Origin of the sequence: Pseudoxanthomonas sp. SORGH_AS_0997 (assembly GCF_031453535.1) — a bacterium.
Classification (GTDB): Bacteria; Pseudomonadota; Gammaproteobacteria; order Xanthomonadales; family Xanthomonadaceae; genus Pseudoxanthomonas_A; species Pseudoxanthomonas_A winnipegensis.
In genome coordinates this window covers 4,205,199-4,261,988 of record NZ_JAVIZI010000001.1, presented here as the reverse complement: position 1 = coordinate 4,261,988, position 56,790 = coordinate 4,205,199, and the positions used below count along the sequence as shown (strand labels likewise).

At 69.9% G+C, this 56,790-nt stretch carries 47 protein-coding genes and 3 pseudogenes (1 of these 50 cut by a window edge); 17 read left to right on the top strand and 33 right to left on the bottom strand.

Translation table 11 applies throughout. The features are described 5' to 3' along the window. From fliR to QE438_RS18545, 12 genes and pseudogenes are all read left to right on the top strand, one after another. A protein-coding gene (gene fliR / locus QE438_RS18600) for a flagellar biosynthetic protein FliR (protein ID WP_306993479.1) crosses the window boundary here: on the top strand, positions 1 to 262 show its final stretch. It extends 527 nt beyond the left edge of the window; the window shows 262 of its 789 coding nt (coding positions 528–789); its start codon lies off the left edge, out of view; its stop codon occupies positions 260 to 262. Between the two features lie 16 nt (positions 263 to 278). Further along, a pseudogene (flhB, locus tag QE438_RS18595) lies at positions 279 to 1,452 on the top strand (flagellar biosynthesis protein FlhB). A 35-nt stretch (positions 1,453 to 1,487) separates the two neighbouring features. Then, a complete protein-coding gene (gene flhA, locus QE438_RS18590) occupies positions 1,488 to 3,533 on the top strand; it encodes a flagellar biosynthesis protein FlhA (RefSeq protein ID WP_306996218.1) in 2,046 nt (681 codons plus the stop codon). A gap of 459 nt (positions 3,534 to 3,992) precedes the next feature. Then, positions 3,993 to 5,597, top strand: a complete 1,605-nt coding sequence (gene flhF / locus QE438_RS18585) for a flagellar biosynthesis protein FlhF (protein WP_306993484.1) — start codon at positions 3,993 to 3,995, stop codon at positions 5,595 to 5,597. Then, positions 5,584 to 6,432 carry a MinD/ParA family protein gene (locus QE438_RS18580; protein WP_130530787.1) on the top strand — a complete coding sequence of 283 codons (849 nt, stop codon included), beginning with the start codon at positions 5,584 to 5,586 and terminating at the stop codon, positions 6,430 to 6,432. Before flhF ends, QE438_RS18580 begins: the two co-directional genes overlap by 14 nt. After that, positions 6,429 to 7,178, top strand: a complete 750-nt coding sequence (locus QE438_RS18575; protein ID WP_306993486.1) for an RNA polymerase sigma factor FliA — start codon at positions 6,429 to 6,431, stop codon at positions 7,176 to 7,178. The genes QE438_RS18580 and QE438_RS18575 overlap by 4 nt, the downstream gene beginning before the upstream one ends. A gap of 738 nt (positions 7,179 to 7,916) precedes the next feature. Next, positions 7,917 to 8,660, top strand: a complete 744-nt coding sequence (locus QE438_RS18570) for a flagellar motor protein (protein WP_130515533.1) — start codon at positions 7,917 to 7,919, stop codon at positions 8,658 to 8,660. A 22-nt stretch (positions 8,661 to 8,682) separates the two neighbouring features. Continuing rightward, positions 8,683 to 9,651, top strand: a complete 969-nt coding sequence (gene motD / locus QE438_RS18565) for a flagellar motor protein MotD (protein WP_306993488.1) — start codon at positions 8,683 to 8,685, stop codon at positions 9,649 to 9,651. Next, positions 9,651 to 10,430, top strand: coding sequence for a ParA family protein (locus QE438_RS18560; protein ID WP_130515529.1), 780 nt, complete (start codon positions 9,651 to 9,653; stop codon positions 10,428 to 10,430). Before motD ends, QE438_RS18560 begins: the two co-directional genes overlap by 1 nt. Then, positions 10,427 to 11,866, top strand: a complete 1,440-nt coding sequence (locus QE438_RS18555; RefSeq protein WP_306993490.1) for a bifunctional diguanylate cyclase/phosphodiesterase — start codon at positions 10,427 to 10,429, stop codon at positions 11,864 to 11,866. The genes QE438_RS18560 and QE438_RS18555 overlap by 4 nt, the downstream gene beginning before the upstream one ends. Before the next feature lie 156 nt (positions 11,867 to 12,022). Next, positions 12,023 to 12,685, top strand: coding sequence for a sensor histidine kinase (locus tag QE438_RS18550; protein WP_306993492.1), 663 nt, complete (start codon positions 12,023 to 12,025; stop codon positions 12,683 to 12,685). Positions 12,686 to 12,790: 105 nt separating this feature from the next. After that, the gene (locus tag QE438_RS18545; RefSeq protein WP_130523203.1) at positions 12,791 to 13,870 is read left to right on the top strand and encodes an HDOD domain-containing protein; all 1,080 of its coding nucleotides are present in this window, start codon (positions 12,791 to 12,793) and stop codon (positions 13,868 to 13,870) included. A 497-nt stretch (positions 13,871 to 14,367) separates the two neighbouring features. On the opposite strand, the gene QE438_RS18540 is transcribed toward QE438_RS18545, so the two are convergent. From QE438_RS18540 to fucP, 3 genes are all read right to left on the bottom strand, one after another. After that, positions 14,368 to 16,404 (bottom strand): M1 family metallopeptidase, encoded by a 2,037-nt coding sequence (locus QE438_RS18540; RefSeq protein WP_306993495.1) that lies wholly within the window; start codon positions 16,402 to 16,404, stop codon positions 14,368 to 14,370. A gap of 149 nt (positions 16,405 to 16,553) precedes the next feature. Then, positions 16,554 to 17,315: a bifunctional demethylmenaquinone methyltransferase/2-methoxy-6-polyprenyl-1,4-benzoquinol methylase UbiE gene (gene ubiE / locus QE438_RS18535; RefSeq protein ID WP_130515519.1), complete on the bottom strand. Its 762-nt coding sequence runs from the start codon at positions 17,313 to 17,315 to the stop codon at positions 16,554 to 16,556. Between the two features lie 220 nt (positions 17,316 to 17,535). Further along, on the bottom strand, positions 17,536 to 18,846 hold the full coding sequence (fucP, locus tag QE438_RS18530; RefSeq protein WP_130523202.1) for an L-fucose:H+ symporter permease: 1,311 nt from the start codon (positions 18,844 to 18,846) through the stop codon (positions 17,536 to 17,538). Positions 18,847 to 18,971: 125 nt separating this feature from the next. On the opposite strand from fucP, the gene QE438_RS18525 reads away from it, so the two are divergent. Continuing rightward, a complete protein-coding gene (locus tag QE438_RS18525) occupies positions 18,972 to 19,427 on the top strand; it encodes a nucleoside deaminase (protein WP_306993497.1) in 456 nt (151 codons plus the stop codon). Positions 19,428 to 19,572: 145 nt separating this feature from the next. Here QE438_RS18525 and QE438_RS18520 read toward each other — a convergent pair whose 3' ends face one another. The 4 genes from QE438_RS18520 to QE438_RS18505 form a co-directional block, all read right to left on the bottom strand. Further along, positions 19,573 to 19,998 carry a hypothetical protein gene (locus QE438_RS18520; RefSeq protein ID WP_131660910.1) on the bottom strand — a complete coding sequence of 142 codons (426 nt, stop codon included), beginning with the start codon at positions 19,996 to 19,998 and terminating at the stop codon, positions 19,573 to 19,575. A 361-nt stretch (positions 19,999 to 20,359) separates the two neighbouring features. Beyond that, positions 20,360 to 21,727, bottom strand: coding sequence for an ATP-dependent protease ATPase subunit HslU (gene hslU, locus QE438_RS18515; protein ID WP_306993500.1), 1,368 nt, complete (start codon positions 21,725 to 21,727; stop codon positions 20,360 to 20,362). 102 nt (positions 21,728 to 21,829) lie between these two features. Continuing rightward, the gene (gene hslV, locus QE438_RS18510) at positions 21,830 to 22,381 is read right to left on the bottom strand and encodes an ATP-dependent protease subunit HslV (protein ID WP_306993502.1); all 552 of its coding nucleotides are present in this window, start codon (positions 22,379 to 22,381) and stop codon (positions 21,830 to 21,832) included. 100 nt (positions 22,382 to 22,481) lie between these two features. After that, positions 22,482 to 22,820, bottom strand: coding sequence for a hypothetical protein (locus QE438_RS18505; RefSeq protein WP_130515509.1), 339 nt, complete (start codon positions 22,818 to 22,820; stop codon positions 22,482 to 22,484). A 342-nt stretch (positions 22,821 to 23,162) separates the two neighbouring features. Here QE438_RS18505 and QE438_RS18500 point away from each other — a divergent pair, with 342 nt between their 5' ends. Continuing rightward, complete coding sequence (locus tag QE438_RS18500) at positions 23,163 to 24,389, top strand: M23 family metallopeptidase (protein WP_309736006.1); 1,227 nt, start codon at positions 23,163 to 23,165, stop codon at positions 24,387 to 24,389. Positions 24,390 to 24,428: 39 nt separating this feature from the next. Here QE438_RS18500 and xerC read toward each other — a convergent pair whose 3' ends face one another. From xerC to QE438_RS18455, 9 genes are all read right to left on the bottom strand, one after another. After that, positions 24,429 to 25,310, bottom strand: coding sequence for a tyrosine recombinase XerC (gene xerC / locus QE438_RS18495; RefSeq protein WP_306993505.1), 882 nt, complete (start codon positions 25,308 to 25,310; stop codon positions 24,429 to 24,431). Between the two features lie 9 nt (positions 25,311 to 25,319). Continuing rightward, positions 25,320 to 25,697, bottom strand: a complete 378-nt coding sequence (locus QE438_RS18490) for a hypothetical protein (protein WP_307184051.1) — start codon at positions 25,695 to 25,697, stop codon at positions 25,320 to 25,322. A 10-nt stretch (positions 25,698 to 25,707) separates the two neighbouring features. Further along, a complete protein-coding gene (locus tag QE438_RS18485; RefSeq protein ID WP_307184052.1) occupies positions 25,708 to 26,385 on the bottom strand; it encodes a DUF484 family protein in 678 nt (225 codons plus the stop codon). Beyond that, positions 26,382 to 27,233: a diaminopimelate epimerase gene (dapF, locus tag QE438_RS18480; RefSeq protein ID WP_306993510.1), complete on the bottom strand. Its 852-nt coding sequence runs from the start codon at positions 27,231 to 27,233 to the stop codon at positions 26,382 to 26,384. Before dapF ends, QE438_RS18485 begins: the two co-directional genes overlap by 4 nt. Next, positions 27,220 to 27,468, bottom strand: a complete 249-nt coding sequence (locus QE438_RS18475; RefSeq protein WP_130515497.1) for a lipoprotein — start codon at positions 27,466 to 27,468, stop codon at positions 27,220 to 27,222. The genes dapF and QE438_RS18475 overlap by 14 nt, the downstream gene beginning before the upstream one ends. A 64-nt stretch (positions 27,469 to 27,532) precedes the next feature. Continuing rightward, complete coding sequence (locus QE438_RS18470; RefSeq protein WP_228257785.1) at positions 27,533 to 27,958, bottom strand: YbaN family protein; 426 nt, start codon at positions 27,956 to 27,958, stop codon at positions 27,533 to 27,535. Between the two features lie 142 nt (positions 27,959 to 28,100). Next, positions 28,101 to 30,230, bottom strand: coding sequence for a S9 family peptidase (locus QE438_RS18465; RefSeq protein ID WP_306993512.1), 2,130 nt, complete (start codon positions 30,228 to 30,230; stop codon positions 28,101 to 28,103). A gap of 87 nt (positions 30,231 to 30,317) precedes the next feature. Further along, complete coding sequence (locus tag QE438_RS18460; protein ID WP_306993514.1) at positions 30,318 to 32,462, bottom strand: prolyl oligopeptidase family serine peptidase; 2,145 nt, start codon at positions 32,460 to 32,462, stop codon at positions 30,318 to 30,320. Between the two features lie 74 nt (positions 32,463 to 32,536). Beyond that, the gene (locus tag QE438_RS18455; RefSeq protein ID WP_165394552.1) at positions 32,537 to 32,875 is read right to left on the bottom strand and encodes a hypothetical protein; all 339 of its coding nucleotides are present in this window, start codon (positions 32,873 to 32,875) and stop codon (positions 32,537 to 32,539) included. A 115-nt stretch (positions 32,876 to 32,990) separates the two neighbouring features. Here QE438_RS18455 and QE438_RS18450 point away from each other — a divergent pair, with 115 nt between their 5' ends. Further along, on the top strand, positions 32,991 to 33,695 hold the full coding sequence (locus QE438_RS18450) for a lipocalin family protein (RefSeq protein ID WP_309735991.1): 705 nt from the start codon (positions 32,991 to 32,993) through the stop codon (positions 33,693 to 33,695). Positions 33,696 to 33,974: 279 nt separating this feature from the next. Here the strand turns inward: QE438_RS18450 and secA are convergent, their stop codons facing one another. Together secA and QE438_RS18440 are read right to left on the bottom strand one after the other, a co-directional pair. Next, complete coding sequence (gene secA, locus QE438_RS18445; protein ID WP_306993516.1) at positions 33,975 to 36,722, bottom strand: preprotein translocase subunit SecA; 2,748 nt, start codon at positions 36,720 to 36,722, stop codon at positions 33,975 to 33,977. Between the two features lie 168 nt (positions 36,723 to 36,890). Then, on the bottom strand, positions 36,891 to 37,844 hold the full coding sequence (locus tag QE438_RS18440; protein ID WP_130530762.1) for a M23 family metallopeptidase: 954 nt from the start codon (positions 37,842 to 37,844) through the stop codon (positions 36,891 to 36,893). A 9-nt stretch (positions 37,845 to 37,853) separates the two neighbouring features. On the opposite strand from QE438_RS18440, the gene QE438_RS18435 reads away from it, so the two are divergent. Continuing rightward, positions 37,854 to 38,324, top strand: a complete 471-nt coding sequence (locus QE438_RS18435) for a DUF721 domain-containing protein (RefSeq protein WP_306993518.1) — start codon at positions 37,854 to 37,856, stop codon at positions 38,322 to 38,324. Between the two features lie 152 nt (positions 38,325 to 38,476). Here the strand turns inward: QE438_RS18435 and lpxC are convergent, their stop codons facing one another. The 15 genes and pseudogenes from lpxC to mraZ form a co-directional block, all read right to left on the bottom strand. Next, the gene (lpxC, locus tag QE438_RS18430; protein ID WP_130515483.1) at positions 38,477 to 39,400 is read right to left on the bottom strand and encodes a UDP-3-O-acyl-N-acetylglucosamine deacetylase; all 924 of its coding nucleotides are present in this window, start codon (positions 39,398 to 39,400) and stop codon (positions 38,477 to 38,479) included. 255 nt (positions 39,401 to 39,655) lie between these two features. After that, positions 39,656 to 40,916 (bottom strand): annotated as a pseudogene (gene ftsZ / locus QE438_RS18425) (cell division protein FtsZ). Between the two features lie 131 nt (positions 40,917 to 41,047). After that, the gene (gene ftsA, locus QE438_RS18420) at positions 41,048 to 42,283 is read right to left on the bottom strand and encodes a cell division protein FtsA (protein WP_130515479.1); all 1,236 of its coding nucleotides are present in this window, start codon (positions 42,281 to 42,283) and stop codon (positions 41,048 to 41,050) included. Beyond that, positions 42,280 to 43,081 (bottom strand): annotated as a pseudogene (locus QE438_RS18415) (cell division protein FtsQ/DivIB). Before QE438_RS18415 ends, ftsA begins: the two are co-directional and overlap by 4 nt. A 115-nt stretch (positions 43,082 to 43,196) precedes the next feature. Continuing rightward, positions 43,197 to 44,207 carry a D-alanine--D-alanine ligase gene (locus QE438_RS18410; RefSeq protein ID WP_306993521.1) on the bottom strand — a complete coding sequence of 337 codons (1,011 nt, stop codon included), beginning with the start codon at positions 44,205 to 44,207 and terminating at the stop codon, positions 43,197 to 43,199. Further along, positions 44,204 to 45,655 (bottom strand): UDP-N-acetylmuramate--L-alanine ligase, encoded by a 1,452-nt coding sequence (gene murC, locus QE438_RS18405; RefSeq protein ID WP_130530754.1) that lies wholly within the window; start codon positions 45,653 to 45,655, stop codon positions 44,204 to 44,206. The genes QE438_RS18410 and murC overlap by 4 nt, the downstream gene beginning before the upstream one ends. After that, a complete protein-coding gene (gene murG, locus QE438_RS18400; protein WP_306993523.1) occupies positions 45,652 to 46,722 on the bottom strand; it encodes an undecaprenyldiphospho-muramoylpentapeptide beta-N-acetylglucosaminyltransferase in 1,071 nt (356 codons plus the stop codon). The genes murC and murG overlap by 4 nt, the downstream gene beginning before the upstream one ends. Next, positions 46,722 to 48,044: a putative lipid II flippase FtsW gene (gene ftsW, locus QE438_RS18395; RefSeq protein ID WP_130515469.1), complete on the bottom strand. Its 1,323-nt coding sequence runs from the start codon at positions 48,042 to 48,044 to the stop codon at positions 46,722 to 46,724. The genes murG and ftsW overlap by 1 nt, the downstream gene beginning before the upstream one ends. Next, a complete protein-coding gene (gene mraY / locus QE438_RS18390) occupies positions 48,044 to 49,129 on the bottom strand; it encodes a phospho-N-acetylmuramoyl-pentapeptide-transferase (RefSeq protein ID WP_130515468.1) in 1,086 nt (361 codons plus the stop codon). Before mraY ends, ftsW begins: the two co-directional genes overlap by 1 nt. Then, on the bottom strand, positions 49,119 to 50,531 hold the full coding sequence (gene murF, locus QE438_RS18385) for a UDP-N-acetylmuramoyl-tripeptide--D-alanyl-D-alanine ligase (RefSeq protein ID WP_306993525.1): 1,413 nt from the start codon (positions 50,529 to 50,531) through the stop codon (positions 49,119 to 49,121). Before murF ends, mraY begins: the two co-directional genes overlap by 11 nt. Beyond that, positions 50,528 to 52,048 carry a UDP-N-acetylmuramoyl-L-alanyl-D-glutamate--2,6-diaminopimelate ligase gene (locus QE438_RS18380; RefSeq protein WP_306993527.1) on the bottom strand — a complete coding sequence of 507 codons (1,521 nt, stop codon included), beginning with the start codon at positions 52,046 to 52,048 and terminating at the stop codon, positions 50,528 to 50,530. The genes murF and QE438_RS18380 overlap by 4 nt, the downstream gene beginning before the upstream one ends. Then, complete coding sequence (locus QE438_RS18375; RefSeq protein WP_130530744.1) at positions 52,045 to 53,943, bottom strand: penicillin-binding transpeptidase domain-containing protein; 1,899 nt, start codon at positions 53,941 to 53,943, stop codon at positions 52,045 to 52,047. The genes QE438_RS18380 and QE438_RS18375 overlap by 4 nt, the downstream gene beginning before the upstream one ends. Then, positions 53,940 to 54,203 (bottom strand): cell division protein FtsL, encoded by a 264-nt coding sequence (gene ftsL / locus QE438_RS18370; RefSeq protein ID WP_130515460.1) that lies wholly within the window; start codon positions 54,201 to 54,203, stop codon positions 53,940 to 53,942. Before ftsL ends, QE438_RS18375 begins: the two co-directional genes overlap by 4 nt. Beyond that, entirely contained in the window at positions 54,200 to 55,138 is a 939-nt protein-coding gene (rsmH, locus tag QE438_RS18365; protein ID WP_130523184.1) for a 16S rRNA (cytosine(1402)-N(4))-methyltransferase RsmH, read from the bottom strand. Before rsmH ends, ftsL begins: the two co-directional genes overlap by 4 nt. A 14-nt stretch (positions 55,139 to 55,152) precedes the next feature. Beyond that, complete coding sequence (gene mraZ, locus QE438_RS18360; RefSeq protein ID WP_130515456.1) at positions 55,153 to 55,599, bottom strand: division/cell wall cluster transcriptional repressor MraZ; 447 nt, start codon at positions 55,597 to 55,599, stop codon at positions 55,153 to 55,155. Positions 55,600 to 55,927: 328 nt separating this feature from the next. On the opposite strand from mraZ, the gene QE438_RS18355 reads away from it, so the two are divergent. Further along, positions 55,928 to 56,689: an NRDE family protein gene (locus QE438_RS18355; protein WP_306993532.1), complete on the top strand. Its 762-nt coding sequence runs from the start codon at positions 55,928 to 55,930 to the stop codon at positions 56,687 to 56,689. The last annotated feature ends 101 nt before the right edge of the window (positions 56,690 to 56,790 follow it).

Below are 56,790 nucleotides of genomic sequence, written 5' to 3'. Positions count from 1 at the left end.
GGCGGTGCCGGACTTCTTCGGCGCCGCGCTGCGCGCGGGGGTGCTGCTGGCGCTGCCGGTGATCATGGCGCTGCTGGCGGTGAACATCGCCTTCGGCGTGCTCTCGCGCGCCGCCCAGCAGCTCAACCCTATGCAGATCGGCCTGCCGGTCTCGCTGCTGGTCGGCCTTGTGCTGCTGATGCTGCTGGCACGCCAGCTGCAGGCCCCGGTGCAGGCGCTGTTCGACCAGGCCTTCGCCGCCGCCCGCGCGATCACGGGCTGACCAGGAGCGCAGGACGATGAGCGAAGACCAGGAAGACCGCACCGAGTTACCCACCGAAAAACGCCTGCGCGAGGCCCGCGAGAAGGGCAACGTGCCGCGCTCGCGCGAGCTGGCCAACGTGGCGGTGCTGGGCTGTGCGGTCATCGCGCTCAAAGCCAGCGCCGGCCACATCGGCGCGGTCAGCCGCGACTGGATGCGCGGCGCGCTGCAGCTGGACCGGGCCATGCTCGACGCGCCCGAGCGCCTGCTGCCGCACGCCCGCCTCGCTGGCCGTGGCGCTGTTCAAGCCGATGCTGCCGCTGCTGGCCGCCGCGCTGGCCGCCTGCCTGATCGCGCCGGCGATCATGGGCAGCCTGCGTTTCACCAGCCAGGCGCTCAAGCCGGATTTCAGCCGGCTCAACCCGATGACCGGCCTCGGCCGCATGTGGGGCAAGGAGAGCCTGGCCGAACTGCTGCGCTCGCTGCTGCGCGTGGGCCTGATCGGCGGCATCGGCACCTGGATGGTCTATCGCGCCTTCAAGGCGCTGCTGGGCATGCCGCAGGCCTCGCTGGAGCAGTCGGTGGCCGGCGGCGTGCAGATGGCCATGTCCACTTTGCTGGCGATGATCGGCGCGCTGGGCGCACTGGCCCTGCTGGACGTGCCCTGGCAGCACTACCAGCACCGCGCGCGGCTGAAGATGACCAAGCAGGAGATCAAGGACGAGTTCAAGGAGGCCGAGGGCAACCAGGAGGTCAAGGCGCGCGTGCGCCAGGTCGCCATGCAGATGTCCAAGCGCCGGATGATGGAGGCGGTGCCCACCGCCGATGTGATCCTGATGAACCCCACCCACTATGCGGTGGCGCTCAAGTACAAGGCCGACGCCGGCATGCGCGCGCCGGTGGTGGTGGCCAAGGGCGTGGACGAGACCGCCCTGGCCATCCGCGAACTGGCCCAGGCCCACCGCATCGCCGTGGTCGAGGCGCCGCCGCTGGCACGCGCCTTGTACAGACAGGCCCAGGTCGATCAGGAAATCCCGGTGAAGCTCTACGCCGCCGTTGCCCAAGTGCTGTCTTACGTCTACCAGCTGCGCGCCTGGGCGCCGGGCCGTGGCCCGATGCCGGCGCTGGCGCCGCTCGACGCCGGCCCCGAGGGCGCGGTGGATTACGACCCCCACGCCGTCGGCGCCATCGCCAAGGAACCGTCACCGTGAGTGCGCAGCAAGGTCGGTTCTCCGTCGATGGGCTGATGGGCGCGGTGCGCTCGGGCGCGGCCGCGCCGCTGGTGGTGGTGGCCATGCTGGCCATGATCATCGTGCCGCTGGCGCCGTTCGTGCTGGACGGGCTGTTCACCATCAACATCGCCCTGTCGCTGGTGGTGCTGCTGGCGGTGGTCTACGTGCGCCGCCCGCTGGAGTTCTCGATCTTCCCCAGCGTGCTGCTGCTGGTCACCCTGCTGCGCCTGGCGCTGAACGTCGCCTCCACCCGCGTGGTCCTGCTGCACGGCCACAAGGGCCCCGGCGCGGCCGGCCATGTGATCGAGTCCTTCGGCCAGTTCGTGATCGGCGGCAGCTTCGCGGTGGGCATCGTGGTGTTCGCGATCCTGACCATCGTCAACTTCGTGGTGGTGACCAAGGGCGCCGGGCGCATCTCCGAGGTGTCGGCGCGCTTCATCCTCGACGCCCTGCCCGGCAAGCAGATGGCCATCGACGCCGACCTCAACGCCGGCCTGCTGACCCGCGAGGAGGCCAAGGCCCGCCGCCAGGAAGTGCGCGAGGAGGCCGACTTCTACGGCTCGATGGACGGCGCCAGCAAGTTCGTGCGCGGCGACGCCATCGCCGGCATCCTGATCCTGGCGATCAACATCGTCGGCGGCCTGCTGATCGGCGTGCTCCAGCACGACATGTCCTTCGCCGACGCGCTGCGCACCTACACGCTGCTGGCCATCGGCGACGGCTTGGTCGCCCAGCTGCCGGCGCTGCTGATCGCCACCGCCGTGGCGATGCTGGTGACCCGCTCCACCGGCGAGCAGGACATGGGCGCCACGGTGTCCAAGCAGGTCTTCGGCCATCAGCGCGCGCTGACCATCGCCGCGCTGCTGTTGGGCCTGATCGGCATCATCCCGGGCATGCCCAACGTGCCTTTCCTGATCCTGGCGGCGGTGCTGGGCTATGCGGCCTGGCAGCTGCACAAGCGGCGCCTGGCCGCGCCGCAGGAAGACGCCGCGGCCGCGGCGGCGGCCGCCAGCACGCCGGCCGGCAATGCCGAGCTGAGCTGGGACGAGATCCGCCCGGTCGAGCCGCTGGCCCTGGAAGTGGGCTACAAGCTGATCGCGCTGGTGGACAAGAACCAGGGCGGCGAACTGCTGGCGCGCCTGAAGGGCGTGCGCCGCAAGCTGACCCAGGACCTTGGTTTTCTGATTCCCGCCGTGCACGTGCGCGACAACCTGGAGCTGGCCCCGGGCCAGTACCGCGTGCTGGTCCACGGCGTGCCGCTGGCCACCGGCGACATCCATCCCGACCGCGAGCTGGCGCTGGACCCGGGCCGCGTGTTCGGCGCGCTGGACGGCATCCCCGGCAAGGACCCGGCCTTCGGCCTGGATTCGACCTGGATCCTGCCCGCCCAGCGCGCGCACGCCGAATCGCTGGGCTATACCGTGGTCGACGCGGCCACCGTGGTGGCCACGCACCTGTCGCACCTGATCCGCGAGCGTGCCGCCGAACTGCTGGGCCTGGAAGAGGTGCAGCAGCTGCTGGCCACGCTGGGCCGCGGCGGCAACGCCAAGCTGGTCGAGGACCTCACGCCCAAGCTGCTGCCGCTGTCGGTGGTGGCCAAGGTGCTGCAGTCGCTGCTGGCCGACAAGGTGCCGCTGCGCCAGATTCGCCAGATCGTCGAGACCCTGCTCGAGCACGCCGTCCACACCCAGGATCCGGCCCAGCTGACCGCCGCGGTGCGCGTGGCGCTGGGCCGCTTCATCGTGCAGGAACTCAACGGCATGGCCGACGAACTGCCGGTGTTCACCCTGGCCCCGCAGCTGGAGCGGGTGATGCAGGACTCGGTCAGCGGCCAGGGCGGCGCCCTGGAACCCGGCCTGGCCGAGCGCATCCACCAGAACCTGAGCCAGTGCGTGACCCAGCAGGAAAGCAAGGGCGAACCGGCCGTGCTGCTGGTGCCCGGCAACGTCCGCGCCGCCATCGCCCGCCTGGTCCGCCACAGCGTGCCTTCGCTGTCGGTGCTGGCTTATTCGGAAGTGCCGGAGGACAAGCGGTTGAGGCTGGTGGGGGCGGTGGGGTGAGGAGGCCGGGATTCGGGATTCGGGATTCGGGATTCGGGATTCGGGATTCGGGATTCGGGATTCGGGATTCGGGCGAAGCTAAGAGCTTTGCCAGAAGTGGGCAAGAAGAACTGGTGATCGAGGCGAGATCCAGGAATTAAGCGACGCTCACGCTAGCCGCATGACCCGCCCGCTCCCTTGCGCGCAGCGCAAGGGAGCTCGAAGTCGCGCTAGCGACCAAGGGGTGAGAGGTCAGCTGTTGCTGTTGCTTTTGCTGCTTCGCTCTCCTCCGGCCACGCGCGAAAAGCCCCCCTCCCCAACCCTCCCCTGCGCTACGCGCAAGGGAGGGGGCAGATCAGTTGGGCTCACGCTTCCTGCGATCCCGAATCCCCAATCCCCGCCCCACCCGCGGCACAACTCCTGCATGAGTCCAACCAAGCGTGATGCCGGAGGGCCGGCAGCGCAGGAGACCACCGCCCGATGAACATCAAGAGTTTCGTTGCCAGCGACATGCGCACCGCGCTGCGGATGATCCGCGACGCGCAGGGGCCGGACGCGGTGATCCTGTCCAGCCGGCCGGTGGCCGGCGGCATCGAAGTGGTCTCGGCCACCGAGTACGACCAGGCCGCGCTGACCCGCGCCATGCGCGCGGCGGGCGCCGACCCGGCCGATGTCAGCCCGGCCGCGCTGTCGGCGCTGGCTCAGCAGCAGTTGCCCGCCGGGATCCCGGCATCCGTCGGAATCCCGGCGCAGCCGGTCGCCGCCGCCCAGCCGATCTCCGCACCGCCGCCGCCGAGCGCGCAGCCCGATCCGGCCGCCGCCTTCGCCGCGGTCATGGACAAGGCCCGCCCCGCAACGCACGGCGCCGACTCGCTGCTGGCACGCGCCCGCGCGCGCCTGCTCGGCCAGCCCGCCGAACCGGCGCCGGCCGCCGAGTCCGCCCCGGTCCACGTCACCGCACCCGATACCACCGCCCAGGTCGACGTGCAAGATTTCGCCGCCGCCCTGCGCGCGCGCCTTGCCGAAAGCGAGGCCCAGGCCACCGTCACCCTGGACATGACCCGCCCCGCGCAGCCGATCACCGCCGCGCCGGTGGCCGAGTCCGCGACCCCGGTTATCGAAGCCCCGACCGAAACCGCCCGCCCCGCCCTGGCGCTGGTGCCCGGCATCGAGACCGACCCGGCCATCGTCGCCATGCGCGAGGAAATGGCCCGCATGCGCGCGTTGATGGAGGCGCAGATGGAGCAGCTCTCGCTCGAACGCCTGCGCGGCTCGCCGGCGCGCGCGGCCGCCTTCGACGCCCTGACCGGCTACGGCTGCGAGCAGGCCCTGGCCCAGGCCGTGGCCCTGCGCGTGGACCCGTCCCTGCCGCTGGCCGAGGTCAGCGCGGCGATGCTGGCCGAACTGGCCGACAGCCTCAGCATCTGCGCCAGCGAGACCATCGACGAAGGCGGCGTGATCGCCCTGGTCGGCCCCACCGGCGCCGGCAAGACCACCACCGCGGCCAAGCTGGCCGCGCGCTTCGCCGCCCGCCACCGCGCCCGTGACGTAGCCCTGATCACCACCGACTGCGAGCGCCCCGGCGCGCACGAACAGCTGCAGGCCTACGGCCGCAAGCTCGGCATCACCGTGTGCGAGGCGCGCGGCATCGGCGGCCTGCAGCTGGCGCTGGAACAGCTGGCCGACTATCCGCTGGTGCTGGTGGACACCACCGGCTACGCGCCGACCGACCGCGCGCTGTTCAACCAGATCCTGTGGCTGCGCGCGACCACCAAGGTGCGCAGCCTGCTGGTGCTGCCGGCCAACGGCCACGCCCAGGACATGGGCGAGGTCATCCGCCGCTACCGCCCGGCCGCGCCGGAAGGCCTGATCCTGACCAAGCTGGACGAGACCGGCTACCTGGGCAGCGCCCTGTCGGTGGCCGCGCGCACCGCCATGCCCATCGCCTACACCACCAACGGCCAGCGCATCGACAGCGACATCGACGCCGCCGACGCCCTGTCCATCGCCCAGGCGATGGAAAGCGCGCGCCGCAGCAGCGATGTGGCCACCCACGGCATCGAGACCCGCCATGCAGTCGCCTGATCCCCGCGCCCCGCGCATTCCCCGCGTCATCGCCGTGGCCAGCGGCAAGGGCGGCGTGGGCAAGACCACGACCTCGATCAACCTGGCCGCGGCCATGGTCAACGCCGGCCAGCGCACGCTGCTGCTGGATACCGACCTGGGCCTGGCCAACGCCGATGTGATGCTGGGCCTGTCCCCGCGCTTCACCCTGGCCGATGTGTTCGCCGGCAAGTGCACGCTGGCCGACACGCTGCTGGAAGGCCCGGGTGGCCTGCTGGTGGTGCCGGCCGCCTCGGGCAAGCAGCACATGGCCCAGCTGACGCCGGCCGAGCACACCGGCCTGATCCACGCCTTCTCCGAGCTGGACGTGCCGCTGGACGTGATGGTGATCGACAACGCCGCCGGCATCGCCGATGGCGTGCTGACCTTCTGCCAGGCCGCGCACGACGTGGTGGTGGTGGTCTGCGACGAACCGGCCTCCATGACCGATGCCTACGCGCTGATCAAGGTGCTGGGCCGCGACCGCGGCGTGCGCCGGGTGCATGTGCTGGCCAACCAGGTCGGCGATGCGACCGAGGGCCCGGCGCTGTTCGCCAAGCTCGAACGCGTGGTCGGCCGCTTCCTGGACATCACCCTGAACTACCTCGGCGCGGTGCCGCGCGACGAATGGCTGCGCCGCGCGGTGCAGCGCCAGGAGGCCGTCGTGGACGCCTTTCCCTCGGCGCCCTCGGCCATCGCCTTCCGCGACATGGCCCGCCGCGCGCGCCAGTGGCAGCAGCCCACCGCGCCGCGCGGCCATGTCGAATTCTTCCTCGAACGCCTGGTCGGCCAGCCCGCCCAAGGGAGCCCGGCATGAACCTCATGGCCGCTGCCCAGTACCGCGCCCACCAGCAGGGCTCGCCCGCCGAGATCGTCGAGCGGCACGGCGAACTGGTGCGCCGCATCGCCCACCACCTGGCCGCGCGCCTGCCGGCCAGCGTGGAGATCGACGACCTGATCCAGGCCGGCATGCTGGGCCTGATCGACGCGGCCCGGAACTTCCAGAACGACCAGGGCGCCACCTTCGAGACCTACGCCTCCATCCGCATCCGCGGGGCGATGATCGACGAGATGCGCCGCGGCGACTGGACCCCGCGCTCGGTGCACCGCAACTACCGCGAGATGGTCTCGGCCGTGCGCCAGGTCGAACAGGCCACCGGCCGCGCCGCGACCGCCGCGCAGGTGGCGGCGGTCATGCAGATCCCGCTGGACGAGTACCACCATCTGGTCGAGGACGCCGCCCGCGGCCAGCTCACCAGCCTGGACGCGCACATCGCCGAACACGACGGCGAGGCGCGCCTGGCCGGCGCCGACAGCGCCACCCCGGCGCGGGCCTTCGAGCAGACCGCCTTCCGCGACGCCCTGGCCGAGGCCATCGCCGGCCTGCCCGAGCGCGAGGCGATGGTGCTCTCGCTGTACTACGAACAGGAGCTCAACCTGCGCGAGATCGGCGCGGTGCTGTCGGTCAGCGAATCGCGCGTCTGCCAGATCCACGGCCAGGCCGTGATCCGCCTGCGCGCCCGCCTGGGCGAATGGAAGCGCGAGCCGGCGGAGGTCGACTGAGGGTGGCTGTTTGGGGGGGTGCTGAAAGCCGAAGAGCTAGAAGCTGCAAAGCTAGAAGCTGAAGAGCTGAAGAGCCGAAGAGCCCCCCTCCCAACCTCCCCCTTCGCTGCGCGAAAGGGGAGGGGCAGAACGCGAAAGGGGGGCAGATTGCCTGGTGGGACCCGCCATGGCGGCTCCCACTTGTAGAGCGGAGCTTGCTCCGCTGGGGCTTTCCCCACGAACCGAACCAAGAGCAGCGGAGCGAGCTCCGCTCTACAGACGGGCGGCCGCTAGATTTGAGAGACAGTTGGCTCCCACGACAGCAAGCCACTCCCAGCAAAGCCCGAAGCCGGCTCCTGCCTTTCGCGGGAGCGATAGCCTCAGCCATTTCAATGGCCGCGCGCGGTCTGCCCCCTCCCTTTGGCCGCAGGCCAAGGGAGCTCGAAGTCGCGGCTAGCGACTGAGGGGGAGGGGTGCTCTTCGCGGTGAACCTGAAGATCCCCGCATCCCAACTCCCTTGCTGCGCAAAGGGACGGCGCGATTTCAGCCACATCAAGAAACCGCGCACTGCATCACGCCGCGACAGTGATCCATCGCGGAGCCGCGCCATGAGCCTGGCGCGTATCTTGCAACACAGGGTCAGCCGCAACGCATCCCAGGTGCATGAGGCGCGCGCATCGCGCGCGCCTCATCCCGCCTGTCGCGCCGCGTGCGAAAAACCTCTCTTCAGGAATCCGGCGCGCGGCCGTCATACAGATCATGGACAAGCTCAGCCTCGTTGGTGCCATTCTCGCGCTGGTCGCGCTGCTGCTCGGCAGCGTGCTCAAGGGCGCCGGCATCGAAAGCCTGTGGTCGCCGGCCGCGTTCGTGATCGTGGTCATCGGCACCTTCGCCTCGATCATGCTGCAGACCCATATGTCCACCTTCCTGCTGGCCTTCAAGCTGGTCAAATGGGTGTTCATGCCACCCGCGCAGGACCGCGCCGGCGTGCTGGCCAAGATCGTCGAGTGGTCCAACACCGCGCGCAAGCAGGGCCTGCTCGGCCTGGAGGCGCAGGTCAAGGAGCAGGACGACGCCTTCATCAAGAAGGGCCTGCAGATGGTGGTCGACGGCATCGAGCCCGAGTCGATTCGCAACGTGCTGGAGACCGACATGCACCACCAGCAGACCCGCGACACCGCCGCGGCCAAGGTGTTCGAGGGCATGGGCATCTACGCGCCCACGCTGGGCATCATCGGCGCGGTGCTGGGCCTGATCGCGGTGATGAAGAACCTCGCCGACCCGTCCAAGCTGGGCCACGGCATCGGCGCGGCGTTCACCGCCACCATCTACGGCATCGGCATGGCCAACCTGATGTTCCTGCCGGTGGCGGCCAAGCTCAAGGCGCTGATCGCCGAACAGAACGAGTCCCGTGAGATGATCCTCGAGGGCCTGATCGCCATCGCGCAGGGCGAAAACCCGCGCAACATCGAATCCCGACTGTCGGTCTACGTGGCGCACTAGAACACAAGGACGACCTCCCCCCATGGCGCGCAAGCACCAGCACGAAGACCACGTCAACCATGAGGCCTGGGCGATCCCCATGGGCGACCTCATGACGTTGCTGCTGGCCTTCTTCGTGGTGATGTACGCGATCTCCTCGGTCAACGAGGGCAAGTTCCGCGCGGTGTCCGACGCGCTCAACGCCGAGTTCGGCGGCCCGCCGCGCTCGGTCTCGCCGGTGCAGCTGGGCAAGCACCAGCTGCTGGGCTCCTCCTTCGACCGTCCCTCGCTGGCGACCTCGGCCGCGCGCATCGGCCCGGCCCCGGCCAGCCAGCTGATGCAGGCCAAGATGCGTCAGGCGCTGGACGCGCCGCGCTACGGCCAGTCCACCGTCGGCATGACGCCCACCGCGTTCGACGCCACCGCGAGCCGGGGCCCGGGCATCGGCGGCGGCCAGCTGGGCGCGGTCGGCGAGAACATCCAGGCCGTGCTCTCCGACCTGGTGGCCAAGCACCAGGTCACCGTGCGCCGCGGCGAGAACTATCTGGAAGTGGAGATCCAGAGCGACATCCTGTTCCCAAGCGGCGTGGCCACGCCCAGCCCGGTGGCCGCCTCGACCGTGCAGCGCGTGGCCGAGGTGCTGCGCGACGTGCCCAACGCGGTGCGCGTGGAGGGCTATACCGACGATCAGCCCATCGCCACGGCGCAGTTCGCCTCCAACTGGGAGCTGTCGGCCGCGCGCGCGGCCAGCGTGGTCCACGTGCTGACCCAGACCGGCGTGTCGCCGGCGCGGCTGGCGGTGGTGGGCTACGGGCAGTTCCAGCCGGTCGCCGACAACGCCACCGCACAGGGCCGCAACGCCAACCGCCGCGTGGTGCTGGTGATCCTGGCCACGCCCAACGGCGGCCGCCCGCGCGGCCCGGACTCGGTCAGCCCCGACACGCTCCAGCCGCAGCCGTCCACGCCGGTGGCCGTCACCCCGCTGCCCGCCAACGTGGAGGCCGCCGGTTGATGAAGACCTGGGCGATCGCCAACCAGAAAGGCGGCGTGGGCAAGACCACGACCACGCTGTGCCTGGCGCGCTGCCTGGCGCAGGCCGGCCGCCAGGTGCTGATCGTGGACATGGACCCGCATGCCTCGATGACGCGGGCGTTCAACGTGCCGCGCCATCCGGTGCCCAGCGGCACGCACGAGCTGTTCGCCCACGGCGCGCCCGGCGCGGATACGCTGGCGCGCACCACGCCCATCGAGGGCCTGCGCCTGCTCGCCGCGCAGCCGGCGCTGGCCACGCTGGAGCGCCGCAGCGCCAGTCAGCCGGGCCTGGGCATGGCGCTGCAGCGCGCCCTGTCCGGCGTGGCTGACCTCTACGATGAGGTGCTGCTGGACTGCCCGCCCACGCTGGGCCTGCTGATGGTCAACGCCCTGGCCGCGGCCGACGCGCTGATCGTGCCCACCCAGACCGATCCGTTGGCCCTGCACGGCCTGACCGACATGCTGCATACCGCCGAGATGGTCGAGACCTCGCGTCGCCGGCCGCTGCCGCGCTTCGTGCTGCCCACGCTGTACGACAGCCGCACCACCCTGGGCACGCAGAGCCTGGAGCTGCTGCACGACCTGCACACCGGCCGCGTGTGGCCGCAGGCCATCCCGATGGATGCGCGCCTGCGCGATGCGCGCGCGCTGGCCTCGGCCGCGCCCATGACCGGCCCGGGTGCCGACGCCTACCGCCAGGCGCTGGCCTGGCTGCAGGCCCAGCCGCCGCTGTCCGCCACACGGAGCCAGGCCGCGTGAACCGCTCGCCCTCCGACGATCCGATCGCCGGCTATGTCGATGCCCTGCTCGACGATCCCGCGCGCGAGCGCGCGCGCACCGAAGAGGATCCGGTCACCGGCCTGCCCACGCGCAACGGCCTGCTGGTCGCGCTGGACGAACGCCGCAACCAAGGCATTCCCACGGCGGTGGCGGTGCTGGGCCTGGACAACTTCCGCTCGATCATCGTGACCCTGGGTCATGCCACCGCCGATACGGTGCTGCAGGTGGTGGCCGCGCGCCTGTTCGCGCGGCTGCCCGACGATGTCTTCCTGGCGCGGCTGGAGGGCGATGAGTTCGCGCTGTGCTTCCCCAGCGCGCGGCAGAAGCCGATGGAGGCCATGCTCAACGCGCTGCTGCTGGACCTGGCCCAGCCGTGCGAGGTCGATCTGCATCGCGTGCACCTGGATGCCTGCATCGGCGTGGCGATGGACGGCGAGGCCGAGCCGGCGCTGCCGGCGGTGCCGGCCGACGAGGTCGCCGCGGTCGACGATTCGCCCGAGCTGCCCGATGCGCTGGAACTGGTCACCCGCGCGCAGCTGGCCATGCACCACGCCAAGCGCAGCCGCGGCCGCTCGCTGCGGCGCTTCGAACCGAGCATGCGCACCGAGGCCATCGACCGGCGGCGGCTGGACCTGGAGCTGCGCCGCGCCCACCGCGACGGCGAGTTCGAACTGCACTACCAGCCGCAGATCGAGCTCAAGTCCGGCCGCGTGTCCGGCGCCGAGGCCTTGCTGCGCTGGCGCCACCCCGAGCGCGGGGTGCTGTTGCCAGCGGAGTTCATCGAAGCCCTGGCGGTCAGCGGCATCGCCACCACCGTGGGCTGGTGGGTGCTGGAACAGGCCTGCAAGGACGCGGTGAGCTGGCCGCTGATGGACGGCCGCCCGCTGGCGGTGAGCGTGAACCTGTTCCCGGTGCAGTTCGCCCACGAGGATCTGCTCAAGGAAGTCGACAACGCCCTGGCCAGCAGCGGCCTGGCGCCGGCGCGGCTGGAGCTGGAACTGACTGAGATCATCGCGCTGCGGGAGGACGGCAATGCCGCCTCCACGCTGCAGCAGCTGCGCCGGCGCGGGCTGCGCGTGGCCTACGACGACTTCGGCACCGGCTATGCCTCGCTGTCCACGCTGCATCACCTGGCCGTGGACCGGGTCAAGATCGATCGCGGCTTCGTGCGCGATGTGATGCAGGACCGCGGCGATGCGGCGATCGTGCGCTCGATCCTGCTGATCGCGCGCAACTTCGACCTGCAGGTCACCGCCGAAGGCGTGGAGACCGACACCCAGGCCGACTTCCTGCGTGCACTGGGCTGCAACGAGGTGCAGGGCTATCTGTACTCGCCGGCGCTGCCGCGGGTGGACTTCGACGTCTGGCTGGACCGCTACCAGCGCAGCCGCGCCCTCCCGCACGATCGGTCATGAGCCAGCCGCACGGGCTCCGACGCCGGCGCGGCTGATCCACTCCGAGATCAAGCGCGCGACGCGCCAGCGTGAGGCTGTACCGCGCGGCTCGATTCGAGGCGTCCCTGCCGACCCATCCTCACGTCGAAGCCCGTCGCACGCTTTAGGCTGGCGCCCATGCCCGACCCTGCCCATGACGCGGCCCACGACCCCGCCTTCCGCGACGCCCTGATCGCCGCCCAGGACGCCGAGCGCGCGCGCATCGCCCGCGAACTGCACGACGAGCTCGGCCAGCTGCTCACTTCCCTGCGCCTGAGCCTGGCCGAACTCTCCGCCACCCTGACCGTGCCGCAGCAGCAGGATCTGGCCTGCGATCTCGACGCGCTCTCGGCCCAGGCCCTGCAGGCCGTGCGCGGCATGACCCACGCCCTGCAGCCGCCGCTGCTGCAGCAGGCCGGCCTGGTCGCCGCGCTGGAGGCGATGTGCCAGCGCCACGACGCCTCGGGCGCGGTGCGCTGCACCCTGCAGGCCCCGGCCGAGCTGCCGCGCCTGCCCGACGCACTGGAGCTGGCCGTGTACCGCATCGCCCAGGAGGCATTGACCAATGCCCTGCGCCACGCCCGCGCCACGCAGATCCAGGTCAGCCTGCTGGTCCGCGCCAGCACGCTGCAGCTGACCGTGCGCGACGACGGCGCCGGCTACGACGTGGGCAGCCCGGCGGGCTTCGGCCGGCGCGGCATGCACGCCCGCGCGGGGCAGCACGCAGGCCAGCTGCACGAGAGCTCGGACGATGAGGGCACCTGCGTGCGCGCGACCTTCCCGCTGGGCGGGGCAGGCTGAGCGAACCGGCCGGCGTCCCCGACCAAAGGCGCGCCAACGCCGCGATTGCGATAAATAGCGTTGCTATCATGCGGGCATCGCATCGCAACACCTCCTGAGGGCTCCGTGCACATCGTCGTGGCTGGTGAAACCAGCGAACAGGCAGCGCAACTCCAGATCCACCTGGCCGCGCGTGGCCGCGACTGGGGGGTGAGCTGGCTGCAGCTGGGCGATGGTCCCACCCCGCATCTGGACGCCCTGGCGCCCGACGCGCTGGTGTGCTTCTCCGGCACCGGCTGGAACCGCTGCAACCTGATGATGCACGAGCTGCGCGAGCGCTTCCCGCTGGCCGCGCGCGTGGTGCTGGTCCCCGATCCGCAGGGCGAGGAGATGATGCAGGCGCTGGACGTGGCCCACCGCGTGCTGCCCGAGCCCTTCGATCCGGTCGCCCTGATCGATGCCATCGACGACATCGTCGAGCTGCGCTCGCTGCTGGACGATGCGCGGCTCAAGCAGGCCATCGAGCAGGCCGGCCCGCTGCCGGCCGCGCCCAAGCAATACCTCACCCTGAGCCGCCTGCTGCGCAACGACAGCACCCAGGCCGCCGATCTGGTGGACGTGGTCACGCAGGACCCGGCGCTGGCCGCACGCGTGCTGCGCCTGAGCAACTCGGCCTACTACTCTGGCGGGCGCGAGATCAGCGACCTGCGCATGGCGGTGGTGCGCCTGGGCCAGGACGCGCTGCGCCGGCTGGTGCTGGCCAGCGAGGTGTTCTCCTCCGGCCCCGGCGTGGACGAGGTGCGCGAGCGCGCGCTGCGCATCTCGCGCCTGGCCGACCAGCTGCTGCCCGAGGCCGGCACCGGCGTGGCCGCCACCGCCGGCCTGCTGTCCCAGGTCGGCAGGTTGCTCCCGCCGCTGGAACTGCACGAGCCGGACGGCCCGACTCTCCTGCCGCACAGCGTCGCCGGCGCCTATCTGCTCGGCCTGTGGGGCCTGCCCGCGCCGATGATCGAAGCGGTCGCCTGGCACCAGCAGCCGGCGCGCGCCGGCACGCTGTTCTGGGTCGCCGGCGCCGTACACGTGGCGGCCGCGCTGATCGACGGCAGCGAAGTCGACACCGACTACCTGCGCCGCGTGCGCAAGCTGCACGAACTGCCGCGCTGGCGCGCCCTGGCCGACGCCGACCAGGCCCTCGCCCAAGCCTGAAAGCCCCCTCAGTCGCTAGCCGACTTCGCGCTCCCCCTGGCCTTGCGGCCAAAGGAAGGGAGCAGAAGCACCGCACCCAAGAGACAAGGTGCAGTTAACGCCCCTCCCCTTTCGCGCAGCGAAGGGGGAGGTCGGGAGGGGCGGCTTTTGCCTTTGACGTCACCGCGAAAAGCACCCCTCCCCCTCAGTCGCTAGCCGCGACTTCGAGCTCCCCTTGGCCTTCGGCCAAAGGGAGGGGGCAGAAGCGCGCGCCACTCAACAGACAAGAAGCAGCTCACGCCCCTCCCCTTTCGCGAAGCGAAGGGGGAGGCTGGGAGGGGGTGCTTTTGCTTTTGACTTAGCCGCGAAAAGCCCCCCTCCCCCTCCGTCGCTAGCCGCGACTTCGAGCTTCCCTTGGCCTTCGGCCAAAGGGAGGGAGCGGAGCGCTTCGTCTGAAGAATGGTTGGGAGGGCCGTCCCGCCCGGCTAGCGCGACACGAAGCTCAACCCGAACAACGCTTACTGCGCCGGCGGCTTGGTCGCGGCAGGCGTGCTCGCGGCCGGCGTCGAAGCCGCCGGTTCGGCCTCCGGAGCCGGAGTCGAGACAGGCGCAGAGGCAGCCGGCGCCGCCGCCTGACCCGCCTTGTCCAGCATCGCCTCCACCGAGCCGGTGGTGATCGGGTGGTAGCCCGGCTTGGCCTTGGCGAACACCTCGCGGGCGAACTGCAGCCCCTCGGGCGTTTTCACCAGTTCGGCGTAGATCGGCATGATCAGCTTGCGCCGGCCGACGCGGCCGATGAACTCGCCCGCCGCCGGCCACACGTCGTGATCGCCGCTGCGGATGGCCAGCGGATACCAGCGCATGGCGATCTCGCCGTTCGGCGCGCCGGTGAAGTGGTAGGCCGCATCGAGCTGCTTGAGCTTGTCCACCGGCAGGGTCTGGCCCAGGCCTTCGATGAAGTGCACCCACTGCTGGGTCACCCAGTCCTCGGTGACCTGCTTGTTGGGCAGCGTGCCGCTGCCCAGCCAGGCGATGCGGGCGGTGTCCACCAGCGCGAACCCGCGCGACTGCGCGCGCGTGGCGAAGGCGGGAATGCCCGGCTGGTCCAGCCACGCATCCAGCTCCGCCTGGGTGACCGCATTGGGATTCTTCGGCAGCAGGTGCTGCTTCATGTAGGCGACGAACTGGTCGGTGGTCGCGCTCTGGAAGGCGTGGTCGTTGAACCAGCCGCGCAGGAATGGATCGAACACCGCGCGCCCGAAGCGCTGCTCCAGGAACTGCAGGAACCAGGCGCCCTTGACGTAGGCGACCTGGCTCAGCGCCTCGTCCGGATCGGTCTCGCCCAGCGGCGGCAGCGCCAGCGCCTGCTGCGCCGGGGTCATGTCCTTGAGCTCGTTGAGCAGATCGGTCTGGTCGATCTGGCGCTCCATCTCGGCCATTTCCTGGCCATAGACCGCCTCGGTGATGCGGCCCTGCACGTAGGTGGTGAAGCCCTCGTTGAGCCAGATGTCCTTCCACGAGGCGTTGGTCACCAGGTTGCCCGACCAGCTGTGCGCCAGCTCATGGGCCACCAGCGAGACCAGCGACTTGTCGCCGACGATCACCGTGGGCGTGGCGAAGGTCAGCGTCGGGTTCTCCATGCCGCCGAACGGGAACGAGGGCGGCAGCACCAGGATGTCGTAGCGGCCCCAGCGGTACGGGCCATACAGATCCTCGGTGGTGGTGATCATCTTCTCGGTGTCGGCGAACTCGGCCGCGGCCTTGTCGGCCATGGCCGGCTCGGCCCAGATGCCGGCGCGGTCGGAGAGCTTGCGGAACACTAGATCGCCGGCGGCGATGGCCAGCAGGTAGGACGGGATCGGCTTGTTCTGCACGAAGAAGTAATCGCCGTCGCGCACCGCGGCCGGGTCGTTGCCGGCGCTCATCAGCACCATCACGTCGGGCCGGCTGGTCACGTGCGCGGTATAGGTGAAACGCACGCCAGGGGTGTCCTGCAGCGGCACCCAGCTGCGCGCATGGATCGCCTGGGACTGGCTGAACATGAAGGGCAGCTGCTTGCCCTCGGTCATCGACGGCGCAAGCCACTGCAGGCCCGAGGCGTCGGGCGAGGTGTGGTAGGTCACGCGCACCACCGGATTGCGCTGCGGCGCCTGGATCGTCAGCTTGCTGCCGAAGGTCTTGTCCGCGTCGGCCAGTGCGTACTGCAGCGGCGCGAAGGTCTTGCCGTCGGTGCCGGCGCCCTCGACCTTCTCGATGGTCAGCGCGCGCGTGTCGAGGACCAGCTCGGTGGCCTTGGGATCCTTCCAGTCCAGCCGATAGGTGGCGGTGCCGCCGATCTGCTTGGTGTCGAAGTCCAGCTTGACGTCCAGCGCCAGGTCCTTGATCACGACCTTCTCGGGCTGGGCGTAGGAACTCTCGTCGTGGCGACGGTCGGGCTTGGACACGGCGGCGGCCTTGGGCGTGGCGGTGGGTGCGGTCTCGGACGTGGCCGATTCCTTCGAGCAGGCCGACAGCAGCAGGGCCGCGCAGGACAGGGTGAACAACACAGAGCGCATCGGGGGAATCAGCCGGTCTGGGACGGGAACTTGCATTCTAGCCCCTGCGTCCCGGGCCGATCGCCCAATGCACAACGCCCGGCCTGGGCCGGGCGTTGCGTCGCGTGCCTGCGGGTGCGCCTGCGACCTCCAGGCGCCCGCCGGGCCGCTTAGACCTTGTATCCGTCGTGGATGGCGACGATGCCGGCCGACAGGTTGGTGTAGCGGGTGCGGGCGAAGCCAGCCTCGGTCATCATCGCCTTGAGCTGGTCCTGCGGCGGATGCTTGCGGATCGACTCGGCCAGGTACTGGTAGCTGTCGGCGTCGCCGGCGAACAGCTTGCCCAGCTTGGGCAGCACCTTGAACGAGTGGAAGTCGTAGATCGGCCGGAACCACTCGGGCTTGACCTCGGAGAACTCCAGCACGCGCGCCTGGCCGCCGACCTTGAGCACGCGATGCATCTCGCGCAGCGCCGCGTCCTTGTCGGTCACGTTGCGCAGGCCGAAGGCGATGGTCACCAGGTTGAAGCTGTTGTCCGGGAACGGCAGCGCCTCGGCGTTGAGCTGCACGTATTCCAGCCCCGACACCAGCCCGCGGTTGGTCAGCCGGTCGCGGCCGACGGTGAGCATGCCGGCATTGATGTCGCCCAGCACGATGCTGCCGGCCTTGCCGACGCGATCCTTCAGCAGCGCGGCGATGTCGCCGGTGCCGCCGGCCAGGTCCAGCACGCGGTCGCCGGGCTTCACCTGCGCGGTGGCGGCGAAGTAGCGCTTCCAGATCCGATGAATGCCCAGGCTCATCAGGTCGTTCATCAGGTCGTACTTGCCGGCGACCGAGGTGAAGACCTCGCCGACCAGCTTCTGCTTGTCGCGCGCGGCGACGTCACGGAACCCGAAGTGGGTGGTGCCGGAGGTATAGGGGGATTCGCTCATGCCCGCGATTATCGCACCGACCGGCGCGCGATGGCGTCGAGACGCCGCGCGCCACCCCAAACGCAAAAGGCGCACCGAAGTGCGCCCTTGAATCTGCTCCCCCGCCGGCCTTTTGCCCCCTCCCTTTCGCGCAGCGAAGGGGAGGGATGGGGAGGGGTGCTCTTCGCACTACGCCAAAAGACCTCTAGCCCCTCCCCTTCGCCAGAGAGTCAATCCGCCCTCAGCGCTGCACCCCAGCCACCGGCACCGGCTCGCGCACCTTCGACCCGCTGATGCCGTAGTAGGCGATGTACAGATAGCACACCAGCGGCAGCACGAAGGCGTGGTGCAGACCGATATGGTCGGCCAGGAAGCCCATCAGCAGCGGCAGCACCGCGCCGCCGACGATGGCCATGATCAGCAGCGAGGAGGCGCGGTTGGTCAGCGGCCCCAGCTTGGCCATGCCCAGCGTGAAGATGGTCGGGAACATGATCGAATTGAACAGGCCGATGGCCACCACCGCATAGACCGCGGTCATGCCCGTCGTGGCCAACGTGACCAGCAGCAGCACCGTGGCTACGCCCGCGAACACCGCCAGCAGCTTGCCCGCGTCGATGCGCACCAGCAGCGCCGAGCCGACGAAGCGGCCGACCATCGCGCCGGTCCAGTAGGCCGAGACGTAGTTGGTCGCGGCCTTCTCGGTCATCGCACCGATGTCGGGCATGGCCAGGAAGTTGACCAGATAGCTGCCGATGGACACCTCGGCACCGACATAGAAGAACAGGCCCAGCACGCCCAGCAGCACGTGGCGATGGCGCAGCGGCTCGAAGATGCCGTAGTGGCGCCCGTCGCCCTGCTCGCTCTCTTCCGACAGCTTGGGCAGGCGGAAGGCGAAGATGAACACCGCCAGCGCGAACAGCGCGATCGCCAGGCCCAGGTACGGCATCTGCACCGAGCTTGCCTCGGCGGTGCGATAGGCCAGCGCATCGGCCTGCGACATCGCGGCCACCTGCTCGGGGGTCTTCGGATCGGCCGCCAGGATCAGCAGGCCGCCGAACAGCGGCGCGATCGCGGTGCCCAGCGAGTTGAAGGCCTGCGACAGGTTCAGGCGGCTGGAGGCGGTCTTTTCCGGCCCCAGCAGCGCGACATAAGGATTGGCCGCCACCTGCAGCACGGTGATGCCGGTGGCCAGCACGAACAGCGCGAACAGGAACAGCGGATAGCTGTGCGCCCCGGCCGCCGGCCAGAACAGCAGCGCACCGACGCCGGCCACCGCCAGCCCGCAGACGATGCCGCCCTTGTAGCCCAGCGCGGCGACCACGCGACCGGCCGGCAGCGACATCAGGAAGTACGCACCGAAGAAGGTGAACTGCACCAGCGCGGCCTGGGTGAAGTTCAGCGTGAACACCGACTTCAGATGCGGCACCAGGATGTCGTTGAGGCAGGTCAGGAAGCCCCACATGAAGAAGATGATTGTCACCACCGCCATGGCCAGCTTGGGCGTGGAGCGCGCCACCGAGGTCGAGGTGGGCGTGGGGGTGGCATGCATCATGGACAATCCTGGATTGGGGTGGTCGGCGACGGCGCAGAGTATTCCATGTCGCCCGTCCAGCTCCTGTTGCGATGCAATATCCTTTGGTCTAACGGCGATGTCCTCGCCCCTGCTGGAGCCCCTGCATGATCGCCACCCTCGACTACGCCGCCCTGCTGCGCACGGCCATCGACGAAGCCCGCGCCGGCCTGGCCGAGGGCGGCATCCCCATCGGCGCGGCGCTCTACCACGGTGACGGCCGCCTGCTCGGCTGCGGCCACAACCGCCGCGTGCAGGAAGGCGACCCCTCGGTGCACGGCGAGACCGACGCCTTCCGCAAGGCCGGCCGCCAGCGCAGCTACCGCGACACGATCATGGTCACCACCCTGGCGCCGTGCTGGTACTGCTCGGGGCTGGTGCGCCAGTTCGGCATCGGCACCGTGGTGGTGGGCGAATCGCGCACCTTCCAGGGCGGCATCGACTGGCTGCGCGAATCGGGCGTACAGGTCATCGACCTGGACGATCAGGAATGCGTCGACCTGCTCGGCGGCTTCATCGCCGCCCACCCCGAGGTGTGGAACGAGGACATCGGCGAGGACTGAAGCGGCTCACCGTCGTTCCTCATCGTTTCCACCAACGCGGCTCAACAACAACCCCCACCTCGTCGTTCCCGCGAACGCGGGAACCCAGGGACTTTGCTCGCCTACCAGCGCGCACGATCGCGCCCGAGCCGGTGCCGCGCTGCAATCAGCGCGGCTCGATATGGAACGCGCCGAAGGCCACGCCCAGATCCCAGCCCTTGCCCGTGCCGGCGAGCGACAGCGACACCTCGCCCTTGGTCATCACCTGGGCCTTGCTGGATTTCTCCACGCCGGCATGCGCCTCGGCGGTGGCATAGCTGCCCAGCAGCTCATCGATGCCGCGCACCTCGGTGAATTCGCCGCGCCCGTGGATGCTGGACTTGCCCACGGTCAGCCCGCCGCCCTTGGCGCTGACCTTCACCGCCATGCGCTGGCCGTTGTCGCAGGTGATTTCACCGGTGCCCTGGGAGGTCTTGTAGAACACCGACCATCCCGACATCTGGAAGGTCAGGTGGCAGGTGGTGCGCGCCTGCGCAGGCGCGGCGATGGCGGCCAGCGCGAGCGCCGACACGAGCACGAGAGGACGCAGCATGACGCACCTCGATGACGGGAAAGACAGGCGCAGCGTATGCCGCGCATCCAGAACGGACCGACAACGCGCTGTGACCACGCTGGGAGCCCTTGTCTGTTCCGACCACGTCGCGGCTTCCCTGTAGAGCGGAGCTTGTGGCAATCCCCTCTTGGGGGCTCCGCTGCATTTCGGCCGGATCGTGGGGAAGCCCCAGCGGAGCAAGCTCCGCTCTACCTAGGGGAGCCGCTGATGGCGGCGAGGGGCTTGCCCGGCAAGGCCTCATCGCCGCCATGGCGGCTCCCGGCAGGCATGGCATGCGTCGCCGGCGTCACACGACGAAGGCGCCCGCAGGCGCCTTCGTCTTCTCGACCGCCGGCATCGGTCAGAGGATGTAACGGCTCAGGTCCGGATCCTGCACCAGCTCGCCCAGGTACTTGTCGACGTAGGCGCGATCGACCGTCACCGCCTCGCCGTCGCGATCCGGCGCCTCGTAGCTGAGCGTGTCCAGCAGCCGCTCGAGCACGGTGTGCAGGCGGCGCGCGCCGATGTTCTCCTGGCGCTCGTTGACCTGGAAGGCGATCTCGGCCAGGCGCTCCACCGCGTCGGGTTCGAAGGCCAGGGTCACGCCCTCGGTCTGCATCAGCTGCACGTACTGCCGGGTCAGGGCGGCCTTGGGCTCGGTGAGGATGCGCACAAAGTCCTCCTTGCTCAGCGCGCCCAGCTCCACGCGGATCGGGAAGCGGCCCTGCAGCTCGGGGATCAGATCGCTGGGCTTGGCCAGATGGAACGCGCCGGAGGCGATGAACAGGATGTGGTCGGTCTTGACCGTGCCGTACTTGGTCGACACGTTAGAGCCTTCCACCAGCGGGAGCAGGTCGCGCTGCACGCCCTCGCGGCTGACATCGCCGCCGCCGACGTTCTCGCCGCGCTTGGCGACCTTGTCGATCTCGTCGATGAAGACGATGCCGTGCTGCTCGCAGGCCTCGATCGCCGCCGCGCGCACGTCGTCCTCGTTGACCAGCTTGGCGGCCTCTTCCTCGATCAGCTGCGGACGCGCGGCCTTGATGGTCACGGTGCGCTTGTGGGTCTTGGCCGCGCCCAGGCTGGAGAACATCTGCTTGAGCTGCTGACCCATTTCCTCCATGCCCGGCGGGGTCATGATGTCCACGCCGCCGACGCTGGCGGCCAGCTCCAGCTCGATCTCCTTGTCGTCCAGTTCGCCCTTGCGCAGCATCCTGCGGAACTTGGCGCGGGTGTCGCTGTCTTGCGCGGACGGCTCGCTGGACACCACCGCCGGATCGAAGCCGATGCCGCCGCTGCGCTTGGGCAGCAGCGCATCGAGGATGCGATCCTCGGCGCGCTCCTCGGCCTGGGTGCGCACCCGGGTCTTGGCCTGTTCGCGATACAGCTTGACCGCGGTGTCGGCCAGGTCGCGGATGATCTGCTCGACGTCCTTGCCCACATAGCCGACCTCGGTGAAGCGCGTGGCCTCGACCTTCACGAACGGCGCATTGGCCAGCGTCGCCAGGCGCCGCGCGATCTCGGTCTTGCCCACGCCGGTGGGGCCGATCATCAGGATGTTCTTGGGCATGACCTCGTTGCGCAGCTCCGGCTCGAGCTGCGCGCGGCGCCAGCGGTTGCGCAGCGCGATGGCCACCGCGCGCTTGGCCGCGTGCTGGCCGACGATGTGCCGGTCCAGCTCCTGCACGATCTCGCGCGGGGTCATGGTGGAGTTATTCGCTTCGCTCATGGTGGGAATCGGGAATGGGAAATGGGGAATGGGAGGGATCAAGAGCGGGGCCATCGGGGCACGGGAAACCGCCTTTGCGATTACCCACTCCCGACTCCCCATTCACAGCTCTTCGACCACCACGTTGCGGTTGGTATAGATGCAGATGTGGCCGGCGATGTTGAGCGCCTCGACCGCGATGGCCTTGGCCTCCAGCTCGGTATGCGCCAGCAGCGCGCGCGCGGCGGACAGGGCATAGGAGCCGCCGGAGCCGATGGCGATGATGCCGTCCTCCGGCTCGATCACATCGCCGGTGCCGCTGATGATCAGCGAGGTGTCCTTGTCGGCCACCGCCAGCAGGGCCTCGAGCTTTCCGTAGCGGCGCTCGGTGCGCCAGTCGCGCGCCATCTCGACCGCGGCGCGCTGCAGCTGGCCATGCTTTTCCAGCTTGGCCTCAAACAGCTCGAACAGGGTGAAGGCATCGGCCGCGGCACCGGCGAAACCGGCCAGCACCTGGCCGTCGCGGCCCAGCCGCCGCACCTTGCGCGCATTGCCCTTCATCACCGTGTGGCCGAGCGTGACCTGACCGTCGCCGGCGATGGCGACGTGGCCGTTGCGGCGCACCGACAGGATGGTGGTGGCGTGGAAGACGTTGGGGTTCTGACTGGGGTCCATGGCAGGCTCCGGAATGCTCCAGAGCAGATGGGGCGCCCAGCGCGGGTCTTCAACCCGCCCGCCGCGCCTGGGCCCAACGCCCAGGCGCGGCGGATCGTGCTTACTTCTTCGCCGGGCCCTGCTGCAGCGCCTTCAGGCGCTCGCACATCTGCTTGCCGCCATCGGGCGCGGACTTGATCCTGGCGATGCCCGCGTTGAAGCCGGCGTCGTACAAGGCATCGAAGCCGCTCGAATCGGCGCCCTTGCCGTAGATGGCCGCGCGCGACTGTTCCTTGCGCGTCTTGGCCTGTTCCGGGGTGATGTTGCCGCACTGCTGCGCCAGTCCGTTGAGCTGCGCACCGTTCTTGATGATCGCGTCGCGGGTGGCGGCCGCGTCCTGGGCCATGGCGGGCGCAGCGATGGCCAGCGACAGCGTCAACGCAGAAAGGAACTGCCTCATGCAACGACTCCTGGTCCTGTTGAAGGGAGCCGCATCCTTGCCGGTCCAAGCTGAACCTTGACCAGATTGTCAGCCCGCGCAATACGCGGGTGTCATGTTCCTGCCATGCCCGCGGATGCACGCCTTCGCGGATCCTGCCCATATCTCGGGACGACTTTTCCTTTGCGGCGGATAAACACGCTCGTGGTGTTATGGAACACGCCTTGGTCCGGCGTGCGTCGACACGAATTTCAGGAGCGTGGCCCTTGCTGGGCCTTGCCAGTGCCCGACTCCGTTTCATCCCCGGTCAGCCTGCGCAGGACGCGGAGACCTTGCTAAGGTGCCTGGCATGGCAGCGCTCACATGCCTTTGCCCTGGATGATCATGCCTGCCATCAGACCCTTGCGTTCGCCGACGCGTCGCGCCCCTGGCAAGGCCGGCTTCTGGCTCGTGCTGGCGGCGCTGAATCTGCTCCCGCCCGCCGACGTCAATGCAGAGCGTGCCCTGGCACCGGTCGAGGTGCGCACGCCATGCGCGCCGATACCGGTGGTGGGTGACGATGGCCGCACGCACCTGGCGTACGAACTGCATGTGACCAACTATTACCGCGACACCGGCGTGTTGCGGCTGCAGCGCATCGAGGTCTTCGCCGGCGAAGAGACCACGCCGCTCATGAGCCTGACCGGCCGGGATCTGGTCCAGGCCGTGCAGCCCCGGACTGCCGACAAGGATGCCACCCAGGTTCTCGTCGCTGCGGGCATGCGCGCGGTCGCGTTCCTGTGGCTGACCCTGCCCGATGGCCGGCAGACGCCGCGCGTGCTGCGCCATCGGCTCGTCTTCGTCGACGACAAGGGCCGGACCTCGCTGGTCGATGGCGCGTCTGTAGAGGTGGGCACGACCTCACCGCTCGTGCTGGGCCCGCCGCTGCCACCGGGACTGTGGCTGACCAGCGAAGGGCCGGGCAACGCGCAATCGCATCACTGGGGCAGCCTGGTCGCGGTCAATGGCCAGCTCACCATTCCACAACGCTATGCCATCGATGTGTTCGGTCTCGACGCGAACGGCCGCGCCCTGCGCGGTGGTGCGGTCGACTTCAGCAGGAGCCGGCGCGAGGACTGGATCGGCTACGGCGCGCAGGTCCTGGCCGTGGCCGACGGCGTGGTGCGCGATGTCCATGACGGCGCCCCGGAGCATGCGCCCCTGGAAGCGCAGGCCGAGCCCGATTCGCTGACCGCGCAGGGCCTGTACGGCAACTACGTGGTGCTTCAGATCGCGCCGAAGGTGTTCGTCCACTACGCCCATCTGCAACCCGGCAGCGTGGCGGTCACCGTGGGACAGCGGCTGCATCGCGGGCAGGTGCTCGGACGCCTGGGTCAGTCGGGTAATTCCAACGGGCCCCACCTGCACTTCCACGTCTCCGACGCGGCGACGTTCGAAGGCTCGGAAGGCTTGCCGTTCGTGTTCGACAGCAATGGGTCTCCGGGCCACTGGTCGCTCACCCAGGCGATCGACCCGGAGGCAAAGTTCAGCCCGGATCGCATCCCCCATTCCAGACAGATGCCACTGGATGGCGAAGTGCTCGGGTTCTAGGCCGCGCAGCGCGTGCCGGAATCGACCGGGCGCGCCGGATCAGACCTTGCGCTTGGCGCGCGGATGCGCGCCGTCGTAGACCTTGGCCAGGTGCTGGAAGTCCAGGTGCGTGTAGATCTGCGTGGTGGCGATGTCGGCATGGCCGAGCAGTTCCTGCACGCCGCGCAGGTCGCCCGAGGACTCGAGGATATGGCTGGCGAAGCTGTGCCGCAGCATGTGCGGATGCACGTGCTTGAACAGCCCCTGGCGCTGCGCCAGCTGCTGGATGCGCAGCTGCACGGCGCGCTGGGAGATCGTCCCGCCGCCGCGGCCGGGGAACACCGGCGCGGCGTCCTCGGCCGGCTTTTCCTCGCGCCAGGCCGCCAGCGCGTTGCGCGCGTGCGAGCCCACCGGCACGATGCGCTGCTTGCGGCCCTTGCCCAGCACGGTGACCACGCCGGCGGCCAGATCCAGGTCGGACCAGCGCAGCGCGCACAGTTCGCTCAGGCGCAGCCCGGAGGAATAGAACAGTTCCAGCAGCGCGCGATCGCGCAGGCCCAGCGGCGCATCGGTCGGCACCTCGACCAGGCGCACGGCCTCGTCGGCGTCGAGCACCTTGGGCAGCTTGCGCGGCGCCTTGGGCGCGCGCAGTCCGGCCACGGGACTGGCGGCGATGCGCCCGTGCTTGAGCAGCCACAGATAGAAGCTGCGGCAGGCCGACAGCCGGCGCTGCAGACTGGTCGGCGCCAGCCCCTGGCGATGGCCGGCGGCGATGAAGGCCCGCAGCTGATCGGCCTGCAGCGCCTCGACCGGCGTGCCGTCCTGCGTCTGCGCGGCCCACTGGGTCAGCGCCGTCAGGTCGCGGCGATAGGCGTCCAGCGTATGCGCCGAGACCTGGCGCTCGACACGCAGGTGATCCAGGAAGGCCTCAACGGCGGACATGCCGCGGCCTCACTGCTGCATCCGATGGCGCAGCATGCGCTGCACCAGGCGCAGGTAGCGCGCCGGCGCCTGCGGCAGCAGCGCCATCGCCACCGACAGCAGCAGCACCGCGGTGACCACCGCGGGCACCAGCAGCGCATCCACGTACAACCAGCCGGTGCTCATCGCGGCGCCGATCGCGAACAGGCCACGGGTGTGCGAGAGGTGTTCGCTGGAACAGCGCATGGCCGAGACCTGGGCGATCACCAGCAGCACGCAGGTCGCCGCGAGCGCGACGCCCCAGGTGCCCTGCGACACCGGATGGCGCCGCGCGTACACGCCGGTGGCCAACAGCGGCCATAGCCGGAAGATCGCCATGGACAGCATGACCAAGGCGCGGAAGAACATCGCCCTCGCCCTAGGCGTCGAAGCGCTTCAACGCGGTGGTCAGCGCCTCGCCCATCATGCGCAGGAACAGCGTGCCCATGCCGGGGTAGAAGCGGTTGCCATCGCGGCTGCCCACGGCCACCAAGCCCACGCCGGGCAGCGGCAGCAGCGCCGAGGAACCGATCTCCTCGGCCTGGGCGGCGTAGAGCAGCGTGTTCTTCTGCGGCTGCAGGCGCCCGCACAGCGGCTCGCCATCGGCCAGGCAGTCGCGGAACGGGACCAGGTGCGAGCTGCCGTCGGCGATCGACTGCAGCCAGGGCGCGTCGATCAGCGACTCCGGCAGCGGCGCGAAGATCACGATCCGCACCAAATCGCCCTGGAAATCCTCCTCCAGCGAGGCCGCCATCGCCGCCAGCGTGTCGGCGACGCTGGACTGGCGCATCAGCGCCAGGGTCAGCTGATGCACGCGCACGGCCAGGCGCTCGTTCTCCAGCGCGTTGGCCGACAGTTCGCCCAGGCGGCGCGAGAGCTCGCGGTTCTTGTCGCGCAGCACCTCCAGCTGGTAGCTGGCCAGCGAGGCGGCCGGGCCCTTCTCGCGCGGCACCACCAGGGTCTGGGCCAGGTCCGGAAACTGCTGCAGGAAGCCCGGATGCCGGCGCAGCCAGGCGGCCACCTCGTGGCTGCCGAGTTTCTCGTTGGTCTCGCTCATTGCGTCCATTCCCCTTCGAACACGAATGTCGCCGGCCCGGACATCACCACCTCGGCGGCATCGTCGGGCCAGTCGATCTGCAGGTCGCCGCCGGGCAGCGACACGGTGACGCTGCGTTCGACCAGGCCGGCGCGCATCAGCACCACCGCCGCGGCGCAGGCGCCGCTGCCGCAGGCCAGGGTTTCGCCGACGCCGCGCTCGAGCACGCGCAGTCCGATGCGCTGGCGGCTGATCACCTGGGCGAAGCCGACGTTGACCGATTCGGGAAACGTCGCGCTGGCCTGCAGCGCCGGGCCCAGCTCGGCCACCGGGGCGCTGGCCACATCGGCCACCTGCACCACCGCATGCGGATTGCCCATCGACACCGCGCCGAACACCACCGCCTCGCCGTCGATCCGCACCGAATAGCTCGGCTGCTCGCTGTCGAACCCGGCCAACGGCACCTGCGCCGGCTGCCAGCGCGGCACGCCCATGGCCACGGCGAAGCCGGCCTCGGTGCGCTGCACGCGATGGGTACCGGCGGGACTGTCCATCTGGAAGGGGACCTCGGCCTGGGCCAGGCCGGCACGCACCAGCCAGGCGGCGATGCAGCGCGCGCCGTTGCCGCACTGGCCCGAGAGCGAGCCGTCGGCGTTCCAGATCCGGTACGAGGCGACCGAGCCTTTGGCCCGCGGCGCCTCGATGGTCAGCAGCTGGTCGCAGCCCACGCCACGATGGCGGTCGGCCAGGTGCGCGGCCAGGGCCGCGTCCGGCGCGGGGCGTCCGCCGCGCAGGTCGAGCACGACGAAGTCGTTGCCCGCCCCATGCATCTTGGAGAACCGCAGCGGTGCGGGATCAGGGCTTGCCATTGCCACTGCCCTGGTCGATGGCCTGGGTGGCGGCATCGTCCTGCGGGCTCGGTGCGGAGGTGGGTTCCTGCGGCTTGACCTGCACCGGCGGCGCGCCGGTCTGGGTCTTGGGCGCCGGGGCGGGCTGCTGCACCGGCGTGGGCCGCTCAGGCAGCACCAGCGGACCCTTGTTGCCACAGGCCGACAGCGCCAGCAGCACGGCGCTTACGAGCGCGATTCGCGATACGGTCTTCATGGCTCGAGTATAGCGATTGCCGGCGCACAACCGCCGGCGCGCGCCGCACGCGATCAGCGCCGCGTCACGGCGCCGGCGGCGGCTCGGGCCGCTGCCACATCCACAGCACCACCGCCGACAGGCAGGCCACCGGAATGGCCGACAGCCACCAGTGCGCCGGCGTCAGCCAGGCCATCGCGGTCACGGTGAACGCGGCGCTGGCCAGCATGGTCCAGCTCGCCAGCCACTTGGCCCGGCGCGGAATCGCCCCGTGCGCCTGCCAGTCGTGGATCAGCGGGCCGAAGTGCCGATGCGACAGCAGGGCACGGTGCAGGCGCTCGGACCCGCGCGAGGCGGCGAAGGCCGCGATCAGGATGAACACCGTGGTCGGCATCACCGGCAGGAACAGCCCGATCAGGCCCAGCAGCAGGCTGGTCCAGGCCAGCAGCCACCAGGCCCAGCGAAAGCGGCTGGGGGGCGGCGTCAGTTCCGGCGGCAGGGGCGTGTCCACCTGCGTATTGTCGCCCGCCGCGCGTGTAGGCGGCATCGCGAAAGGCGCACGCTGCGTTGCAGGCCGCGTCGATGTCCCCATGGGTGGGAACATCGGTGCGCCGGGTCGGCCGGGGCGGGTCAGCCCCGGGCCGGGGATGCGCTCAGTGCTGCTGGGTCACGCCCAGCTGGTCGAGCATGAAGGCGTAGTACTCGGACATTTCCTGGTAGCGGCGGAAACGGCCGGACTTGCCGCCGTGGCCGGCTTCCATGTTGGTGCGGAACACCACCGGCAACTTGCCGGTGTCCAGATCGCGCAGGCGCGCCACGTACTTGGCCGGTTCCCAGTACTGCACCTGCGAGTCCCACAGCCCGGTGCCGACGAATATCGCCGGGTAGGCCCGCTTCTTCAGATTGTCGTAGGGCGAGTAGGTGACGATGTAGTCGTAGAACTCGCGCTTCTCCGGGTTGCCCCACTCGTCGTACTCGTTGGTGGTCAGCGGGATGCTCGGGTCGAGCATGGTGGTGACCACGTCCACGAACGGCACCTGCGAGATGATCACGCGGTAGTCGTCCGGCGCCATGTTGGTGATCGCGCCCATCAGCAGGCCGCCGGCGCTGCCACCCATGGCCGCGACGCGGTCCTTGGCTGCGTAACCCTGCTTGACCAGCGCCTCGGTGACGTCGATGAAGTCGGTGAAGGTGTTCTTCTTCCTGAGCAGCTTGCCGTTGTCGTACCAGGCCCGGCCCATCTCCTCGCCGCCGCGGATGTGGGCGATGGCGTAGACCATGCCGCGATCGAGCAGGCTCACCACCGGCCCGGAGAAGCCAGGATCCATCGACATCCCGTAGCTGCCGTAGCCGTACTGCAGCAGCGCGGCGGTGCCGTCCTTCTTGAAGCCCTTCTTGTAGACCAGCGACACCGGCACCTTGGTGCCGTCCCGCGCGGTCACCCACAGCCGCTCGGTGGTGTACTTGGCCGGGTCGTAGCCCAGCACCGGCTGCTGCTTGAGCAGGCGGCGCTCGCCGGTGACGGTATTGAGCTCGTAGGTCGTGGCCGGCGTGGTCAGCGAGGTATAGCTGTAGCGCAGCCACGGCGTGTCGTGCTCGGGGTTGGCGTCCAGGCCCATCGAATAGGCCGGCTCATCGGCCTGGACATAGGAGGACTTGCCGTCCTTGCCCAGCAGCCGGATGCGCTCCAGCCCTTCCGAGCGCTCGCCGATCGCGGTGAAGCCGTCGAACAGCTCGAAGCCGTCGATGTAGACACTGTCGCTGTGCGCGATCCAGTCCTTCCAGTCCTTGCGCGCGGTGGCGCCGTCGGCGGCGGTCACGATCTTGAAGTTGGTCGCGCCGTCGGCATTGGTGCGGATCACCCAGCGACCGTCGAAATGGTCGGCGTCGTATTCCACATCGCGCGCACGCGGCGCCAGCACGGTGAAGGCCTGCGGATCGGCCGCCGGCGCGTAGCGCTCCTCGCTGGAGACCGTGCTGTGCACGCCGATGGTGATGTACTTGTCGTCGCGGGTGCGGCCCAGGCCCATGTAGAAGCTGTCGTCGTGCTCCTCGTAGACCAGCGTGTCCTGCGTCACAGGCGTGCCCAGCACGTGCTTCTTCACGCGCACGGTCAGCAGCGTCTCCGGGTCGTTCTCGACGTAGAACAGGGTCTTGTTGTCGTCGGCCCAGACCACGTCGGGCGACACGCCAGGGATCTGGTCCGGCAGCACCTGGCCGGTGCTCAGGTCCTTGAAGCGGATCGTGTACTGGCGCCGGCCGACCGCATCGTCGGCATAGGCCAGCAGACGGTTGTCCTGGCTGACATCCCAGGTGCCCACGCTGTAATAGCCCTTGCCGTCGGCCAGCGCGTTGACGTCCAGCATCACCTCTTCCGGCGCCTCCATGCTGCCCTTGCGGCGGGCGTGCACGGGATAGTCCTTGCCGGTCTCGAAACGCGTGTAGTACCAGTAGCCGCGCTCGCGGTACGGCACCGAGGCGTCGTCCTGCTTGATGCGCGCGACGATCTCCTTGTACAGCGTGTCCTGCAGCGGCTTGAGCGGCGCCAGCACCGCATCGGCGTAGGCGTTTTCGGCCTTGAGGTAGTCGAGCATCTGCGGGTTGGTGCGCGTGTCGTCGCGCAGCCAGTAGTACTCGTCCTGACGCTGCGCGCCGAACGGCGCGGTGACCACGTGCGGCTTCTTGGCCACGTCCGGCGGCGTGGCCTGGGTGGCGGCGAGGGTCGAGGGAATGGAAGTGCTCATCAGCAGGGTCGCGGCCAGCAGGGCGGGAAGGGGCTTCATGGATAGGTCCGTCTGGATCGGGTTGCAAGGGCCGGACGCGGGCGCCGCGCATCCTGCGGCGCCCGCGCCCTGCGTCGGCGGCTCACGTCACTGGCTCAGCTGTTCCCACAGGAAGGTGTAGGCCAGCGCGTTCATGTGCGCGGACTGGGCGTTGTTGGCCGCGCCGCCGTGGCCGCCCTCGATGTTCTCGTAGTAGCGCACGTTCTTGCCGGCGTCGAGCATCTTGGCCGCCATCTTGCGCGCGTGACCGGGGTGGACGCGGTCGTCGCGGGTGGAGGTCAGGAACAGCGTCGGCGGGTAGTCCTTGCCCGCATCGAACAGGTGATACGGCGAGAAGGTCTTGATGTAGTCCCAGTCGGCCGTGTCCGGGTTGCCGTACTCGGCCATCCACGAGGCGCCGGCCAGCAGGTGGCTGTAGCGCTTCATGTCCAGCAGCGGCACCTGCACCACGATCGCGCCGAACAGCTGCGGATACTGGGTCAGCATGTTGCCCATCAGCAGGCCGCCGTTGCTGCCGCCCATCGCGCCCAGGTGGGCGGGCGAGGTGATCTTGCGCGCGGCCAGATCCTGGGCCACCGCGGCGAAGTCCTCGTAGGCCTTGTGCCGGTTGGCCTTGAGCGCGGCCTGGTGCCAGCGCGGTCCGTATTCGCCGCCGCCGCGGATGTTGGCCACCGCGTATACGCCGCCCTTCTCCAGCCAGCCCTTGCCGATGCCGCCGGAATAGCCGGGCGTCATCGAGATCTCGAAGCCGCCATAGCCGTACAGCAGGGTCGGCGCGCGGCCGTCGTACTTCAGGTCCTTGGGCCGCACCAGGAAGTACGGCACGCGCGTGCCGTCCTTGGAGGTGGCGAAGTGCTGCTCGATCACATCGCGCGAGGCGTCGAAGAAGGTCGGCATCGTCTTCAGCGGCGCCAGCGCGGCCGTCGGCGCGTTGGCGTCGGCCAGCATCAGCGTGGTCGGCGTCAGGTAGTCGGTGACGGTCAGCCACAGCGCGTCGGAATCGTCGCCGTCCACGGCGCTGGCGCTGATCGCGCCGAAGGCCGAGTCGCCCACCTTCAGCGGCGTGGACACCCACTTGCCCTCGGTGTGGGTCAGCACGCTGAGGCGGTTCTTGACGTCCTGCATGACGTTGAGGACGACGTGGTGCCGAGTGAAGGTGACCCCGGCCAGCGAGGTCGTGTCGGTCGGCTCGAACAGCACCTCGAAGTCGCGCTTGCCGGCCATGAAGTCGTCGAAGCGCGCGACCAGCAGCGAGCCGGCCTTGTAGGTCTTGCCGCCGACGGTCCAGGGCTCGCGCAGCTCCAGCGCCAGCCATTCGCGCTGCACGGTCTTCTGCGCCGAGTTGGGCGCATCGATCTTGGTCAGTGCGCCGGGCGCTCCTGCGCATCCTGCGCCCGCGCCACTCGCACATCCGTGTGCATCGCCGCGCAGATAGAGCTCGTCGTTGTAGAAGGCGATGGTGCGGGTGACGAAGTCGCGCTCGAAGCCCGGCGTGGCGTCATGCGCGGCCGCGATGTACATGTCCTCCGGCTTGCCCTCGTAGACGAGCTTGGCCGAAGCCAGCGGCGTGCCGCGCTTCCATTCCTTGACGATGCGCGGATAGCCCGAGGTGGTCAGGCTGCCGTCGCCGAAATCGGTGTAGACATAGACGGTGTCGGCATCGATCCAGCCCAGGCCGCCCTTGGCCGCCGGCCGGTAGAAGCCGTCCTTGACCCAGGTCTTGGTGGTCAGGTCGAACTCGCGGGTCACGTCGGCATCCGAGCCGCCGCGCGAGAGCGCGATCAGGCAGCGGGTGTAGTCGGGCTTGCGGCATTCGGCGCCGTGCCAGACCCAGGTCTCGTGCTCGGCGGCGTTGAGCGCGTCGAGGTCCAGCACGGTCTCCCAGGTGGGATTGGGCTTGCGGTACTCGGCCAGCGTGGTGCGGCGCCAGACGCCGCGCGCGTGGTCCTTGTCCTTCCACAGGTTGTAGTAGTAGTCGCCGATCTTGCTGACGTAGGGGATCTTGGCGTCCGAGTCCAGGATCGCGCGGATCTGCCCTTCCAGCTGCTTGAACTGCGGCGTGCCGGCAAGCTGCGCCTCGGTGACCGCGTTGTGCTCCTTGACCCAGGCCAGCGGCCGGGCGCCTTCGACCTCTTCCATCCACTGGTAGGGGTCGTTGTCCACGGGGGTCTCCTGGGCATGGGCGCTGGCGGCGGCGAGGCCTGCGACCAGGGCGAGGGCGAATCGGTTCAAGGCGGGCTCCGTACGAGGCATTGCAGCCGCCGCACGCTAGCACAGCCCTCGCGGTGCCCTGCCCGTGCCGAAGGTCAGGCCACGCGGGCGGGCGAACGGCTGCGTGACCCGATGGTCATCGAGCGGCGGCGGCGGGCCTGCTGACCGCCGCGCCGGCGCCGCGGCACCGCATCGATGGCCGGATGCGCCGGCGCGGGCCAGGACGGCAGGCGGAAGCGGTGCAGCGACCACCACGCCACCAGCGGCAGGCCGGCCAGCCACAGCGGGGTCCAGCCCAGGGCCTCGGTCGATCCGCGCGCGGCCGGCAGCAGGACCACCAGGGCCAGGCCGGTCAGCGCGATCGTGCGCAGGGTCAGCTCCAGGCGGGGATCGGCGTGGGAAGCGGTGCGGGCAGCGTGCGAAACGTGGGCCATGGCGGTGCGTCCGGTCGGAGGTGGAAGCGCAGGCTGCCCGCGCCCCTTCTCACCGGTTGCGACCGCCGTGCGGGCGAACGCGGCCTTGACGCCGGCCGGCCTAGCCTGCTCGCCGATGCCCGCCCTGCCGACCATCGCCTCGCCCCGGAAGCGCCGCCACCTGCTGGCCCTGGCGCTGCTGCCCCTGATCGCCGCCTGCGGGACCGTGCCCATGCCGACCACAAGTACCGACGCCGCCCCGCCGATCGACCTGCCGCGCTTCATGGGCGCCTGGCATGTGATCGCCCATGTGCCCTACTTCGGCGAGCGCGGCCATGTCGCCAGCCGCGACGAGTACCGACTCAAGCCCGGCGGCGGCATCGCGGTGCATTACGTCTATCAGGAAGGCTTCGGCGAGCCGGTCAAGACCCTGGACTCGCGCGCCACGGTCAAGGCCGGCACCGGCAACCGGCGCTGGACGACCTGGTTCTTCGGCGTGATCCCGACCAAGTACCGCATCCTGGAGACCGCGCCGGACTACTCCTGGGCGCTGGTCGACTATCCGGGCCGCGACCTGGCCTGGATCTTCTCGCGCACCGCCGACCTGCCCGATGCGCAGTACGCCGACCTGGTGGCCCGGATGCGCGCCCACGGCGTGGACACGGGCAAAGCTGATCCGCGTGCCGCAGCTGGCCGAGCAGGAAGGCAAGCCGGGCTTCGCGCCGGCGAAGAAGCCGCAGGCGCGCTAGCACGCGCTCCGGTCTCGCGGTGCCGCCGCTGTTCCGTAGAGCGGAGCTTGCTCCGCTATGGCTCTCCCAAAGATCCGACCGAGGAGCCGTAGAGCGGAGCTTGCTCCGCTGTGGCTCTCCCGACGATCCGACCGAAGAGCCGTAGAGCGGAGCTCGCTCCGCTGTGGCTCTCCCAACAATCCGACCGAAGAGCCGTAGAGCGGAGCTCGCTCCGCTATGCTCTCCCAACGATCCGAACGAAGAGCAGCGGAGCAAGCTCCGCTCTACAGGGCGGGCGGTCCGGATCATGCGAGTGCCGCAGTGCCCGGAACGAGAAAAGCCCGGATGGCGACATCCGGGCTTCTTCGTTTTTGCCAGGTGCTGGGCCTGGATCAGCTCAGCTGGCCGTGGCAGTGCTTGTACTTCTTGCCGCTGCCGCAGGGGCAGGGATCGTTGCGGCCCACCTTGGGCTCGTCGCGGAACACCGTGGCCGGGGCGGCGGCCGCGGCAGCCTGCGCGGCCTGCACCTGCGCGGCTTCCTCATCGGCGCCATAGCCACCGGTGGGCGCGTGCTGGAACTGCATGGCGCGCTGCTGGGCCTCGGCCACGCGGCGCTCCTGGGCCTCCAGTTCGGCCACCTCCTCCTCGCTGCGGATGCGCAGGCGCGCCAGGATGGTGATCACCTCGCGCTTGACGCCTTCCAGCATCTCGGAGAACAGCTCGAAGGCTTCCTTCTTGTACTCCTGCTTGGGCTGCTTCTGCGCATAGCCGCGCAGATGGATGCCCTGGCGCAGATAGTCCATGCGCGCCAGATGCTCCTTCCAGCCCTTGTCGAGCACGGTCAGCATCACGTGCTTCTCAAGCGCGCGCATGGTCTCGGCGCCGATCTGTTCTTCCTTCTGCGCGAAGTGGGTGTCCATCGCCTCCTGTACCAGCGCCTCGATGCGCTCGGCGTCCAGCTCCTCGAACTGGGTCGGCCACTGGGTCACCGGCAGGTCCAGGCCGGCCTCGGCGGCCAGCTCGGCCTGCAGGCCGGGCAGGTCCCACTGCTCGTCGACCGAATTGGCCGGCACGTGACGCGCGACCAGGTCGGCGACCACGTCGCCGCGGATGCCCTCGATGTTCTCCTTGACCGACTCGGCGTCCAGCAGCTCGTCGCGCTGGGCGTAGATGACCTTGCGCTGGTCGTTGTTGACGTCGTCGAAGTCCAGCAGGTTCTTGCGGATGTCGAAGTTGTGCGCCTCGACCTTGCGCTGGGCCTTCTCGATCTGGCGGCTGACGAGGCGATCCTCGATCACGTCGTCCTCCTTCATGCCGATCAGCTTCATCGCCTTCTGCACCCAGTCGCTGGCGAAGATGCGCATCAGGTTGTCTTCGAGCGACAGGTAGAAGCGCGAGGAACCCGGGTCGCCCTGGCGGCCGGAACGGCCGCGCAGCTGGTTGTCGATGCGGCGGCTCTCGTGGCGCTCGGTGCCCACGATGTGCAGGCCGCCGGCTTCCTTGACCTGTTCGTGGCGGGTCTTCCACTCCGAACGCACGCGGGCGATCTCCAGCTCCGAGGCGTCCTCGCCCAGCGCGGCCAGTTCTGCCTCCAGCGAACCGCCCAGCACGATGTCGGTGCCGCGGCCGGCCATGTTGGTGGCGATGGTCACCGCGCCCGGACGGCCGGCGTTGGCGACGATCGAGGCCTCGCGCTCGTGCTGCTTGGCGTTGAGCACCTCGTGCGGGACCTTGTTCTTGCGCAAGTGCTCGGAGAGCATCTCCGAGGTCTCGATCGAGGTGGTGCCCACCAGCACCGGCTGGCCGCGCTTGTAGCAGTCCTGGATGTCGGCCAGCACCGCGTTGAACTTGCCCTTGCGGTTGAGGAACACCTGGTCCGGCGAATCCTTGCGGATGGTCGGCCGGTGGGTCGGGATCACGATCACTTCCAGGCCGTAGATGCTCTGGAACTCGTAGGCCTCGGTGTCCGCCGTACCGGTCATGCCGGCCAGCTTGTTGTACATGCGGAACAGGTTCTGGAAGGTGATCGAGGCCAGCGTCTGGTTCTCGCGCTGCACCTGCACCCCTTCCTTGGCCTCGACCGCCTGGTGCAGGCCGTCGGACCAGCGCCGGCCCACCAGCGTGCGGCCGGTGAACTCGTCGACGATCACCACCTCGCCGTCGCGCACAATGTAGTCCACGTCGCGCTGATAGATGGCATGGGCGCGCAGGGCGGCGTTGAGGTGATGGACCACGCCCAGGTTCTGCGGCGAGTACAGGCCATCGTCCTCGTCGTCCTTCAGGATGCCGGCCTGGCGCAGCAGGTCCTCGGCGTGGGTCTGGCCGGCCTCGGACAGGTGCACCTGCTTGGACTTCTCATCGACCCAGTAGTCGCCCTCGCCTTCCTCGCTCTCCTGCTTGATCAGCGCCGGCACGATGCGGTTGACGCGCACGTACAGCTCGGGCGAATCGTCGGCCGGGCCGGAGATGATCAGCGGCGTGCGCGCCTCGTCGATCAGGATCGAGTCGACCTCGTCGACGATGGCGAAGTTGAGCTGGCGCTGGTAGCGGTCCTCGCGCGCCATGGCCATGTTGTCGCGCAGGTAGTCGAAGCCGAACTCGTTGTTGGTGCCGTAGGTGATGTCGCTGGCGTAGGCCGCGCGCTTGTCGCCGTGCGGCATGCCCGGGTAGACCACGCCCACGCTCAGGCCCAGCCAGTTGTACAGCTTGCCCATCTGCGCCGCGTCGCGGCGGGCCAGGTAGTCGTTGACCGTGACCACGTGCACGCCCTTGCCTTCCAGCGCGTTGAGGTACACGGCCAGGGTCGCAACCAGGGTCTTGCCCTCGCCGGTGCGCATCTCGGCGATCTTGCCCAGGTGCAGCACCATGCCGCCGACCAGCTGCACGTCGTAGTGGCGCAGGCCCAGCACGCGGCGCGAGGCCTCGCGGCACACGGCGAAGGCCTCGGGCAGGATCTTGTCCAGCGCCTCGCCCTCGGCGACGCGCTTCTGGAATTCGGGGGTCTTGGCCTTCAGTTCCTCGTCGCTGAGCTTCTGCAGCTCCGGTTCCAGCGCATTGATGCGCACCACCAGGCGGTCGAGCTGTTTGAGCAGACGTTCGTTACGGCTGCCGAAGACGCGGGTGAGCAAGCTGTTGATCATGAAGAAGAACCGGAATGGGAAGGAGCGTCGGCACCACCGCTGGCCTCTTTGCTTCCCCAAGGCCGGATGCCGAAAAACGCAACGCGGGCGCAAGGCGCCCCGTCACGAGAACACGACATTGTAGCTTGGGGCGCCGCTGATCGAATCAAGGCGCCCCGCGGACGCGCCTCATCCGCGGCCGCGCACGCCCACCGGGGTGGGGCCCTGGCCCAGGAACTTGCTCGGGTTCACCACCTGGCCGTCCTGCCAGACCTCGAAATGCACGTGGGCGCCGGTCGAACGCCCGGTGGAACCGGCCTTGGCCACTTCCTGCCCGGCGCGCACCAGGTCGCCCGGCTTCACCACCACGCGCGAGTTGTGCGCGTAGCGGGTCACATAGCCATTGCCGTGGTCGATGTCGACCACGTTGCCGTAGCCGCTCTTGACCCCGGCGAAGCTGACCACGCCGTCGGCCACGGCCATGACCGGATCGCCGACGTTGGCCTTGAAGTCGATGCCCTTGTGCCGCTCGCCGCCGCCGCCGAACGGATCGGCGCGGCCGCCGAAGCCGGAGGTGATGTAGGTATTGGCCAGCGGCATGCGCGAGGGCGTCGCGTTGCGGTCCAGCTGGCGGTTGAACAGCAGCGACTCGAGCACCGAGAGCTGCTGGCCGGAGGCGTCGAACTTGGCCCCCAGCGCGTCCAGGCCCTGCGCCAGCTCGCGCGGCGGCATGTCGCTGACCGCGCCTTCCGGGCCGCCCACGCCGACCGGCTCGTTGAAGTCGAATTCGCCGTCGTCCAGCTTGCCCATCTGGGTCAGCCGCTCGCCCAGCGCGTTGAGGCGGTTGGCCTGGGCCTGCAGCTCGCCCAGGCGCGCGGACATGGCGTTGATCTCCTGCTGCGCGCCGCGCTTGACCTGCTCGAGCTCGGCCTGCTGCCTGGCGGTCTTGGCCTGCAGGTAGGACACCTGCGCCAGGCCGAAGGCGCTGCGCGTGGCCAGGCCGGCCAGCAGGCCGGCGGCGAGCAGGATGCCGGCACTGGCCAGCGGGCGGGCGTGGCTGAAGCGGCGCGCCTGCACGGCCCCCAGGGCCAGGTGATGGCGTGCCCAGGAGCGCGTATTGTGAAGAACGTTGTTGAAGCTCATGGAATATCGATGTCTCAAGCCAAGTCCCAGTCGCGTCGGCCGGCGGCGCCGGTGCCGGCCCTGGAGGCCGCGCTGGCGTCGGCGGCGGCCGATCCGCTGCGTCATGCCATCCGGCTCGACGCGCTGGAACAGCAACTGCGCCCCTGTCTGCCCCCGGCGCTGGCCGCGCACTGCCGGCTGGCCAATGTGACGGGGGACCGTCTGGTCTTCGTGGTGGATTCGCCGGTCTGGAACGCCAAGCTCCGCCTGGCCTCCGCACACCTGGTCGAAGTCGCCCGCTCCCTCGGTCTTGGGATCAACTCCGTGATCGCCCGGACTTCCCTGCAACCCCTCTTCCAGGCCGAGACCTCGGGCCAGCGCTCCGGCACGGGCTCCCCGGTCGCGCGTGCCGCCCTGCGCGAGGCGATGGAGATGCTGGAGGCGTCTCCCGCGCCAGGCGCGGGTGGAACAGCAGGGCCGCGTCCCAAGTCCAAACGTTAAGACCGGGTGGAAGGCCGGCAGGCATCGTACCGACCCGGGCTGGGCCAGTCGTTAGCTCAAAGTTAGAAAACGGTTAAGCCGCGCCTGTTCAGGCGATCGGATTCACGTTTCGTCGACGCGCCCGACCCGCGCGCCTCGGCGCGGGCAGGCGTTCAGTGCGCCAGCGCGGGGATGGCCGCGTAGTGGATCGGCGGCGGCGGCTCGGTGGCCTCCGGGCCGAAGGACACCTCTTCCCAGGCGTCGGTCTGGGCGATCAGCGAGCGCACCAGGGTGTTGTTGAGCGCGTGACCGGACTTGTAGCCCTCGTACTTGCCCAGGATCGCGTGGCCGGCCAGATAGAGGTCGCCGATGGCGTCCAGGATCTTGTGGCGCACGAACTCGTCGGCGTAGCGCAGGCCGTCGTCGTTGAGCACGCGGAACTCGTCCAGCACGATCGCGTTGTCCATCGAGCCGCCCAGGCCCAGGTTGCGCTCGCGCATGTACTCCAGATCGCGCATGAAGCCGAAGGTGCGCGCACGCGCGACCTCGCGGATGTAGCCGCCGGTGGAAAAGTCCACCTCGGCGCGCGACTGCGAGGCCGGGATCATCGGGTGGTCGAACTTGACCGTGAAGCCCAGCTTGAAGCCGTCGTAGGGCTCGAACCGCGCGATCTTGTCGCCGTCGCGCACTTCCACCGGCTTGGTCACGCGGATGAAGCGCTTGGGCACGTTCTGTTCGACGATGCCGGCGGACTGCAGCAGGAACACGAACGGGCTGGCCGAACCGTCCATGATCGGCAGTTCGGCCGCGGACAGTTCGACATAGATGTTGTCGATGCCCAGGCCGGCCAGGGCCGACATCAGGTGTTCGACGGTCTGGACCTTGGCCGGGCCGCAGCTCAGGCCCGTGCACAGCGTGGTCTCGGTAACCAGCGAGGCATCGCCGGGGATCTCCACGACCGGATCAAGATCGACGCGACGGAACACCACGCCGGTGTTCGGGGCCGCCGGGCGCAGGGTCATGAAGACCTTGTTGCCGCTGTGCAGGCCCACGCCGGTGGCGCGGATCACGTTCTTGAGAGTGCGCTGGGGGATCATCGGGGAGCTCGCACGCGAAATGTCAACAATTCGTGATGATACCACCCGGGTCTGAACCTGAATGGAAGCGTGTCACGGCACGCGTACCTGCCCCACGGGCGCGGCGCGCGTCCTGGCGGTGAAAAGCCCGCCGGACCGGGCACGCCGGCCCGGCGGGAAATCACTTGGACACGTCACGGTGTGTACTGCGCCGGTGTCGGCGCGCGGCCGGCAGCAGGCTGCCGGTTCGCGCGCGTGACCGGGTGAAGCGGTGGATCAGTCGGCCTGGCGGCGCAGAAACGCCGGGATGTCCAGGTAGTTGTCCGGCAGCTCGGCCGCACCGGCGGGGCCGCCGACGCTGGGCTCGGTGCCGGCGTTGCGACGCAGGCCCAGGCCCTGGGTGGCGCCCATCACCGGGTCGATCTTGCCGGTGGCAGTGGTGTTGGGCAGCGGCACGGCGTCGACCGGCAGGCCGGTGGTGGCATCGCGCACCAGCTTGATCGGCGCACGCACCGTCTCGCGCGGCTGGTAGCCACCGCCCAGGTCGGTGCCACGCACCGGCTGGCGGGCGACGGCGCGGTTCAGGCCGGTGGCGACCACGGTCACGCGGACTTCGTCCTGCATGTTCGGGTCGAGCACGGTGCCCACCACCACGGTGGCGTCCTCCGAGGCGAAGCCCTCCACGGTGCGGCCGACCTCGTCGAACTCGGCCATGGTGAAGTCCGGACCGGCGGTGATGTTGACCAGGATGCCGTTGGCGCCGGACAGGTTGACGTCGTCCAGCAGCGGGTTCTGGATCGCGGCCTCGGCGGCGGCCTGGGCGCGGTCGTCGCCGCGGGCGGCGCCGGTGCCCATCATGGCCAGGCCCATCTCGCTCATCACGGTGCGCACGTCGGCGAAGTCGACGTTGATCAGGCCCGGACGCACGATCAGGTCGGCGATGCCCTGCACGGCGCCCAGCAGCACGTCGTTGGCGGCGCGGAAGGCCTGGATCATCGTGGCGTTGCGGCCCAGCACGGTGATCAGCTTCTCGTTGGGGATGGTGATCAGCGAGTCGCAGTGGGTGGACAGCTCCTCGATGCCCTTCAGCGCGACCTGCATGCGGCGACGGCCTTCGAAGGGGAACGGCTTGGTGACCACGGCCCACGGTCAGGATGCCCATCTCCTTGGCCAGCTGCGCCACGACCGGCGCGGCGCCGGTGCCGGTGCCGCCGCCCATGCCGGCGGTGATGAACACCATGTCCGCGCCGGTCAGCGCCTCGATGATGCGGTCGCGGTCTTCCAGCGCGGCCTGGCGGCCGACTTCCGGGTTGGCGCCTGCGCCCAGGCCCTTGGTGACGTTGCCGCCGAGCTGCAGCTGCTGCTTGGCGCCGCAGTTCTTGATCGCCTGCGAGTCGGTGTTGGCGGTGATGAACTCCACGCCGTCCACGCTGCTGGCCACCATGTGCGCCACGGCGTTGCCGCCGCCGCCGCCCACGCCGATGACCTTGATCACCGCGTTGGGAGCCATCGTTTCAACCAGTTCGAAATGTGCCATGTCCGTTGTCCTCATCTTTGTGTGGGTATGTCTTTTGAATACAGCTGGGTGACGCTCAAATCCCGTTGTCCCTGCCCTCGCCTCACGCCGGCGCGCCCTCGCGTCGGCGTCGTGCCTCTTGCCGCGTCGAATCAGAATTCGCCGCGGTACCAGTTCTGCAGTTTCTTGAACAAGCTGCCGGCCTTGCCCGTGGGCAGCGACGGCCGGCGCGGATGCTCGATCTGGCTGCCCATCAGCAGCAGGCCCACGCCGGTGGCGTGGACCGGGTTGCCGACCACCTCGCCCAGGCCGGTGACGTGCTGGGGAATGCCGATGCGCACCGGCATCTGCAGCATCTCCTCGGCCAGCTCGACCACGCCTTCCATCTTCGAGGCGCCGCCGGTGAGCACCATGCCGGCGCGCACCAGTTCCTCGAAGCCGGAGCGGCGCAGCTCGGCCTGGACCATCTCGAAGATCTCCTCGTAGCGACCCTGCACCGCCTGCGCCAGCGAATGGCGCGGCATGCGCCGCGGCGGGCGATCGCCCACCGACGGCACCTGGATCGATTCCTCGGCGGTGGCCAGCTGGGCCAGCGCGCAGGCGTAGCGCACCTTGATCTGCTCGGCCTCCGGGGTGGGCGTGCGCAGCATGTGCGCGATGTCGTTGGTGACGTGGTCGCCGGCGATCGGCAGCGAGGCGGTGTGGCAGATCGCGCCGTGCACGAACACCGCCAGGTCGGTGGTGCCGGCGCCCATGTCGACCAGGACCACGCCCAGCTCGCGCTCGTCGGCGGTCAGCACCGCCACCGAGGAGCCCAGCGAGGACAGGATCAGATCGTCGATCTGCAGGCCGCAGCGCTGCACGCACTTGGAGATGTTGGCCGCGGCCGACTGCGCGCAGACCACCAGGTGCGCGTCCACTTCCAGGCGCACGCCGGTCATGCCGACCGGGTTGCGGATGCCTTCCTGCGAGTTGTCCAGCTTGTACTCGCGCGGGATGGCATGAAGGATCTTCTGGTCGGCCGGGATGGCCACGGCCTTGGCGGCGTCGAGTACGCGATCCAGGTCGGCCCAGGTCACCTCGCCGTCGCGGATCGGCACGATGCCGGGCGAGTTCTTGCACTGCACGTGGGCGCCGGAGATCGAGGCGTAGACGCTGCGGATCTCGCAGCCGGCCATCAGTTCGGCTTCCTCCACCGCGCGCTGGATCGACTGCACGGTCGATTCGATATCGACCACCACGCCGCGCTTGAGCCCACGCGACTCATGGCTGCCGATGCCGATCACCTCGATCGGATTGCCCGGGGAATATTCGCCGACCAGCGCAGTCACCTTGGAGGTGCCGATGTCCAGTCCGACGATCAGGGATTTGTCGCCCTTGCGGTTCATGCGTGGAATGCCTGCTGCGATGCGTGTGCGGTCAGCGCGGCCATCGGGGCCGGTGCGCTGACGGGAGGAGGAGTCGTGGCGGCGCCATCGTTGGCGGCCGGCCTGGCGTTGCCCCAGGTCAGGGCGAAGCCGTTGGTGTAGCGCAGGTCCACGCTGGCCAGCTGGCGCGGATCGCCGAGCAGGCGCGGCAGCAGGCGCACGAAGCGCTGCAGGCGCGGACGGGCGTCGGCGCGGCCGATCACCACGTTCAGGCCGTTGCCCAGGGTCAGCGACCAGCTGCCGCGCGCATCCATCGCCAGCGCGTCCACCTTCAGCCCCAGCGGCGCGAACAGCTGGGTCGATTCGTTGTACAGGGCCACCACCTCGGCCACCTGGCTCTCCGGACCGCCGAGCTGCGGCAGCGCGCTGGCGTCGACGTTCTTGGGCAGCGGGAACAGCGCCCCGTCCACCGACAGCAGCTTGTCGCTGCCCCAGCGGGCGAAGGGCTTGTGTTCGATCACGGTCACTTCCAGCACGTCGGGCCAGCGCTTGCGCACCTGCGCGCGCTCGACCCAGGGCAGGCGCTCGACCGCGCGCTGCGCATCGCTCAGCTGCACGGCGAAGTAGCCGCGCGCCGCATACGGCAGCACCACCGCGCGCAGCTGCGCCGGATCGACGCGGTGCAGCTCGCCGCCGACGCGCAGCCGCTTCAGCGGCCAGCGTTCGGCGCCGATCCAGCCGTTGAACACGGCCACGACCGGGCAGGGCGACCAGCGCCAGCGCCAGGATCCAGGTCAGCACGCGCAGGGCATTGCTCATGGGCGCGCTCCGCGCGCGGGATTCGGGATTCGGGATTGGGGATGGGAAACGGCCGCGGCGACGCATGCGGCGCCGCTGTCGACCCATCCCGAATCCCGAATCCCGAATCCCGGCTTCATACCGTCTGCTCCAGGATGCGCCAGCACAGATCCTCGAACCCCAGCCCGGCCTGGCGCGCGGCCTTGGGCACCAGCGAGTGGCTGGTCATGCCCGGCGCGGTGTTGACCTCGAGCAGGAAGAACGCGCCGCTGGCGGCGTCGCGCATCACGTCCACGCGGCCCCAGCCGCCGCAGCCGGCGGCGTTGAAGGCGGCCAGCGCGATGCGCCGGATCTCTTCCTCGGCCTCTCCCTCCAGGCCGGGGCACAGGTACTGGGTGTCCTCGGCGATGTACTTGGCGTTGTAGTCGTACCAGGCGCCCTTGGGCACGATGCGGATCGAGGGCAGCGCGGTCTGGCCGAGGATGCCGACGGTCAGCTCGTCGCCGACCACCAGCTGCTCCATCAGCAGCTCGCCGTCGTAGCGCGCGGCCAGCGCCACCGCCTCGTCCAGCTGCGCGTCCTCGAACACGCGGGTGACGCCGACGCTGGAGCCTTCGTTGGCCGGCTTGACGATCACCGGCAGGCCCAGCTCGGCGGCCGCGGCATGCACGGCCGCTTTCGGCATCCTGCCTTCAGCGGCACTCGCGCGATCCTGCGCATCGGCGGCCGCATCGGCCGTCGCCGCCAGGCGCACGTAGCGCGGGGTCGGCAGGCCCAGCGACAGCCACACCTGCTTGGTGCGCACCTTGTCCATGCTCAGCGCCGAGCCGAGCACGTTCGAGCCGGTATAAGGCACGCCGAAGGCCGTCATCAGGCCCTGGACCACGCCGTCCTCACCGCCACCGTTGTGACCGTGCAGCACGTTGAACACGCGATCGCAGCCGCCCTGCGCCAGCAGCGTGGCCAGCGCGGGGATGCCATCGACCGCGAAGGCGTCCACGCCGCGCGCGGTCAGCGCCTCGAGCACGTTGGCGCCGGAGTTCAGCGACACCTCGCGCTCGCTGGAGGTGCCGCCCATCAGCACGGCGACGCGGCCGAACGCGGCCGCATCGACGATGCGCGAGGACGGAAGCGACAGCGCGCTCATGCCTGGCCTCCCGGGGCGAAGCCCTGCGCGGCGATCTGCTGGGCGACCGCGCCGATGTCGCCGGCGCCCATCATCAGCAGCAGGTCGCCATCGGCCAGCACGTCGGGCAGCACGGTGGACAGGTCGGCCACGCTGCTGACCACGACCGGCTCGTTGCGGCCGCGCGCGCGGATGGCGCGCGCCAGCGACTTGGCGTCGGCCCCGGCGATCGGCGCCTCGCCGGCCGGATAGACCTCGCTCAGCACCAGCGCGTCGACCTCGCTCAGCACCGCGGCGAAGGCGTCGAACTGATCGCGCGTGCGGCTGTAGCGATGCGGCTGGAAGGCCACCACCAGGCGTTTGTCCGGCCAGCCGCCGCGCGCGGCGGCGAACACCGCGGCCAGCTCCTTGGGATGGTGGCCGTAGTCATCGATCAGCTGCACGGTCGCGCCGCGCCCGGTGTCGATGGCGCCCAGGTCGTTGAAGCGCCGGCCGATGCCGGAGAAGTTGGCCAGGGCGCGCGCGATCGTGCCCGGCTGCACGCCCAGCTGCCAGCCCACCGCCGCGGCGGCCAGCGCATTGAGCACGTTGTGCTTGCCCGGCAGCGCCAGGGTCACGCCGACCGACACGTCCTCGGGCAGGCACAGGGTGAAGCGCATGCGCCCGGCCTCCTGCACCACGTTCTCGGCACGGATATCGGCGCCGTCGGACAGGCCGTAGGTCATCACATGGCGCGGCGTCTCGGCGGCCAGCGCGGCCACTTCCGGATCGTCGATGCACAGCACGGCCAGGCCATAGAACGGCAGGCGCTGCAGGAACTCGGCGAAGGCCGCCTGCACGCGGGCGAAGTCGTTGCCGTAGTTCTCCAGGTGATCGGCATCGATGTTGGTGATGACCGCGATCAGCGGATTCAGGCGCAGGAAGCTGCCGTCGCTCTCGTCGGCCTCGGCCACCAGCCACTGACCGTCGCCGAGCTTGGCGTTGGCGCCCGCCGAGAGCAGCTGGCCGCCGATGACATAGGTCGGGTCCAGGCCACCCTCGCTGAGCACCGCGGCGGTCAGCGAGGTGGTGGTGGTCTTGCCGTGCGTGCCGGCCACGGCGATGCCGCGGCGGAAGCGCATCAGCTCGGCCAGCATCATCGCGCGCGGCACGATCGGGATGCGCTGGCTGCGCGCTTCCATCAGCTCGGGGTTGTCGGCCTTGATCGCGCTGGAGACGACCACGCAGTCGGTGCCCAGCACGTTGGAGGCGTTGTGGCCGCGCATCACGCGCGCGCCGAGCGAGGCCAGGCGCCGGGTGGCCGCGTTCTCCGACGCGTCCGAGCCGGAGACCTCGTAGCCCAGCGTGCACAGCACCTCGGCGATGCCGCTCATGCCCGAGCCGCCGATGCCGACGAAGTGCACACGGCGAAAGGCCTGCGCCAGGTTGCCGGTGTTCTGCAGCCGGCGTTCACGCGCCGCGGAAATCATGCGGCTTCCTCCAGAATGATGTCTGCGATGCGTTCGGCCGCATCGATGCGGGCCAGCCCGCGCGCGGCGATGGCCATGTCCAGCCGGCGCTGCGGGTCGGCCGAGAGCACGGCCAGCACGCGCTGCAGGTGCACGTTCAAGCTGTCGTCCTGCTTGAGCAGCACCGCGGCGCCGTGTTCGACCAGGTACTGCGCGTTGCGGGTCTGGTGGTCGTCCACCGCCGCAGCGAAGGGCACCAGCACGCTGCCGATGCCGGCGGCGCACAGCTCGGCCAGGGTCGAGGCGCCGGCGCGGCATACGACCAGGTCGGCCCACGCATAGGCCTGCGCCATGTCGGCGATGAAGCTCTCCACGCTGGCGGGCACGCCGGCCTTCGCGTAGGCCGCGTCGGCCTCGGCGCGCAGCTTCTCGCCGCACTGGTGGCGCACCTGCGCCTCCAGCTTCAGCGCGGCCAGCGCCTGCGGCACGGCGGTGTTGAGCGCGCGCGCGCCCTGGCTGCCGCCCAGCACCAGCAGGCGCAGCGGGCCTTCGCGGCCGGCCAGACGCTCGCGCGGCGGGGCGATGGCGGCGATCTCCTCGCGCACCGGGTTGCCGACGGCTTCCTCGCGCGTGGCGAAGCTGCCCGGGAAGCCGGTCAGCACGCGACGCGCGACACGCGACAGCAGCTTGTTGGTCATGCCCGGCGCGCGGTTCTGCTCGTGCACCAGCAGCGGCCGGCCCTGCAGCCGGGCGGCCACGCCACCCGGGCCGGCCGCATAGCCGCCGAAACTGATGACCGCACGCGGCGCACGCCGGCGCAGCACGCCGGCGGCGGCCATGACCGCCGCGGCGATGCGCAGCGGCGCGCCGAACAGCGCCGCGGCGCCCTTGCCGCGCAGGCCCTTGACCGCGATGGTGTCCAGCGCGATGTCGTGCTGCGGCACCAGGCGCGTTTCCATCTGTCCGTCGGCGCCCAGCCAGGTCACCGGCACGCCGCGCGCGCGCAGCACCTTGGCCACGGCCAGCGCGGGGAAGATGTGGCCGCCGGTGCCGCCGGCCAGGATCATCACGGGCGCGTTGCCTGCCATCAACCAATCCGCTCGAAAGTGGGTTCGATGCGCTGCGGGCGCGCGTTGCCGCGCACGGCGGCCTTGGCCGGTGCCGGCTGCGGCGCGGGCTCGCCGGCGCGCGCGGGCGTGGCGACTTGAGCAACCTGCGGGGAGGAGCCCTCGTCGCGCTGATCGCGCGACTCGATGCCGCGGGTCAGCGCGATGTGCTTCTCGGCACGGCTGAGTTCGTAGGACACGCGCAGCAGCAGGCCCATCGCCGCGCAGGTCATCAACACCGACGAGCCGCCGGAGGAGATCAGCGGCAGGGTCAGGCCCTTGGTCGGCAGCAGGCCCAGGTTGACGCCGATCGAGACGAAGGCCTGCATGCCGATCCACAGCGCGATGCCGAAGGCGATGTAGCCGGCGAAGTGACGGTTGCGGCCGATGCAGCGGTAGCCGACATACAGCGCGCGGCCGACCAGCAGCGCGTACAGGCCGATGATGGCGCACACACCGAGGAAGCCGAGCTCCTCGCCGATGACCGAGAAGATGAAGTCGGTGTGCGCCTCGGGCAGGTAGTTGAGCTTTTGCACCGAGCTGCCCAGGCCCACGCCGGTCCATTCGCCGCGGCCGATGGCCATCAGCGCGTTGGACAGCTGGTAGCCCGAGCCCAGCTGGTCCTTCCACGGATCCAGGAAGGAGGTGACGCGGCGCATGCGGTAGGGCTCGAACACCACCAGCGCCACCAGCGCCGGCAGCAGGGCCAGCACCGGCATGGTCATGCGCGGCAGGTTGGCGCCGCCCAGGATCAGCATGCCGGCGGTGATGCCCAGCAGCAGCGTGGACGAGCCGAAGTCCGGCTGCAGCAGCAGCAGCGCGATCAGCACCAGCACCACGCCGATGGCCTTGATCAGCGCACCCCAGGTCGCATTGACCTCGTCGCGGAAGCGCACCAGGTAGCTGGCCAGCCAGACGATGTAGAGCACCTTGACCGCCTCGACCGTCTGGAAGCGGGTGAAGCCCAGATTGATCCAGCGCCGCGCGCCGTTGACCGTGCTGCCCAGCCCCGGCACGAACACCACCACCAGCAGCGCGAAGCAGCCCAGCAGCAGCAGCTGGTTGTACTTCTCGATGGACTTGAGCTCCATGCGCATGGCGGTGATCGCCAGGCCCACGCCCAGCGCCAGGAACACCACGTGGCGGCTCAGGTAGTAGTACGGCGTGGAGGCCATGGCGATCGAGGCCGAGGCCACCATCACCACGCCGATCGCCGCCAGCGCTCCGGCGGCGGCCACCAGCCAGAAGTCGTACTGCCCACCGATCGATTCCAGGCGCATGGCCTGCTTACGGAAGTCGTTCATCAGCGCACCTTCAACGTGGCCAGACCGACAAGGACCAGGATCACCGAAATGATCCAGAACCGGACGATGACGCGCGGTTCGGGCCAGCCCTTGAGTTCGAAGTGGTGATGGATGGGCGCCATGCGAAACACGCGCTTGCCGGTGAGCTTGAAGCTGGCCACCTGGATCATCACCGAGAGCGTCTCGACGACGAAGATGCCGCCCATCACCACCAGCACCAGTTCCTGACGCACGATCACCGCGATGGTGCCGAGCACCGCACCGAGCGCCAGCGCGCCGATGTCGCCCATGAACACCATCGCCGGATAGGTGTTGAACCACAGAAAGCCCAGGCCCGCGCCGGCGATGGCCGCGCAGATGATCACCAGCTCGCCCGCGCCCGGGACCTGCGGGATCTGCAGATAGTTGGAGAACACCACGTTGCCCGAGGCGTAGGCGAACACCGCCAGCGCGCAGGCCACCAGCACGGTCGGCATGATCGCCAGCCCGTCCAGGCCGTCGGTGAGGTTGACCGCGTTGGAGAAGCCCACGATCCAGAAGTAGGCGATGGTGACGAAGCCCACCCCGGCCAGCGGCAGCGCCACGGCCTTGAACAGCGGGATGTAGAACGTGGTCGCCGCCGCCACATCCGCGGTGTGCCACAGGAAGATGCCCGCGGCCAGGCCGAAGATCGACTGCAGCAGGTACTTCCAGCGCGACTTCAGGCCGTTGGGATCGCGGCGCACGATCTTGATCCAGTCGTCGTACCAGCCGATCGCGCCGAAGGCCACCATCACCGCCAGCACCAGCCACACGTAGCGGTTGCGCAGGTCGCCCCACAGCAGCGTGGCCAGCGCCACGGTCATCAGGATCAGCGCGCCGCCCATGGTCGGCGTGCCGGCCTTGGAGAAATGCGTCTGCGGGCCGTCGCTGCGGATCGGCTGGCCGCCCTTGAACTGCGCCAGCCGGCGGATCACCGCCGGGCCCATCCACAGCGACAGGAACAGCGCGGTCAGCGCCGCCAGGATCGCGCGCAGGGTCAGGTAGTTGAAGATCGCGAAGACCGAGTCCAGTTGCCTCAGCCAGCGGGCCAGTTCAAGCAGCATGCGCGGTGCCTCCCGTGGATTGCGCGGGCGCGGCGGGAAGCAGCGCGGTGACGATGCGGTCCATCGCGCTGCCGCGGGACCCCTTGACCAGGATCACGGGACGCGAGGCCGGCGAAGCGGAACCGGACGCGGACGCGTCCAGCTCCGAGGCCAGCGCCTGGGCCAGCGCGGCGTGAGTGTCGAACACGCGCGCGCCGTCGCCGAAGGCCGCGGCCGCGTGGGCGCTCAGTTCGCCCAGCGCGTACAAGCGGGCGATCCCGGCCTGCCTGGCCTGGGCGCCGGCGGCGGCGTGCAGCGCCGCGCCTTCCGGGCCCAGCTCGCGCATGTCGCCCAGCACCAGCCAGCCGTGCCGGGTGGTGGCGGCCAGCGTGTCGATCGCGGCGGCCAGCGAACCGGGGTTGGCGTTGTAGCTGTCGTCGATGAGCACCGCGCCGGAGGGCAGCGTGTGCGAGACCTGGCGGCCGGCGACCGGGCGCGCGGCCTGCAGGCCTTCGACGATGGTGGCCAGCGCCACGCCGCAGCCCAGCGCCAGGCCGGTGGCGGCCAGCGCGTTGCGTACGTTGTGCCGGCCCGGCAGCGGCAGACGCACCTGCGCCTCGCCTTGCGGGGTGAGCAGGGTGAAGTGCGAGCCTTCCGCGTCGGTGACGATGTCGCGCGCGCGGATGTCGGCGCTGCCTTCCAGGCCGAAGCGCAGCACGCGCCGGCCCGCGGCCAGGCCGGCGAAGTATTCGACGAAGGCATCGTCGGCGTTGATCACCGCCACGCCCGTCTCAGGCAGCGCGCTGTAGATCGCGCCCTTGGTCTGGGCGACGCCGAGCAGGCTGCCCATGCGTTCCAGATGCGCCGGCGCGATGTTGTTGACCAGCGACACGTCGGGGCGGGCGATGTCGGTCAGGTAGGCGATGTCGCCCGGCTTGCCGGCGCCCATCTCGTAGACGGCGTACTCGGCCGCGTCCGGGGCCTCGATCACCGCCAGCGGCAGGCCGATCTCGTTGTTGCGGTTGCCCGGCGTCGACCAGGTCTGGCCGGCGCGCTCGAGGATGGACAGCACCAGCGCCTTGACGCTGGTCTTGCCGTTGCTGCCGGTGATGGCCACCACCTTGCCCGCGCGATCGCGCTGCAGGCCGGCGGCCAGGCGCGCCAGCGCCTGCTGCGTGTCGGCCACCACCACCTGCGGCAGCGCGCTGTCCACGGCGTGATCGACCAGCAGCGCGCCGGCGCCCTGCGCGGCGGCCTGGGCGATGAAGTCGTGGCCGTCGAAGCGCTCACCGCGCAGGGCTACGTACAGGCTGCCCGGGCGCAGCGCGCGGGTGTCGTTGGACACCGCCGCCACGGTGACGTCATCGCCATGCAGCTCGCCGCCGGCCAGGTGCGCGATCAGCGACAGGGGCAGACGGTTCATCGCCGCGCCTCCAGGTCCCGGTCCAGCGTCGCGCGCGCCTCGAGGGCCGCCCGCGCCTGCACAGTGTCGTCGAAGGCATGCCTGACGCCGTGGACTTCCTGATAGGGCTCATGCCCCTTGCCGGCGATCAGCACGATGTCACCGGCCTGCGCCTGGCTCACCGCGTGGGCGATGGCGCGCGCGCGGTCGCGCTGCACCTCGAAGCGCACGCCGTGCGCGTCGAATCCGGCCACGATGTCGGCGACGATGGCATCGCCGTCCTCGCTGCGCGGATTGTCGTCGGTGACGATCACCGCGTCGGCGTGTTGCTGTGCGATCCGCGCCATCTGCGGACGCTTGCCGCGATCGCGGTCGCCGCCGCAGCCGAACACGCAGATCAGGCGCCCCTCGAGGTGGCCGCGCAGGCTGGTCAAGGCCTGCTGCAGCGCGTCGGGGGTATGCGCGTAATCGATCACCACCAGCGGCTGACCGTCGACGCCGCCGAGGCGGTTCATGCGGCCGTGGATCGGCCGCAGCTGGCCCAGCACCTGGGCGATGCGCGTCGGCGCGATGCCGGTGGCGTGCAGCACGCCGGCCACGGCCAGCAGGTTGTCCACGTTGAAGCGTCCCAGCAGCGGCGAGCGCACCGGATGCACGGCATCGCCGAGCGCCAGCGAGAAGCCGATGCCCGACGCATCCAGCACGACATCGCGCGCCTGCACGGCGGCCTGCGCCGCGCCGAGCGCGCTGACGCCGACCAGCTGCACTCCGTCGGCCAGCTTGCCCGGCAGGCTCGCGCCGAAGGCATCGTCCAGGTTGACCACCGCGGCCCGCAGGCCGGCGCGCTGGAACAGCCGCGCCTTGGCCGCGCCGTAGCCTTCCATGGTGCCGTGGTAGTCCAGATGATCGCGGGTGAGGTTGGTGAACACCGCCACGTCGAAGGCGACCGCATCCACGCGGGTCTGCACCAGCGCGTGCGAGCTGACTTCCATCGCCACCGCCTGCGCGCCGGCCTCGTGCAGCTGCGCCAGCAGCGCATGGGTCTGCAGCACCAGCGGCGTGGTGAAGCCGGTCGGCTGCACCTGCCCGTACAGGCCGGCGCCGAGCGTGCCGATGCTGCCGCCGGTCACGCCGAGCAGATGCCAGGCCTGGCCGAGCAGCTGCACGAAGGAGGTCTTGCCGTTGGTGCCGGTCACCCCGACCACGGTCATCTGCCGCGAGGGGTGGCCGTAGAAGGTGTCGGCCATCGCGCCCAGCCGATGACGCAGACCGGGCACGGCGATCGCATCGGCCGGGGCCGGCAGCGTGTCGGGCGCCGGCGGTTCGAACAGGATCGCCGCCGCGCCCGCCGCGCGCGCCTGCTCGACGAAGCCCAGCCCGTGCCAGGTCGAGGGGCTGTTGTCGACCGGACCAATGGCCACGAAGGCATCGCCCGGCCGCACGCTGCGGCTGTCCTGGGTCAGCCCGTGCACGATCAGGCCCGCCGGGACGGCGGGCACGTCGGGCAGCAGCGTGGACAGGGCCATGGCGCGGCTCATTCCAGGCTCCTGGGCAGCGCCGGCTCGGCCTTAGCCTGGATCGGCGCGGGCAGTGGCGCGGGCAACGGCTTGGGCAGCGCGGCGACGGTCGGCGGACGCTTGGGCGCCTGCGCGGCGCGCTTGGCCTCGTCCTTGGCCTGCGCGGCCAGCCAGCTGTCGATGTCGTCCGGCGGCACGTCCATCAGGCGCAGCGCGTCTTCCATCACGTTGTGGAACACCGGCGCGGACACCAGGCCGCCGTAGTACTTGCCGGCCTGCGGGTCGCGGATCACGGTGACCATGACGAAGCGCGGATTGGTCGCCGGCACCAGCCCGGCGAACAGCGCGGTGTAGTGGCCCGAGGCATAGCTGCCGCCCGAGGCAATGCGCGCGGTACCGGTCTTGCCGGCCACGTGATAGCCCGGCACGGCCGCATCCTTGGCGCCGCCCTGGGTGACCACGGTCTCCATCATGGCGATGACCTGCTTGGTCACCTCCCGGGGCACGACCTGCACGCTGTTCTCGCTGCGCATGCCCTTGATGAAGGTCGGGGTGACCAGCACGCCGCCGTTGCCGATGGTCGCGTAGGCGCGGGCGATCTGCAGCGGCGACACTGCCAGGCCGTAGCCGTAGGACATCGTGGTCTTGGACGTGCCGCTCCAGCGCGCGGGCGAAGGGAACAGACCCGAGGCTTCACCCGGGAATCCGCTATGCGGCGCGCTGCCGTAACCGAAGGCCTTGACCGTGTTGTAGAAGGTCTGGTCCTGGATCTTGTCGGCGATCTTGGCCGCGCCGATGTTGGAGCTGTGCGTGATCACCCCGCCCACGGTCAGCACGCCGTTGTTGCGCGGCACGTCGCGGATGGTGAAGCCGCCCTTGAGCGCCATGTAGCCCGGGTTGGTGTCGATCAGCGTGCTCGGCGTGACCACGCCCGCCGCCAGCGCGGTGGAGATGGTGATGGGCTTCATCGTCGAGCCCGGCTCGACCAGGTCGGTGACCGCGCGGTTGCGGTGCACGTCCGGCTTGCCCAGGTCCTGCGCGTTGGGGTTGAACGTGGGCAGGTTGGCCATGGCCAGCACCTCGCCGGTGGCCACGTCCAGGATCACCACCGAGCCGCCTGCGGCCTGGTTGTCGTCGATCGCGCGGCGCAGCTCGCGCGCGGCGATGTACTGGATGCGGCGGTCCACGCTCAGGGTCAGGTCGTTGCCCGGCTGCGCCGGGCGCACCAGGTCGATGTTCTCCACGATGTGGCCGGCCTGGTCGCGGATGACCTTCTTCAGGCCCGGCTTGCCGCGCAGCCAGTCGTCGAAGGCCAGCTCCAGGCCTTCCTGACCGCGGTCGTCGATGTTGGTGAAGCCCAGGATGTGGGCCATCACCTCGCCCTGCGGGTAAAAGCGCTTGTACTCGCGCTGCGAATACACGCCGGGCACGCCGTGGGCCAGGATCGCCTTGGCCGCGTCGGGATTGATGCGGCGCTTGAGATACATGAACTCCTTGTCCGCCTTCTGGCTCACGCGGCGGGTCAGGCTCTCCAGCGGCTCGCCCAGCGCCTGGGCCAGCTCGGGCAGGCGGTCGGGCGACTTGAGCAGTTCGCGCGGATCGCACCACACCGATTCCACCGGCGAGGACACGGCCAGCGGCTCGCCGTTGCGGTCGGTGATCATGCCGCGCGAGGTCGGGATGGCCAGCTCGCGGGTGAACCGCGCGTCGCCTTCCTTCTGATAGAAGTCGCTGTTGATCAGCTGCACGTAGGCGGCGCGGCCGACCAGGCTGACCGAGCACAGCACCAGCGCGCCGCCGACCAGCAGCAGGCGGTTGCGCAGGTCGTAGCGCGCGCGGTTGCGGTTGCGCGGCAGCGCGCCCTTGCGCTCGCCGTTGCGCTTGATCACCCGCTCGATGGCATCGCGCAGGCTCATGGGCGGATCACCACGACGTCGGCCGATTCGGGCGACTTCATGCCCAGACGCTCGCGCGCGATGCGCTCGACGCGATTGCTCTCGCCCACGGTGGCCTGCTCCAGCTGCAGCCGGCCGAATTCGATGTTCAGCTCATCGCGCGCCTTGTCCAGCTGGTTGAGCTGGACGAACAGCACGCGGTGCTGGTGACGCGCGTACACCACCGCGATGGCGGTGGCGATGTTGGCCACGATCACGACGATGAGCAGCAGGCGGGTCATGCGGCCTGCCCCAGCTTCTCGGCCACGCGCAGCACCGCGCTGCGGGCGCGCGGGTTGGCGGCGGTTTCCTCGGCGTCGGCGCGGGCCGCGTCCTGGATGATCTTCAGCGTGGGCGTGAAGTCCTGCGCCACCGGCAGGCGGCGGTTGCCGGCCGGCGCCTTGGCGTGGCCGGCGATGAAGCGCTTGACGATACGGTCTTCCAGCGAATGGAAGCTGATCACCGCCAGCCGGCCGCCGACCTTCAGCCGCGACAGGGCCGCGTCCAGGCCCAGCTCCAGATCGGCCAGCTCGCGGTTGATGTGGATGCGGATGGCCTGGAAGCTGCGCGTGGCCGGATGAATCTTGTCCTTGCCGCGCGGCATCACGCTGGCGATCAGCTCGGCCAGCTGCGCGGTGCGGGTCAGCGGGGTCTCGCCGCGGCGCGCGACGATGGCGCGGGCGATGCGCCGGCTCATGCGCTCCTCGCCGTACTGCCACAGCACGTCGGCGATCTCGGCCTCTTCGGCGCGCGCCAGCCACTGCGCGGCGCTCTCGCCCGCGTCCGGATCCATGCGCATGTCCAGCGGGCCGTCCTTGCCGAAGGAGAAGCCGCGCTCGGCCACGTCCAGCTGCGGCGAGGACACGCCCAGGTCCAGCAGCACGCCGTCCAGGCCATCGGCCGTGGCGTCCCACTGCGCCAGCTCGGCGAAGCTGCCGCGATACACCGACACGCGTGCATCGCCGTCGAACACGGCGTGCGCATGGGCGATCGCGTCGGGATCCTTGTCCATCAGCAGCAGTCGGCCTCCCGGGCCGAGTCGTTGCAGCACGCCGCGCGCATGGCCGCCGCGGCCGAGCGTGCCGTCCAGATACGTTCCGTCCACCTTCACCTGCAGCCCGTCCATGCACTGGGCGAACATCACCGGAAGGTGGCCGGGCTGCGCGTCGGGGCGCATCCGGGCACCTGCCGTCACAGCCTGAGCTCGAGCAGCTCCTCGCCCAGATCCTCGTCAGACAACGTCTGCTGGATCTGCGCGCGGTGCGCCTGCTCGCTCCATAGTTCGAACTTGTCGCCCATGCCCAACAGCACGGCCTTCTTCTCGATGCCGACCGCGGCGCGATGGCTCGGCGGCACGGTCACCCGGCCGTTGCCATCCAGCTCCAGGAACGCGGCCGAGCCCACCAGCTTCTGCTGCAGGGTGCGCACGGTGCGCTTGGTGTTGGGCATGGCCATCACCTCGTCGCGCACGCGCTCCCAGGCCGTGGCGTCGTACAGCCACAGGCAGCCGGCCTCGAAGGGGTTGTAGGTCAGCACCAGGCGGTTGCCGCACGCGCGCGCGACCTGGTCACGGTAAGCGGTGGGGACCGCCAACCTGCCCTTGTCGTCCACTGTGATGGCGGTTTCGCCCTGGAACACGTCCCCTCTACCTCGACTTCAGCACTGCGGCGATCATTGAACCACGAAAAACCACAGAAACCCCGGATTTCCCGCTCGTGCCCACCTTAGCACTGGGCAAAGGGTTGTCAACAACTCGCACACGGGAAAATCACTTTCCGGATCAATGGCTTGCAACGAACTTCAGAGACTTGTTCAAGCCTTATCCACAAGTTGCTGTTTCGTCTCAAATTTTGAGATTGGACGGAGATTCAGGGCTGTGCAGGGGATGTGAAGTGACCGCTGTCACGGCCGCGCCCGGGCGGCGGCCGGGCGCGCGCACTGCGCAGACTCGGCCGACAATGGGCGCATGTGCCTGGTCGCGATCGCCTGGAAAACCCACCCCCGCTGGCGCCTGGTCCTGGCCGGCAACCGCGACGAATTCCACGCCCGTCCCACCGCCGCGCTGGCGCCCTGGGCCGACCGTCCCGGCGTGATGGCCGGGCGCGACCTGCGGTCCGGCGGCAGCTGGGCCGGGGTGGGGCCGCAGGGACGCATGGCCGTGGTGACCAATGTCCGCGACCCGCGCCTGGCCGCCCCGCCCGGCGCCCCGTCGCGCGGCGCGCTGGTGGCCGACTTCCTGGCCGGGCCGGCGTCCGCGACGGAAGCGGCCGACACCCTGCACGCCCGCGCCGCGGCCTTCGCCCCCTTCAACCTGCTGCTGGCCGATGCGGCCGACTGTCGCTACGTGGGCAACTGGCCCGGCCCGCAGACACGCACCGTGCCGCCGGGCGTGCACGGCGTGTCCAACGGTCCCTTCGACGCCCCCTGGCCCAAGACCCGGCGCCTGTGCGCGGCCCTGGCCGGCTGGCTGGACGGCCCGGCCGAGGACCCGGCCGCGCTGTGGGCCGCCCTGGCCGACCGCAGCCTCGCCCCGGAAGACCAGTTACCCGACACCGGCATCGACCCGGACCTGGAGCGCCGCCTGTCCGCCACCTTCATCGCCGACCCACGCTACGGCACCCGCGCCAGCACCCTGATCGCCCTCGACCACGCCGGCCGCGGCTGGATCGCTGAGCGGCGGTTTGGTCCTGATGGTGTTTCTGTGGGGGAGACCAGGCTGGAGATTTGAGGGATTCGGGATTCGGGATTCGGGATTCGGGATTGGGGATTGGGGATTGGGGATTGGGGATTGGGGATTGGGGATTGGGGATTGGGGATTGGGGATTGGGG

Bases quoted from the DNA above. Each gene is read 5' to 3' on its own strand.
- secA (WP_306993516.1), bottom strand. From the start codon at position 36,722: ATGATCAACAGCTTGCTCACCCGCGTCTTCGGCAGCCGTAACGAACGT.
- QE438_RS18505 (WP_130515509.1), bottom strand. From the start codon at position 22,820: ATGAGGCAGTTCCTTTCTGCGTTGACGCTGTCGCTGGCCATCGCTGCG.
- ftsW (WP_130515469.1), bottom strand. From the start codon at position 48,044: ATGAACGACTTCCGTAAGCAGGCCATGCGCCTGGAATCGATCGGTGGG.
- ftsL (WP_130515460.1), bottom strand. From the start codon at position 54,203: ATGACCCGCCTGCTGCTCATCGTCGTGATCGTGGCCAACATCGCCACC.
- xerC (WP_306993505.1), bottom strand. From the start codon at position 25,310: ATGTCCGCCGTTGAGGCCTTCCTGGATCACCTGCGTGTCGAGCGCCAG.
- QE438_RS18490 (WP_307184051.1), bottom strand. From the start codon at position 25,697: ATGTTCTTCCGCGCCTTGGTCATGCTGTCCATGGCGATCTTCCGGCTA.
- QE438_RS18540 (WP_306993495.1), bottom strand. From the start codon at position 16,404: ATGCGCTCTGTGTTGTTCACCCTGTCCTGCGCGGCCCTGCTGCTGTCG.
- QE438_RS18375 (WP_130530744.1), bottom strand. From the start codon at position 53,943: ATGAGCCTGCGCGATGCCATCGAGCGGGTGATCAAGCGCAACGGCGAG.
- murF (WP_306993525.1), bottom strand. From the start codon at position 50,531: ATGAACCGTCTGCCCCTGTCGCTGATCGCGCACCTGGCCGGCGGCGAG.
- QE438_RS18410 (WP_306993521.1), bottom strand. From the start codon at position 44,207: ATGAGCGCGCTGTCGCTTCCGTCCTCGCGCATCGTCGATGCGGCCGCG.
- QE438_RS18435 (WP_306993518.1), top strand. From the start codon at position 37,854: ATGTCTCAAGCCAAGTCCCAGTCGCGTCGGCCGGCGGCGCCGGTGCCG.
- QE438_RS18550 (WP_306993492.1), top strand. From the start codon at position 12,023: ATGCCCGACCCTGCCCATGACGCGGCCCACGACCCCGCCTTCCGCGAC.
- QE438_RS18475 (WP_130515497.1), bottom strand. From the start codon at position 27,468: ATGAAGACCGTATCGCGAATCGCGCTCGTAAGCGCCGTGCTGCTGGCG.
- QE438_RS18520 (WP_131660910.1), bottom strand. From the start codon at position 19,998: ATGCTGCGTCCTCTCGTGCTCGTGTCGGCGCTCGCGCTGGCCGCCATC.
- flhA (WP_306996218.1), top strand. From the start codon at position 1,488: ATGGGCGCGGTGCGCTCGGGCGCGGCCGCGCCGCTGGTGGTGGTGGCC.
- QE438_RS18455 (WP_165394552.1), bottom strand. From the start codon at position 32,875: ATGGCCCACGTTTCGCACGCTGCCCGCACCGCTTCCCACGCCGATCCC.
- QE438_RS18465 (WP_306993512.1), bottom strand. From the start codon at position 30,230: ATGAAGCCCCTTCCCGCCCTGCTGGCCGCGACCCTGCTGATGAGCACT.
- fucP (WP_130523202.1), bottom strand. From the start codon at position 18,846: ATGATGCATGCCACCCCCACGCCCACCTCGACCTCGGTGGCGCGCTCC.
- ftsA (WP_130515479.1), bottom strand. From the start codon at position 42,283: ATGAACCGCAAGGGCGACAAATCCCTGATCGTCGGACTGGACATCGGC.
- mraY (WP_130515468.1), bottom strand. From the start codon at position 49,129: ATGCTGCTTGAACTGGCCCGCTGGCTGAGGCAACTGGACTCGGTCTTC.
- rsmH (WP_130523184.1), bottom strand. From the start codon at position 55,138: ATGCGCCCCGACGCGCAGCCCGGCCACCTTCCGGTGATGTTCGCCCAG.
- QE438_RS18500 (WP_309736006.1), top strand. From the start codon at position 23,163: ATGCCTTTGCCCTGGATGATCATGCCTGCCATCAGACCCTTGCGTTCG.
- QE438_RS18525 (WP_306993497.1), top strand. From the start codon at position 18,972: ATGATCGCCACCCTCGACTACGCCGCCCTGCTGCGCACGGCCATCGAC.
- QE438_RS18575 (WP_306993486.1), top strand. From the start codon at position 6,429: ATGAACCTCATGGCCGCTGCCCAGTACCGCGCCCACCAGCAGGGCTCG.
- QE438_RS18570 (WP_130515533.1), top strand. From the start codon at position 7,917: ATGGACAAGCTCAGCCTCGTTGGTGCCATTCTCGCGCTGGTCGCGCTG.
- QE438_RS18440 (WP_130530762.1), bottom strand. From the start codon at position 37,844: ATGAGCTTCAACAACGTTCTTCACAATACGCGCTCCTGGGCACGCCAT.
- motD (WP_306993488.1), top strand. From the start codon at position 8,683: ATGGCGCGCAAGCACCAGCACGAAGACCACGTCAACCATGAGGCCTGG.
- QE438_RS18485 (WP_307184052.1), bottom strand. From the start codon at position 26,385: ATGAGCGAGACCAACGAGAAACTCGGCAGCCACGAGGTGGCCGCCTGG.
- flhF (WP_306993484.1), top strand. From the start codon at position 3,993: ATGAACATCAAGAGTTTCGTTGCCAGCGACATGCGCACCGCGCTGCGG.
- murG (WP_306993523.1), bottom strand. From the start codon at position 46,722: ATGGCAGGCAACGCGCCCGTGATGATCCTGGCCGGCGGCACCGGCGGC.
- QE438_RS18380 (WP_306993527.1), bottom strand. From the start codon at position 52,048: ATGAGCCGCGCCATGGCCCTGTCCACGCTGCTGCCCGACGTGCCCGCC.
- QE438_RS18450 (WP_309735991.1), top strand. From the start codon at position 32,991: ATGCCCGCCCTGCCGACCATCGCCTCGCCCCGGAAGCGCCGCCACCTG.
- hslU (WP_306993500.1), bottom strand. From the start codon at position 21,727: ATGAGCGAAGCGAATAACTCCACCATGACCCCGCGCGAGATCGTGCAG.
- QE438_RS18580 (WP_130530787.1), top strand. From the start codon at position 5,584: ATGCAGTCGCCTGATCCCCGCGCCCCGCGCATTCCCCGCGTCATCGCC.
- dapF (WP_306993510.1), bottom strand. From the start codon at position 27,233: ATGGCAAGCCCTGATCCCGCACCGCTGCGGTTCTCCAAGATGCATGGG.
- QE438_RS18355 (WP_306993532.1), top strand. From the start codon at position 55,928: ATGTGCCTGGTCGCGATCGCCTGGAAAACCCACCCCCGCTGGCGCCTG.
- murC (WP_130530754.1), bottom strand. From the start codon at position 45,655: ATGATTTCCGCGGCGCGTGAACGCCGGCTGCAGAACACCGGCAACCTG.
- ubiE (WP_130515519.1), bottom strand. From the start codon at position 17,315: ATGAGCGAATCCCCCTATACCTCCGGCACCACCCACTTCGGGTTCCGT.
- lpxC (WP_130515483.1), bottom strand. From the start codon at position 39,400: ATGATCCCCCAGCGCACTCTCAAGAACGTGATCCGCGCCACCGGCGTG.
- hslV (WP_306993502.1), bottom strand. From the start codon at position 22,381: ATGGACCCCAGTCAGAACCCCAACGTCTTCCACGCCACCACCATCCTG.
- QE438_RS18560 (WP_130515529.1), top strand. From the start codon at position 9,651: ATGAAGACCTGGGCGATCGCCAACCAGAAAGGCGGCGTGGGCAAGACC.